Genomic DNA, 44,781 nt, shown 5'->3' with positions numbered 1-44,781 from the left:
CGGATCTGCAGTTCGCTGTCGATCTTGAAAGCGCCATGGACCACCACCAGTTCGCCTTCGGCGAGCCCTTCTCGAACGAGGTACCAATCACCGACCCGAGGCCCGAGTTCCACCTGACGCGGCTCGAAGGTGGGCTGTTCGGTTCCCGGCACCTGGACATAAACCAGTGCCCGCCGGCCGGTCAGCAACGGTGCCGAAGCGGGAATCATCAGGGGCTGGGCATCCGACTTCGTCGCCGCCTTCAAAACCTTGGCCGCGTCAGGCCGAATGGTGCCGCGCACCAGCATGCCCGGCTTGAACCGAGCCTCCGGATTGGGCAATTCCACCCGCACCCGCACGCTGCGGGAACCATCGCTGAGCACCGGATCGACAAAAACGACCTTGCCCCGGAAACGTTCCCCCGGATGGGCTTCACTGCCGAACACCACGCTCTGCCCGGTAGCCAGCCAGGGCAAGTCGGACTCGTACACATCCAACATGACCCAGACCCGCGACAGATCGGCCAGGGTAAAGAGCGGCTGTCCGGTTTCGACATACATGCCGTCGGCGACCTGTCGCTCCAGGACCGTTCCGCCCAACGGCGCCGCGATCACCAAACGCTCACGAATTTCGCCGCGCGCCTCGATCAGGGCAATCTCGGACGAGCTCAATCCCCACAGCCGCAGCTTGTCCCGGCCGGCTCGCAGCATGGCCTGAAGTCCCGACGCTGATTCCGGCGGTTCGGCGGCCACGCGTTTGAGGGTCTGCAACAGTTCCTCCTGGCCGGTGACCAGTTCCGGGCTGTAAAGTTCGACCATGGGCTGTCCCTGGCGAACCTGCATGCCGGTGAAGTTGACATAGAGCCGTTCCACACGGCCCGGCACCCGGGCGGTAATGGTCCGCAGTCGGGTTTCGTCGGCTTCGATACGCCCAAACACCGCGATCTCCGCAGTCGTGATGCGACGTTCCGCCGGATAGGTCCGAATCTGCATCAGGGCCATGGAACGCGGGCTCAGGCGCAGGCGCGGCAGGTCCGCACCATCCCCGTCCTCTGCGTCATGGCCGGCATGTTCATCCTGAGGCACCGGGATCAGGTCCATGCCGCAGATGGGGCATTTGTCATCGGGATTGGTCGAACGTACCTGGGGATGCATGGAGCAGGTGTAATACGCCGGCTTGGCTGCCTGCTCCTTGGCGACCGAGGTGGCCGCCGTTGGATGTTCATGCCTGCCGCGGCGGCCCCAGAGCAGTCCCGCGGCAACCAACAGTAGCACTACCAGCACCCATTGCCAGCGCAACCAAGTTCTCCAATGCAGGTATTTTTCCCACTCTATTTTCATAGTCCTGTCCTTTGTAAAAATAGCCGGCAAAGCCGGTTGTCCAAAAAGCGCCGACTCAATCCCGCCCCAGAAGGGTTTCGCTGTCCACCCCGGCCAGGGTTTCCAATTGCAGCAGCTTCCGCTCCCGCGCCACCTGAGCCTCGGCAATCAGCAACCGCATGGCAAGCTGGGAACGTTGGATCTCGATCAGTTCCCCATAGGTGCTGCCGCCGGTGGCCAGACTCCTGGCCAGAATGGCCTGTTGCTGCTCAAGTTGCGGCAGGACAAGGTCCTGCAGCAGGTCCCGCTGGCGCTCCAGATCCCGCACCAATCGCAAAGCAGCCACAAACTGCGCGGCCCGCTCCAGCCGCGCCTGCCGATACTCCGCCTCGGCCTCGCGCAGCATGGCCCGGGCCTCCTCGATGGAGGAACGCACCCGCGTCAGGTTGCCCGGCAAAGAAAACATGGCTCCCACAGCCCGGGAAATGGACCCGGTGATGGAAAACTGGGGTGCGATATCGGGGAAATAGGCCATCCCGGCCAGCTTCACGGCACCGGATTGCGCCGCCGCCTCATGGCCCAGAGCCTGCAATTCGGGATTGCGCTCCACGGCCATGGCCAGCAGCGGTCCGTCCTCGGGTGGCAACGGGCGGAGTTCCGGCAGCCGGGCGGGCGGCAGCAGTTCCGTTGTCGGTGACAGAGCCAGCAGGCTTGCCAGCATGGCCTTCATGGCCGGTAATTCGGCGGTCATGGCGGCCAGATCGTTATTGGCCATTTCCAGTTCGATCCGAGCCTGCAGCAGAGACGTCTGGGGCCCGCCGGTGCGCACCTGCTGTTCAGCGGTGGCAACCAAGGCATCCAGAAGCCGGACCTGTTCCCCCTGGAGCCGCAACCGCTCCCCTTGCAGGGCGTAATCCAGGTAAGCCGACAATACCCTTTCCTGCAGGCCGAATTTGGCCGCCTCAAAACGCAGCCGCCGGGCATGGAGTTCTTCCAGGGCGATGCGGCTCTGTTGAGCCACCTTGCCGGGCCACTGCAGCATCATTCCCGGATCGAAGCCAACGCTGAGCGTGGTGCGATCCCAGGTCTTCATGCGTTCGCGGGAAAACATGTAATCGTATCCCAGGGCCAGGTTTCCGTCGGGATAGGAGGACCTGCCGCGCAGTCGTGCCACGGCGGCGGCCCAGCGGTGATAGGCCGCTTCCAGTTCGCCATTGGCGGCAAAGGCTCTTTGCAGCACCTCCTGCCAATCAGGCTGCTCGGTCAATACCGGCAGCTCGCGCTGCTCGTAGGGCACCAGCCAGGAACCCGCGGCCGCAGCCAACCGCTCTTCCTCGGCGCCGATCTGCCGTCGGTTGAAGGCACAGCCTCCGGCCAGCAAGGCGCCGACCAGGAGCAACGGCAAGACCTTGTGAAGCGCTGTCAGCCTTGGTCGCGTCGGCAGTTCATCGGAAAGTTGTTCAATCATGGCTTTCCCCATCTGGATTGATTGCCAATGCCTCTTTCCGCCGGCGGCGCTTGCGGCGCAACGGAATCCGCGAAAGCCTTTGCAAGCAGATACGGAGCGGCCCCGTTCAGAAAGTTCCACAGCTAAGTCCGGCAGGCGGGCTTGGCAGACGAATAAAAACGGAGGTTCGCGCTCAGGCATGGAGCCCGAATACTCCAGTGGCGTACTAAAGAGTCTACAAAAAAAGATTGGAAATGCAAAAACCTGCCTAGGCAATCAGATCAGGAAGGAACAGCAGAACAGAAAGACGGGTGCGCCCCGGCCTGGCCGTTGGGCATGCTTTCGGGAAAAACGGTGGACGGACCGAGCGGCCATGGATAAGGCCGGCAACGGTACCAAAGGAATATCGGCAACGATAGGTATGGGAGGCTGCGGGGCGGATGATATGGGGAGATGCGCCGGAGGCTCCCGGCGGGGAACGCCGACTTCGCAGCAAGCACGGTTTTCGTCCTGGGATTCGGCCTCGGAATGGACTTCCGGCGCCTCACCACAGGGACAGGTCAGCTGTTTCGCCTCTGGCATGCTGCAATGATGGGGTACCTTGGCCAGAACCCCGGAGGGAACGGCCAGGTTCAACAGCAGGAGCAGAAGAAATAGGCGTGCCAGCATACAAACCCTGGAAATTTTCTATTGTGTCATAAGAAGAAAAATCAAACCCAGTGCCGCTTCCACCCACCTTAGCAGCCGGCCCCATCAAGGAAGCCATATAGTATAAATTTTGTCAATAAAAATCCGGACGATAGGTCAAAATATCAAAGAAGAATTATCAATTTTATATTTTTATTATATTGTACTCAGTATCGCCTGGTTAAGTTTTTGAAGTTTCGTCAATGGGAAAATCTGGTTATGCACTAGTTGAGGCCGGACGCCCGAAGGGCCTCAGCCTCAGTTGAAAATTGATCACGGGTTGCGTGACGCCTCAGCACCTTGACTGGGCCTTTTCGTGCATTAGTCCCAGCAACGCACCTTTCTACAGCCCAAGCCGGGTTCGTTTGAGCAGCAGCGAGTTGCCGATCACCGAGAGTGAGCTGGTGGTCATGGCAATCACGCCGATCATGGGGTGAAGCAAACCCAGGGCCGCAATGGGTATGGCGGCCGCGTTATAGAACGAGGCCCAGAACAGGTTCTGAACGATTTTGCCGTAGGTGGCCCGTGAGAGTTCAACCGCTTCCACCACTTTAATGAGCTCGCCCCGGACCAAAGTGACATCGGCCGCTTCGATGGCCACATCCGCGCCGGCGCCGATGGCGATCCCCACGTTGGCCTGTTTAAGGGCCGGCGCATCGTTGATTCCGTCACCCACCATGGCCACTGTCTGACCGTGCTTTTCCTGCAGTCGACGCACGGCATCAACCTTGCCTTCCGGCAGGACCCCGGCCAGCACTTCCTCGATACCGACCTGGGCTGCAACGCTGCGCGCCGTGCGCTCATTATCCCCGGTGATCATTACCTGCCAGATGCCCATGTCCTTGAGCGCGGCCACTGCCGCTATTGAATCTTCTTTCAAGGTGTCGGAGACGGCGATCACCCCTGCCGCCCTGTCTTCGATAGCCACCAGCATGGCGGTTTTCCCCTCGCTTTCCAGACGGGCCAGGGAATTTTCCAATGCTTGCGTATCAATGCCCGCTTCCGCCAGCAGCCTGCGACCGCCCACCCGGACGAACCGGCCGCCGATGAACCCCTGCACGCCGGCGGCGGTAATGGACTTGAATTCCTCGACCTTGGGTACCTCCAGGCCGCGATCCCGGGTCCCTTCCACAATAGCCTGCCCCAGGGGATGTTCCGACCCGGCTTCCACCCCGGCCGCGGCTTGCAGCAGGGTGTCCTCGTCAAAACCTGCCGCCGGCAGCACGTCGGCCAGAGTCGGTTCGCCTCTGGTGATGGTGCCGGTCTTGTCAAGGACGATTACCTTGATGTCCTTGAGCATCTGAATGGCCTCTCCGGAACGGATGAGTACCCCGCGCTCCGCCCCCATGCCGGAACCCACCATGATGGCGGTGGGCGTGGCCAGCCCCAGGGCGCACGGGCAGGAAATAACCAAAACCGCGATGGCGGCGAGCATGGCGATCATCAGGGGTGACAGCTCAGGATTGACCCAGGGCAGAAAACCGGCGCCCCAAAAGAGGATGGGTCGCAATGTCTCGGCGAACAGCAACCAGATGGTGAAGCTTGCCAGAGCAAGCACGATGACCACCGGTACAAAGTAACTGGTGACGCGGTCGGCGAACTCCTGGATGGGCACCTTGGAGCCTTGGGCCTCCTGCACCAGCCGGATCACTTGGGCGAGGAAGGTGTCCTTGCCCACTCGGGTAGCCCGCACCCGGAGCAGCCCTTCCTTGTTGATGGTGGCGCCCAGCACCTGGGCCCCGGGGCCCTTCTCCACCGGCACCGATTCGCCGGTGGCAATGGCTTCGTCGATGTGGCTGACCCCTTCGACAATCTCGCCGTCCGTGGGGATCTTGGCTCCGGGCCGCACGACCATCAGGTCGCCAGGTTGCAGCTCATGTACAGGAATCTCCACTTCCTGGCCTGCTCGAAGCACGCTGGCGGTTTTGGCGCCCAGTGTGACCAGCTTGCGGATGGCCTCGGAGGCCCGGCCTCTGGCCCGGGTTTCCAGATAGCGGCCTAGCAGATGAAAGGTCATGATGGTGGACCCCATCTCCACGAAGGAGGTCATGGGATAGACAAAGCCCACCAGCCCGATGACGAAAGGGGGCCCGCTGCCCATGCTGATCAGCACGTCCATGTTGGCGGTGCGGTTCATCAGCGAGCGCCAGGCCGAGCGATGGGTGGCCCGTCCGCCGGCCGTGAAGATCACCGGAAAGGCGAGCAGCACGACGATGGCGAGATAGCCCGGAATCGGCTGCCAGAACATGTGCACCGCCATCAGCACCATGATGAAGGTGGTGGGGATGGCGGCGATCCAGAGACGGCGCAAGGCCTGCCGCAGATGGGCCTCTTCAATGGCTTCCGGTTCACCGGCTACAGCCTGCACGGTCAGGTCCTCTACCCGGGTGACCTCGTAACCGGCCTTTTCCACCGCCTCCCTCACGGCCCGATCGGTTACTGCGGTGCCAGACTCCAGCTCCACGGTCAGCCAGTTGGAAGAGATATCGGTTTTCAGCTCCCGGATTCCGGGCAGCCGCCGAACCGAGGTGGCGACCAGGCCGGCGCAGTGATTGCTGCCCATTCCCGGCACGGTGAGCCGCAGCTGCTTGCCGTGAGGTTCGATCGGGCCTTCCGATTCCATCCCGGCCACCTCGTAACCGGCCTTTTCCACCGCATCTTTTACTGCCAGGCCATCAATGCCGGCTCCAGGTTCCAGCTCCACGATCAGGATGGTATTGGCAATGTCGGTTTTCAGGTTGCGGATTCCCGAAAGCCGCCGGACAGACTGGGAGACCAGCCCGGCGCAGTGATCACTGCCCATCCCGGGCACGGTGAGGCGCAGGCGCAAAGGGGTGGTCCCTTCTTCGTTCCGGTCCGGACTGTCAGTCTTCCCGGAATCTTGCTCAGAACTTTTCTCTGAAGTGGGATGCCGGGGCCGGTCTTCTGCATCCATTCTTTGAAAACTGCGGCGCCGCAGGAACCATCCAACCACTGCGAACACGAGCAGCAGGACAACCCCGCTGATAATTGTCAATGTTTGAGCATCCATTTATACCTCCTCTTACTGTGAGCGGTCCCTCCTCGGAATAAACATGGGCACACTCCTCTGGTACTCGCGGTACTCGTCACCGAACTTTTCGACCATCTGACGCTCTTCTTTTCGTGCAAGTAAAGTATAAGCGATCACAATGACCGGGAACGCCGCTACCGAGACAATGGTGGGCCAGTGCACAATCCCTTCGCCGAAAACAATAAGAAACAGTCCGGTATATTGCGGGTGACGCATGCGGGAATAGATCCCCTCGGTCACCAATCTGTCTTCCTTTCGGGCACGATGGATTCTGCGCCATCCATCCGCCACTAGCGTTGCCCCGGCAAAGACGATTGTGTACCCTGCCAACATGGCGACGGCATGAGCTGCCTGCGTGCCGAAAATCTGTGCCCAGAGGTTGCCTCCCTCACCCCATTTGAGGTCGAGGCCGAAAAACCTGGCCAAAAAATAGATGGTCAGAGGAAATCCGTACATCTCCGCATAGAATGCAATAATAAAGGCCTGGAGCACACCGGCACGCGACCATTCTTTCCAGCTCTGCGGCGCCAGGTAGCGATACATCAGCCATGAGACCACCACTGCGACAATGGTGGCCAATCCCCATGTTCCGACATGCATGTGTCATCCTCCTTCCAAACGGTCGAACACCTCTCGCAACCGGCCGTTGAACAGCTTGGCCGTCACAGTTTTAAATATCATATCCTCCTTTTAATAGTTCGCATCGGACGGTGTCATTGTTAAATTAATTGATACCAACCTCTGCGCCTGAAATGTGCTCGCCCCTTCCTCCAGACTGACCGCATACTTCTGGTAATTAGCCAATGGGAAATTGGTTTTCTACAAACACCATAATCAATCGTAGTTTACGGAATAAAAAAAACCAAAAAAGTAGTAATTGTTGTTGACAAAAAAACATTAACAGCGTAGGGTTTTTAGACAGACAACGTAGGTCCGTGAACGAATCATCAGACCCCTGGCATGATCATTCCATTGATGGTGTAAAAATGCACAAGCGTTTGATTACATTTTTCCTGGCATTGACCCTGCTCATCCCTGCGGGTGCGTTCGGTCTGGTGCGGCATAGCTGCCTGATGACGGAAGTTGGGCAGATCTGCGTCCACCTGGAAAAGAGCCATCATCCGGCCCATGGCGAAACCGCCGAGTCCGGGTCCGTCGATTGCGAATTCAGGGCGGCTCCCCAAAGTCCGCCTGCTGTCGCCCAGGTGCAGGAAGTACGGATAGAATCTCCGCAGCCTGCGGAGACTCCACCTCTGTTCTTGGCCGTAGTCCATCATTCGGATCCCACGGACGCGACCCCGCCTGGTGGCGTGCTCCTTCATTCCTCCGGAGGGGACCCGCCCCTCTTTATCCGTCACTGCTCCCTCCTGAATTGAGATTCCTCCCGGCCGGGTCTACGCCTGGCCGCCCATAGGCTTCATGCCGGGGCATCAAGGCCTTCTTCGGGCCCAGCAGCTTACCGGTGCGAAACCTAACTTTCTGAATACTTTCCGAAAACCAGCGTTCTAAAAATCAACAGTGACAGGCTTGCCTGTTTCAGGCCGGAGGCCGTGCGCAAGTTTTGCAGCCGAGTCATGGCAAGTACCAGGCAACCCAAATTGGAGGTATCCATGTTTAACGTCAAACTGACCGGGGCATTAGCCCTTATTCTGAGTGTATCCCTGTTCGCGGCCTCTGCCCAGGCCGCTGTCGGCAAAAGTGGCTACACCCTGCGCAAGCAGGCCTCGCAAGAAACCATCAGAAGCAAAGAAGGTACCGCCCGTCTTGCGCAGGACGAGAAGCAAGATGAGGCAAGGAAAAGGGTTGCAAGCGCTCGCGACCACAAATCCGGCATTCGCCGCTAAGCATAGGAGGCAACCATGAAATTCCAAAAAGTACTGGTCCCCATTCTGGCTATGGCCCTGTTCACCACCCCGGCTCTGGCCGAGGCGACGAAAGGGCACGGGAAGCAGGTGACGTCCAACACCGAGACAGTTCGGTCTGCGGGCGAAACGGCTAAAAAATGCTCGCACATGAAGCAGGACATGGCCGCTCGGCCTGCTGCACACCAAGGAGATGCAACCGATCGGCAGGACGAGCGTGCCGACACCAACGAACATATCCATAGCCAAAAGTGATAAACAAAGGGGGACCGTCGAGAGATGGTCCCCCGAAATTTTTGACAGAAGCCTGTTAGACTTGAAAGATAGCCACGATATACGCTTGGGTGACTCCAACTACCAAGGCGGTCATATGGGCCGCAACGAACACAACCAGAGGAGGCAGTCATGACACACGTGAACATGGGAAGCTTCGGCTGGGCCCTGGCCCTGCTGTTGGGCGGGTTGCTGATTTCCAGCCCCGGTAGCGCCATGGAACACGGCTCTGCGGGAAAAACACTGGAGGGGCCCATGCCCGAGATGGGCAGGGGTCAGATCATGATCGGGCAGGCTGTGGAAATGGGCGTCAGGGCCATGTTTCATCTACTACCCCTCGAGCCCGGGAGCGAATCCGGCGCGACCCACCACCTGATGGTAAAGCTGACGGACACGGCTTCGCGAAAAACCATCACCAGTGGCGAGGTGCGGGTGAAAGTCATCGCGCCGGGGGACAAGGCGGCTCATGAGGGCAAGCCGCCCCGCATCACTCAGTATGTCGTACCGATCGAGCTCGACCTTCCCGAGGGAGAGCAGGGAACCCCTCCCGGCAAGATGGGAGGCATGAGCGGGCATTTCGGCACCGATGTGATTATAGACAGCCCGGGTATCTGGCACTTTGAAACCGTTACGCGACTGGCAGACGGCATCGAACGCACCTTTGATGCCCATTACAGAGTAAAATAACCTCATTCCGGGGCCGCTGGCTGGCAGTACCGGCTATTCACAAACTACTCCATCCATGGGCCGCCGAATCAGGCGGCCGTTTTTTGAAGAATGGGGCAACCGAAAGCGGGCACAGGGCCCATGGTATCGCCAACGGCCCAGAAAAGTGCAGTGACCGAGAAGATTCTTTCCGGCTCGGCAGAATCCCTGGGGCTCAACGTTTTGCGCCGATCGCTTTCACTCCAGATCCTTCTTCATCTGCGCGAACTGTTCCTTGCTGATTTCTCCCCTGGCGTAGCGGGCCTTAAGAATGTCGAGAGGTTTCTGCGAGGTCTCCCTTCCGCCGTCGGACTTGCCCAGGCCGACCAGCCAACGAACGAGAAAGACCAGTCCTATAATGAAAATTCCCCAGAACAGAATCATGAAAATCCACATCATCGGGTTCATCATGCCCCATCCGTTCATCATGCCGTTGCCGTACATTTTTCGTCCTTTCGAAAGGAACAGCCCGGTCAGAAAATGAGCGACAGCCCCCCGCCGAAGCCGTATTCCGAATGCCATTTACCGATCAGGGCCGCCCGTCTGGTAAGCAGATAGTGCAGGCCGACGGAACCTTCCCACTGGTCGTGAGTGTCGTACTCCACTTCACCGTGCAGTCCAAGCCGGGGGGTGAGTGCCCATTCTTTGCCCAGCGCGAAGCGGCCACCGGCTTCGGTGTCCACCCACAGGGTCGATTCCAGGTTCAGGGGCAGCAGATATTTCAATCCGAATATACCGCGCAACTCCTCCGTATCCCAGCCTTCGCCCAAGACGTTTAGCCCAGCGAAAAATGAGGTGAAGCGGTTCACATACCACCCTGCTGTGACGATCCCTTCCCATTCGGTTTTGTCGACCTGCTGCCAGCCCACTTCCCAGGTTCCCGCCAGCAGGATCCGGGTTTTGCTCAGGGAAATCTCCCCCCCGGTCATGTTGCTGAGCAGATCCGCCCGGGCCCAGGCGAACCAGGGGTCGTGGGACAGGCGGGACTGCACCGCCCGAACCTCGGCCTGTGGTTCAAATCCCTCGTAGTGGACGACGTTCGCCATACCGCTCTCCATGTGATAGAGCAGGTGGCAGTGAAAGAACCAGTCGCCGGGCTCATCGCTGTAAAACTCCATGACGGTGGTCGCCATAGGGGGCACGTCCACGGTGTGCTTGAGCGGGGCGTAGTCCCCCTGGTCGTTGACGACCCGGAACAGATGCCCGTGCAGGTGCATGGGGTGGTGCATCATGGTGCGGTTGATCAGGATGAAGCGGACGTTTTCCCCTTCCCTGATCAGGATGCGGTCCGCCTCGGAAAGGGGTTTATTATCCATCAGCCAGACAAATCGCTCCATATCGCCATCGAGGGTCAGGCGGATTTCCCGAAGCGGCCGGTCGGCCGGCAGACTGGTGGGTCTGACCGAGCGCAGTGCGGCGTAAGGGGTCAGCGGGCGCTGCTGACTGCCTTCGACGGCCAGATGTTCGCGCGAGGAGACGTCCGTCGCCAGGAATCCGAAGTGGGTGCCGTAGGGACGGGCAGAGCGGGGCGTGGTGGGAGCATGGACGTCAGTGCCCCGTCGTGCCGGCGGCGCCAAGTCGACGACCGGATGGTGGTGAGGCGACTCCCCGTCGGACAGGGCGTCCGGTTTGGCGGCGGGCGAAGAGGACTGGTCGGCCATGGTCCGACGGCCGGCTTCCTGCATGGGAGGATGGTGATGCATGGAAGAAGCGGGGGCCTCGTGATGCATGTGAGGCACGGATTCGGCGGCCGGCTCGGCGTGCTCGTGTTCCATGTCGGGCATGTGCACCATGCCGGGGCGGTCGAAGCGACCCTGCTTTACCAGGGAATCCGGCATGCCCATGACCCCGGCCGGCGTCAGGGCAAAGAGCGTTGACAGGCTGCCGTGGCGCATGCCCTTGTAGAGGTTCGGCCGGGGGATATCCGGCGCTGCATGCCTGGTGCCGGTGCCGATCCAGACCGAGGCGTGGCCGGAGCCGTCGTGGGCGGTCGCCCGGAATTCGAAGGCGCCCTCCCCGGGCACGGTCACCAGCACGTCGTAGGTTTCGGCGACCGCGATCAAAAAGCGTTGTTGTTCGACGGGTTCCACCGATTGCCCGTCGGCGGTGACGACCGTCATGGGGCCGCCGGCGTATTCCAGGTGAAAATAGGTGGAAGAGGAGCCGTCGATGATCCGCAACCGCACCGTCTCGCCCGGTTTGGCCGGAATGGTGGTCTCGACCTCGCCGTTGGCCAGGAAATAGTCATAGGCCACGTCCGAGATATCCATCGGCGGCATGCGCTGCAGGTCCTGGAAAAGATACGCCCCGAGGGCTCCGGCGCGGCCCGCGCCGAGCAGGCTCTGGCCCGAGCCCTTTTCCAAGGCGAACCATTCGCTGCCTCGCTTCAGGGTGCGCAGGACCTCGTGGGGGTCGTCGGTGGTCCAGTCCGAGAGCAGCACCACATGATCCCGATCCGCATGGCGCTGGAATTCGTCCTCGGTGATGACGATTGCCCCGTACAGACCGCTCTGTTCCTGCAGTTCGGAATGGGAATGGTACCAGTAGGTGCCGGTCTGGCGGATGGGAAACTCGTAGGTGAAGGTGGTGCCGGGCTCGATGGGAACCTGGGTGATGAAGGGCACGCCGTCCATGTTCGGCGGCAGCAGGATGCCGTGCCAGTGAATGGAGGTGGCGACATCCATCTCGTTGGTCACGTGGATGCGTGCCAGGTCCCCTCGGTCGAAGTACAGGGTCGGCCCCGGAATCCGGTCGTTGATGGTCATGCCTTCGGCCCGTTTGCCCTGGATGACGATCGGTTGCCGGGCGAGGGTCAGGTGATATTCCCGGACCGCGGCCAGCCCGGGGGATGACCCAGCGATAAGGAATACCAGCATCGACAATACGGTTTTTCGGATCATGGCGGTCCCTTCTTAATGCTGTTTATTAGAAAACAAAGCTCAGCCTCCCATGACTTGAGAAATTATATCCAAGCGCAGAAAAGATGCTTGAAACCACGATAAATAATAAAAATTAATTTTATCAAAGCCCTCCAAGCGCGACGCGCTACCACCTCCATACCCTATTTTTTTACTAAAAATACAAAAGCCATGCCCAATTCTTTTATTGACTTTTTTGATTTGGTTTGTTACCACTTATACATAGTTGATTTATCAACAACTGCGCAACGCATCTAAGAAGGGACGGCTCATGACCAGAGAACAGATCCTGGACTACCTGAAAACCACCGACGAAAGTCATCTGGAAACCCTGTGGCAGACTGCCGACGGAGTACGCCGGCAGGAGGTGGGTGATGCCGTGCATCTGCGCGGCCTGCTGGAAATCTCCAACCATTGCATCCGCCAATGTCACTACTGCGGCCTGCAGGCCGGCAATACGGCCGTCACCCGCTACCGGATGCCGGTCGAAGAAATCCTGGCCTGTGCCCATGAAGGCCTGAGTTTCGGCTACGGCACGGTGGTCATCCAAGCTGGGGAAGATCCCGGCCTGACCCGGCAATGGGTGGCCGATCTGGTGCGGCGCATCAAGGGTGAGACCCCCCTGGCCGTCACCCTGAGCCTCGGCGAGCGCAGCGAAGAAGATTTGGCCGCCTGGCGCCAGGCGGGCGCGGATCGCTATCTGCTGCGTTTCGAGACCTCCAATCCAACCCTCTACCAGCGCATCCACCCGGCTCTGCCGGGCGGCGCACCGGACCGAATCACCCTGCTGCGCACCATCAAGGCCCTCGGCTATGAAACGGGCAGCGGCGTCATGATCGGCATTCCCGGCCAGACCTGGGATGATCTGGCCGCGGACATCGAACAGTTCCGTGCACTCGAACTCGATATGATCGGGGTCGGTCCCTTCATCCCCCATGGCGCCACCCTGCTGGGTCAACCGGGCGCCTCGACCATCGCATCCGAGGAACAGGTGCCCAACACGGAACTGTTGACCTACAAGGTCATGGCCCTGGCTCGCCTGGTCTGCCCGTCGGCCAACATCCCGGCCACCACCGCCCTGGCGACCCTCAATACCCCGACCGGCCGGGAACTCTGCCTGTCCCGCGGGGCGAACATCGTCATGCCCAACCTGACCCCGAAAAAATACCGGGCCCTCTACGAAATCTATCCATCCAAGGCCTGTATCGACGAGACGGCTTCCGACTGTCGCGCCTGCATGCACGGCCGGATCCGCTCCATCGGTCGCGAAGTCGGCCGGGGACGCGGCGATGCGCCCCGGCGCCAATTGGCCTGAAGGACCAAAACCGCCGGACCCGCAGCAGGCTCAATGTGCTGCGGGTCCGCGATCGGATGCGACCCTGATTGCAAAGCGAACAAGGCAAGTTTTCGAAGAAATTGTTGACATTTTTAGTAGATTTATCGGAAAATCTCCTATAGCCAAAAACTTTCTAGCAGGGGGACAATCCGATGCAAGAGGAAAAATTAATTGAAGAAATCCGGGCGCTGGCGGCGCAACGCAACGCCCTGATTCTGGCTCATAACTACCAGCGCGATGAAATCCAGGAAATTGCCGATCTGACCGGCGATTCCCTGGGCCTGTCCCTGGCCGCCGCCCGGACCGACAAGGACGTCATTGTCTTCTGCGGCGTGCACTTCATGGCGGAGAGCGCCGCGATCCTGGCCCCGGACAAGACCGTCCTGTTGCCGCGCCTGGACGCCGGCTGTCCCATGGCCGACATGATCACCGCCGAAGGCCTGCGGGAGATGAAACAAAAATATCCGGACGCCACGGTGGTCACCTACGTCAACAGCACCGCCGCCACCAAGGCCGAGACGGATATCTGCTGCACCAGCGCCAATGCCGTGCAGGTGGTCCGCTCCCTGCCGCCGGGGGAAATCATCTTCGCCCCGGATCGCAACCTGGGCCGCTATGTCGCCTCACGTTGCCCGGAACGGACTTTTCATTTCTGGCCCGGCTTCTGCCCGACCCACGAGAACCTGCGGCCCGAGGCCATCAAAAAGATCATGGCCGCTCATCCCGGCGCGCCCTTCATCGCCCATCCCGAATGCCAGCCGGACGTGCTGGAACTGGCCGACCACATCTGCTCGACCAGCGGCATGTACGAATATGTCCGCAACCATCCCGGTCCCAAGTTCATCATCGGTACCGAGATGGGCATTCTCTACCGGATGCGCAAGGAAAACCCGGACAAGGAATTCATCCTGGCCGGCGACGTGCTGATCTGCCCCAACATGAAGCTCATCGGCCTGGAGGATCTGCGCGACAGTTTGTTGAACATGGCGCCCCGGGTGACCGTGCCGCAGGATATCGCGAAGCGGGCCCGCATCGCCTTGGAGCGCATGCTGGCCGTGCCAAGGGAGAGCTGAATACCGGGCTTCCAGGAGCTGTGAACCGATGCTCAAGAGTGACGACATCATCATCATCTTCGGCTCGCCCCACCGGGCCATGAAAGCCGAAAAGATTCTCAAGCAGGCGCACTTGCCCATCACCCTGATTCCGGCACCCGCCGGCCTGGTGGAAGGCTGCGCCTTGGCCATCCGCCTGGCGGAGAATATTTTCCAGGCGGTCCTGGCGACTTTGGCGGCGGCCGGCATGGAACCGAGCAAAGCCTTTCGCCAGACGCCGACCGGCCTGCAGCCGGTGGAAAAAGCGGCTTGAGATTATCCCAACCAGCGGAATTTACCATGGCGGACATCTATCTCGACAATGCCGCAACATCCTTTCCCAAGGCCCCGGGTGTCAGCCGCGCCGTGGCCGAGGTCATCGACCACCTTGGGACCAGTCCGGGCCGCGGCAGCTATCGGCTGGCCCTGCAGGCGGGCCGGCTGCTGTTCGACATTCGCGAAACCGTGGCGGACTTCTTCGGCATCGCCGACGCCTCGCGGGTGGTGTTCACTTCCGGGGCGACGGAAGCTCTCAACCTGGCCTTGTTCGGCCTGTTGCAGCCCGGGGATCGGGTGATCACCAGCAGCATGGAGCACAATGCCGTCCTGCGTCCTCTGCATGCCCTGCAGCAGCGGGGCATCGAGGTGGTGCGGGTGCCTGCCGACGCCTCCGGACTGGTTGCTGCCCATGACATCCGCGCGGCGGCAACTCAAGGCACCAAGCGAACCCGCATGGTGGCCCTTACCCATGCCGCCAACGTCACCGGCACCATCCAGCCCATTGAAGAACTTGGACCCTGGTGCCGAGCCGAGGGCATCCTGCTGCTGGTGGACGCGGCCCAGAGCGCCGGACTGCTGCCCATCGACGTCGAAGCCCAGGGCATCGATCTGCTCGCCGTGCCGGGGCACAAAAACCTGCTGGGCCCGGCCGGCACCGGTTTTCTCTACGTCCGGGAGGGGCTGCAGCCCCGGCCCCTCAATTTTGGCGGGACCGGCGGCGATTCCACGTCCCCCCTGCCTCCGGAGGAATTGCCGGAACGCCTGGAGAGCGGCACGGTCAATCTGCCCGGTCTGGCGGGCTTGCGGGCGGGCCTGCTGTACCTGCAAAGCCGCGGCCTGCAAGCGGTACGCCGCCACAAAGCGGCCCTGCTGGAGCAGGTGCTGAGCGGCCTGAAACGCCTTGACGGGGTTCGCATCTACGGTCCCGGGGAAGCTGCATGCCATGCCGGGGTGGTTTCCATCAACCTTGCCGGTCGCGATCCGGCCGAAATCGGCTACCGCCTTGATGCCGATTTCGGCATCTGCGTGCGCACCGGTTTGCATTGCGCACCCGAGGCCCACCGCACCATCGGCAGTTTTCCCGACGGCACGGTGCGCATCAGTCCCGGCCTCTTCAACACCAGCGCGGACATCGACACGCTTTTGCAGGCGCTCCACGTTCTGGCAAAGGGTTAGCAGCTTTGCGCCAGCCCCTCTTCCCCTTCAACGCCCGGAGATTGCCATGAGATTATCGACCAAAAGCCGCTACGGCCTGCGCGCCCTGTTCGACATGGCCTACAACGCCGGCAACCAGCCCATCCAGGTCAAGGATATTTCCCGGCGGCAGGGCATCTCGCCCCGCTACCTGGAACAGATTTTCCAGGCCTTCAAGAAAGCCGGCATTCTGGAGAGCAAGAAGGGACCGCTGGGCGGGTACTTGTTGGCCCGGCAACCGGACCGGATCACCGTACGGGAAGTCATCGAGGCCGCCGAAGGGGATATCCTGCTGGTCGATTGCACCGCACCGAAAGCAGCCCGCGGGAGCAAAAAGCTGTGCGCCCTGTCCGGTCGATGCGTCACCCAGACCGTCTGGCAGGAAGCCGCCGACCTCCTCAGCGCCTATTATCAGTCCATGACCCTGCAGACCCTCTGTGACCGGGCCGCCGCCATGGGCGTAACGCGCGAAGCGGACCAGCACCTCATGTTTTACATCTGAGGGAAAATCGCTTCCCGGGCCGCCGTCCCGCCTGGGCCCCCGTCCCGGGGATGCCCTGCCTTCAGTCTTTAGTCTTCAGACTTCAGCCGTCAGCCTTCAAGAGCCTGCTCCAGGTCGGCCCAAAGATCTTCCACATCTTCAATTCCCACGGACAACCGCAGCAGATTTTGCGACAGCCCCAGGCTGGCCTTGACCTCCTCGGGAACAGCCGCATGGGACATGGACCAGCAATGAGTCAGGATGGTTTCCACGCCTCCCAGGCTCGGAGCGATGATGGGCAGACGGATCCGCTCTAGCAATCGGCCGACTTGGGCGATGTGGCGCAGTTCCAGGGACAGCACCGCACCGGGTCCGGCGGCCTGGGCAAGGTGTCGGTCCCGATGGGGAAAATCGTCCAGCCCGGGGTAGTAGACCCGGTGGACGGCGGAATGCCGCCGCAGACGCTCGGCCAATTGCCCGGCGTTGCTCTGGGCCGCTTCCAGGCGCACCTTGAGGGTTTTGATGCCCCGACTGAGCAGATAGGCGTCGAAGGGCGCCAGCACATTGCCGGCGGCATTCTGATAGTGCTTCAGGCGCCGGGCCAGGTCGGCATCGGCGGTGACCGTCAGGCCGGCGAGCAGGTCCGAATGGCCGCCCAGAAACTTGGTGGCGGAATGAATCGCCACATCGATGCCCAGGGCCAGGGCGGGCTGCAACAGCGGCGTCATGAAGGTGTTGTCGAGCAAGGTCAAAAGGTTGTGGCTGCGGGCCAAGGCCACCATGGCGCGCAGATCGGTGATGCGGAACAGGGGATTGGACGGCGTCTCGATGTAAATGGCCCGGGTTTCGGGGCGGATGGCCGCGGCGACCACAGCAACATCCGTGGTATCGACAAAGTCGACGGCGATGCCCTGCCGCGGCAGCACGGTACTCAGGTAGCGATAACTGCCGCCGTACAGATCCAGGGAGGCCAGCAGGTGGTCGCCGCTCCGTAACAGGGACAGGGCCCCGGCGATGGCCGCCATGCCCGAGGCATAGGCGAAACCGGCCGTCCCGCCCTCCAACAGGGCAATGGCCTCCTCCACCTGCTCCCGACTGGGGTTGCCGCTGCGGGCATAATCGTAACCGCCCCCCTGCCCCCCCGGTTGGTGGTAAGTCGCCGCCGTATAGATGGGTACCGCCGCGGCGCCGGTAAAGGGATCCCGATCCCGGCCCTGGTGCACCAGCAGGGTGGCGGTACGCAGTTGGCGGGCATGGTCATGGGAATGGTCGGTCATAATCGTACCTCCGCGGTTCAAAGCTGCCGCAAGGCAGCCGCAACGACGCGTCGTCAGTGGTCAGTGGTCAGTGGTCAGTGGTCAGCCTTCAGCCTTCAGCCTTCAGCCTTCTGCCTTCTGCCTTCTGCCTTCAGTCTTCAGTCTTCAGCCTGCCAGCGCCTGTGCCAGATCGGCGATGATGTCTTGGGCATTTTCGATGCCCACCGATAATCGCAGCAGGCTTTCGCAGATCCCCAGGCGCAGCCGCTCTGCTTCAGGGATATCGGCATGGGTCTGCACCGCCGGCAGGGTCATGAGGGACTCCACGCCGCCAAGGCTTTCGGCGAAACTGATCAGGTTCAGCCGTTTGAGCACCTGGCGGGCCATGGTCGGACTGTCGACCCGGAAGGACAACATGCCGCCAAAGCCGTGGGCCTGGTTCCGGGCCAGGTCATGGCCGGGATGTTCCGGCAACCCGGGATAGTAGACCGCCGAGACCCTGGGATGGTGTTGCAACCACCGGGCTACCTCCAAAGCATTGCGGCCATGCCGCTCCAGCCGCAGGGCCAGGGTTTTGAGAGAACGCAACAGCAGCCAACAATCCTGAGGCGGCAATATGGCGCCGGTGGAGTTCTGGAGAAAGTAGAGCCGTTCGCCCAATTCCGCGGAACGGGCGACCAGAGCGCCGGCACAGAGGTCATTGTGGCCGCCGAAATATTTGGTCGCCGAATAAACCACCACGTCGGCGCCGAACTCCATGGGACGCTGCAGTACCGGGGTGAGGAAGGTATTATCGACGATGAACAGCAGTTCGTGCCGCCGGCACAAGTCCCCCAGGGCCCGAAGATCCGCCACTCCCAACAGAGGATTGCCGGGTGTCTCCACCAACAGAGCGCGAGTCGCAGGCCGAATCGACGTCGCCACGGCTGCGGCATCGGTGGTATCCACATAGCTGGCAGTCACGCCAAGCTTGCCGAACACCTGGTCAAGAACCCGGTAGGTGCCGCCGTACAGATCCTGGGAAACCACCAGATGGTCGCCGGAGGAAAAATGCAAAAACAAGGTGGTCAGGGCCGCCATGCCCGAGGCAAACACCAGCCCCCGGGCGCCTCCCTCCAGATCGGCCAGGGCCTCTTCCAATACCTGACGGGTCGGGTTGCCCGAGCGGGTATAATCGAAACCGGTGCTCTCCCCCACCTCCGGATGGCGATAGGTGGCACTGGGATAGATGGGAAAACTGATTGCACCGGTGGCGGCATCACGACCGACACCGTATTGCACCAGGCGACTGTCCAGACTCGGATATTGCTCGTGCACGTTCATCTCATGTCCCCCTGCCGGCTGGCCGGCACGTAAAAAGCCCCCTCAACCAGGACTGAGAAGGGGCTTCGCCGCGACCGACCCCAGGCAGGACGGTCCCGTGAAGCACCGTCCCCATTTTTCTCCGCCACCGCGGAGCAGGAATTAGCACCTGACATCCGCTTTCGGCAGACCGGTTGCTGTGGCATCGTCGGGCCTGTCCCTCCACCACTCTCCATAAAGACGCTGCTTGTTTATCAATTTTATAAACTTTATTTCACGGCGAAGTTATTTGTCAAGTTATTTGATAGCAAAAACGTGTCATATTTATCTACTATTTTACTTGTTTTTTATTGATCGATCCGTACAGTTCCGGCATAATGGTGCCATATCCCCAAACGGCAGGCCCTTTCGTGACCCTGGAATCAAAGCGGATAGGCCGGTGGAAATGAGGCGCCATGTTCACCGAAGAGCAGATAGAACGTTACTCGCGGCACATCATCCTCAAGGAAATTGGCGGCCGGGGCCAGAAAAAGCTCCTCGACAGCCGGGTCCTGATCATCGGCGTCGGCGGCCTCGGGGCGCCGGCCGCCCTGTACCTGGCCGCAGCCGGCATCGGCACCATCGGCATTGCCGATGCGGACCGGGTGGAAACGTCCAACCTGCAGCGTCAGGTCATTCACTTCACCCCGGATGTCGGCAAACCCAAAGTCGTCTCAGCCAAAGAAAAAATGACGGCCATCAACCCCGACATCCGGGTCGTCACCCATCCGACCTGGGTCCAGGCCGACAACATCCTCGACATCATCAGCGATTACGATTTCATTATCGACGGTACCGACAGTTTTGCCACCAAGTTTCTCATCAACGATGCCTGCGTGCTGGCCGCCAAGCCCTATTCCCACTGCGGCGTGCTCGGCTTTGCGGGCCAGACCATTACCGTGTTGCCCCGTGTGTCGGCCTGTTGTCGCTGCCTGTTCCACGAACCACCGCCTCCGGACACGGTTCCCAGTTGCGCCCAGGCCGGCGTTATCGGCGTGCTGCCCGGCCTGTTCGGCACCATTCAGGCGACGGAAGCGGTCAAATTCCTCCTCGGCAAAGGCGAACTGCTGACCGATCGCCTGCTGTTTCTAGACGCCCTGGAGATGCGCTTCCAAGAACTCAACCTGGAGCGGAAGCCCGATTGTCCCCTGTGCGGCACTACCCCTACCATCACGGAACTCCGGGACCAACTTGAAGCCATGACCCTCTGCGATCTCGGCAAAGTCTGAGCTTCGGGCGGCACCAGCGGAGGCATGGCGCCGGCAATGGCATGCCGGGAGCGACAACCTTGACGTCCGGACACCTTGAGCCCGGTTGCCTCATAGGAGAAACGTCATGCAAGTCATTGATCTCAGGGGCGTAAAATGCCCGACCAACTTCGTCAGAGCCATGCTGGCTCTGGAGGAAATGGAAATCGGCGCGGCGGTGGAGTTTTTTCTCGATGACGGCGAACCGGTCCACAATGTGCCGCGCAGCCTCGAACAGGCCGGCCACAAGCTGTTGGGCCTGACCAGGGCCGGCGACCATTTTCGCCTGGTGGTGGAGAAGGGGGAGGAAGCGGATTAATGCCGGTCCGGCCCGGCAACGGTTTTTCGGCATAGCAGCACCCGGCCATGGTGAAACAGGCACAGGGTACCCGGAGGCATGGCGTTCCAGACCTCGTTGTCCGTCAAAGGCTGGGTGGCCACCACCGCCACCCGGTCCTCCAGGGTGGTTACCTGGCTGAAATCGATGCGCAGATCTTCGTCCTTCAGATGGGCCTCGGCAAATGGCGCACAGCGAATGATGTAGCTCAACTCCGTCGAACAGTGCCCGAACAGACAATCGCCGTTGGAAAGCAGGTAATTGAAGATACCCCGGGCGCCGGCCTGACAGGTCAGTTCCGCCAGACAGACGAACAGTTCCTCGCGCGGCGGAGGTTGCAAGCCGTAGCGTTGCCGAAGGCTTTGCAGCAGCCAGCAGAAAACCCATTCGCTGTCGGTATCGCCGACCGGCACATAGCTGCCGTCCAGTTGCGGACGGAAATCGGGCAGATTGCCGTTGTGGGCAAAAACCCAGTAACGACCCCACAACTCCCGTTGAAAGGGATGGGTGTTCTCCAGATTGGTCGGCCCCTGGCTGGCCTTGCGGATATGGGCGATGACGTTCAGGGAATGGATGGGATAGCGGCGCACGAAGTCGGCGATGGCGGACGACGCCGAAGGCTGCGGATCGAGAAACAGCCGCACGCCGCGCCCCTCAAAGAAGGCGATGCCCCAGCCATCCGTGTGAACATCCGTGGCGCCGCCCCGCCGACGGAAACCGGTGAAGGAAAAACAGATGTCCGTCGGCACGTTGCAATTCATTCCGAGCAATTGGCACATGCTACATCCTCTTTGGCAGCCAAAAGGCCCCCCCGCCGGCCGCCATGGGCCACCCGTTCCATCAAAGCCCAAACGGGGGTCATGGCGGGCTTTGGACCGCCCGCCATGACCCCCCTGTTCAGACAATACCTTCGAACAACACGCTGCTCAGGTAGCGTTCCCCCGAATCGGGCAGAATGACGACAATGGTTTTGCCCTGGAACTCGGGCTGTGCCGCCAGGCGCAATGCCACGGCGGTGGCGGCACCGCAGGAAATTCCGGACAGGATGCCCTCTTCCACGGCCAGCCTCCGGGCCGTTTCGATGGCTTCCTCGTTGCTCACCGGCTCAACCCGGTCGACCAGGGAAAGATCGAGGGTGTCGGGGATGAACCCGGCACCGATGCCCTGAATCTTGTGGGGACCGGGCCGCAGGGCCTGTCCGGCCAGTTTCTGGCTGATGACCGGGCTGTCGCTCGGCTCCACCGCCACCGACAGGATCTGCTTGCCCCGCACTTTTTTGAAAAAACTTGAAATTCCGCTGATGGTGCCGCCGGTGCCGACACCGGAAACCAGAACATCGACGTTGCCATCCGTATCCGCCCAGATTTCCGGACCGGTGGTCTGCTCGTGAATGGCCGGATTGGCCGGGTTTTTGAACTGATGCATCAGCACATAGCGGTCCGGTTCCGAAGCCGCCATGGCCTCGGCTTCGGCAATGGCCCCACCCATTCCCTTGGTCCCGGGGGTGAGTATCAGGTTGGCGCCGAAGGCCTTGAGCACCTTGCGCCGTTCCAGGCTCATGGTCTCGGGCATGGTCAGGGTGATAGGGATACCACGCGCGGCGGCCACAAAGGCCAGGGCAATCCCCGTGTTGCCGCTGGTGGGCTCGACGATCTCCTTGCCCGGACCCAACAGGCCTTTCTGTTCGGCATCCCAGATCATGGCGGCACCGATGCGGCACTTTACGGAGTAAGCCGGATTGCGGCCTTCGATTTTGGCTAGAATGGTCACCCCTTCGGGGGCCATGCGGTTGAGGCGCACCAAGGGGGTACGGCCGATGGAGAGCGAATTGTCCGTAAAAATCGAGCTCATAGCGTCCCTTCTTTCCTGGTTGGTCACCATGCGATAAATCGCGACTGGCGATGGTGTCGTTAGCGGTCGGCTGGTTGGCCGGTAATTCTCAAATTGTACGACAAAGCATACCAACTGAACCTGCGGATGACCACCTTATCCGGGTCACCACCGGAGAATCCCGGACTGGCTACCCGTCTGCGCCCTGCGCCAAGAACCTAAAACCCCTCAAGCCCCATCCGGGGATGGACCCCGCACCTATTTTAAGCACAAACAACATGGATACAATTGATACAATAACATATCATTTAAGTCAAGAACAATTTAGTTGCACATTTAATTTGTGTGCTTTTTGATCCTGGCCCAAAAAAACGCCTCCGAAAGGGAGGCGCTCTTTGGGGCGATGGCAGGAAATGACAACCGATGGCAGGCACCCATCCTCACTGGGCCCGTCGTCGCAGGAAACGACCACGGTGCAAGCGCAGCAAGCCGGCCTCCAGGCGAACAAATTCAAGGCTGCGACGCGGCACCTTGCGCAGGTCGAGGGAGAACTTCTCCGCCATCTGCCAGACTTCCGGCAAAGGCTCAGGGTCGGCTTTGCTCCATATGGTCCGCAGTTCGCGCAAAAACAGATTGACACCCGGGCGACTGAATCCCCTCAGGGCGTTCAGGCGGCATTCCAGATCAACGGGGCCGCTCGCCATATCGTGCAACCGCACCAGACTACCCTGGTAAAATTCCTGCAGGGTCTGGCACATATCCACAAGATTGCGGGCAAAAAACCCATCGTACCGCAAATATCCGGCTTCGTGCAGAACAGGATGAAGGATAAAGGCGGCGCCGGCCAGAACGATTCGGTTGGGCTCCAGCAGGTGATGGCGCTCGAAGGTCCGAAATCCCCGGTAGGCGATTTCAGGAGCCACATCGGCCTGCCAGAGCACACTGGCCAACAGCCACTTGAAAAGCACCCGATCATCATGGCCGTTCAGAGCGATGCCCAACTCTTCGGAGAACAGGGGAAAGGTCTTCAAGTCCTTGACATGCATCAACCACTCCTTCCGCAAGCCGGTCTGCGCGGAACGCCGGCAGGACAATTTCCGACACCGGCAGACCCTGGGCGGCAGATGGAAGCTACTCTAAAAATTTATGACATACTGTAGTATCACACTAATTACTCAATGCCAATAAAATAATTATTTTGTTCAGAGAAAAGCGTACCAGGCGGATCCTGACGGCGGGCGGCGGGAAAGGGAGGGGGGAGCGCCGATAGGTGGAAGGCGGGAGATTCAGCGCCCTTCACGGCCGCCGCGAAACCGCCGCAACCAGGCCTGGAAATCCTTTTCTTCATGTTCCAGTTCAAAGGCATTGATCAAACCACGCCGCAGGGCCACGGCCACGGCCCGGTTGCGAAGATTGAAGGCGTCGCCGAATTTCTCACCGTGAAATTGCTCCTGGTCGATACCCAGTTTGTTGTAAAGGGAATTGAGCCGACTCTGTACACCGCGTCGGGAGAGATAACGCCGCTGGGCAATAAGGTTATCGGTCAGCCCCAGAGAGATGTCGAGGAGGGCCTCGAACTCGATATCGGACAGGGCCGTCTGGCTGTGCCCGGCGCGGCCCTGGACCTTGCGCACTTCAGGATCGATCCAGCACTGCTCGTCCAACAGCACGGTGCGGATGGCGGAGATGATGCGCTCGCGGGTGTTGGATTTGAGGATGTAACCGTAGACCGTTTCCGGCGGAACGATGCGCGACAGGGTGCGCACGTACATCTCGTCCTTGAACTGGCTCCAGAAAATGATGCGCGCCTGGGGCTTGCGCTGCCAGAGATTGCGGGCCAGTTCGATGCCGTTCATTTCCGGCATCTGAATGTCGCTGATGACCAGCGGCAACTCCTGCTTGAGGGCCATTTCCAGGGCCACCATGCCGTTGGGCGCCCGCTCCACCTGGCAGGGTTCATCCCAGGTCTTGATCAATTGTTCGAGAAATTCGAAATCGCGCGGGTTGTCATCAGCAACCAGGATCGTCAAATCGGCCATAATCGATCATTCCTGCGGCAGTTCCGCCGCGACGGGCAGACTCAGTTCGAATCGGGTTCCGGAAGAAAAGCGCGATGGGCTCCACCGCGCCTGCGCGCCAATGGCCCGGGCCCGTTCACGAATATTATACAGACCGCGGCCGCCATTGCTGGCGGCGGTCTGCGCCGTGTCCAAACCGATGCCGTTATCCTCCACCGTCAGGACCACCTGCCCGTCCCGACGATCGAGACTGACTTCATAGCGGGTCGCCCGGGCGTGCTTGATGATGTTGTGAATGGCCTCGACAGCAATCCGATAGAGGGTCAACTGTTGCAACCGGCTCAAATTGGCGCTGTCGACCTCGGGATTGATGTAGAGATGATATTCCGGCAGATCGCCGCGCCCCAGATGGCGTTCCAGATGAGATTCCAGGGCGGCGCCAAGGCCGAGGATGTCCAGAGTTTGGGGATGCAGGTTGTCCATCAACTGGCGCAGGTTGGCGATGGAGGCCACCAGATCCTCTTCGAGATCCCTGACCTCCGGCTGCACTTCCTCGGCGACCGGCAAGGTCTGCAGTCCCCGCAGGATGGCCGACAGATCGGAAAGGGTCTGGTCGTGAATGTCCATGGCGATGCGCCGCCGCTCTTCCTCGGCCCCTTCCAGCAGTTTTTCCGTGCCGACGACCCGAATCAACTGCTCGGTCATGCGGTTGATGGACACGGCCAGATCATCCAGTTCGTCCTTGACGACCCGCGGCGCCGACGGCGGCGTCAAATCCCCCCGCGCGATGCGACCGGCGCTGGCGCTCAGAGTCTGCACCCGGCGCAGCAGACGACGGGCAAAAAACAGGGACAGCAGGATGCCGAAGCTCAAGGCCACGCCGACCACCACCACCGACACCAGCGCCGCCCGGTCCACCAATTGGTCGATGTCCTTGGCCCGCACTCGCGGTGATTCCTCCACCAGGGTCTGATAACGCTGGGACATGCCGGCCAGGTGCGGCTGCAACCGGGTCAGCTCTTCAATAACCCGGTTGGGATCGAACCCCTGCCGCGGGCTGAGGCTTTCGACGATTTCCAGAACCTCGCGCTGGTCCGGTACCGACAGCTCCATCAACGGCAGGATGCGGGTTACCGCCTTGGCCAGATGCGCATGCATCTCTTCCATGTAGCCCAGCAACCGCTCCAGTTCTTCGACACCGGCGATGCTGGCCGTCGGCCGCGAGTACTGACGGGCCAAATCGTACATGCGCTGAGCAGCCATGTTGGCCTCGGTCAGGGAAAAAAGAATCATCCCCAGTTGCTGGCCGATCTGCCGCTTCTGCTTGAGATCCATATAGGTATACTGCAGAAAACCCAACTGCAGGGTCATCAGCAGCAGGACGACGGCCGGAGCCAGCAGAATCTGATGTTTGAGTTTCAGACTGAATCGCATGGTCGGCAAAATAGCACAGATTCCCGGCCGATACACTGTGCAATAGCACAGCCCGACCGGTCGGTCCGGGTTTGTCGGCAGGCGCTCCGCAGCTGGCCGAACCGCGCAGGGTTGAAATCAATCGCCCGCCTGAAAGGCATTGCAAGCCTCCTCGGCAAGCAGTTCCGGAGAATGCTGATAGCGGGGCGAATGATGAAACACCTGCAGCCTGGCGACTCCCGCCAGGCGCCCCAGGCGGCCGGCCAGGTGCGCCGTCAGATGATTCCGCAAGCGGGCCCGCTCCAGGTCCCGGTGGGCAAAGGTCGCTTCGATGACCAGCAGATGGGCATCTCGAGCCAACCGCACGATGCGCCGATAATTGGCCGGGATCGGCGAGACATCGGTGACATAGGCGATCTTCATGCCGCGCTCCGTGGAGGCGATCCGGGCCCGCAGATCGCGCAGGCCGACCCAGGCCATGTCACCACTCTGCAACGGCACTGCCACACGCACGTCCGCCGTCGGCGGCGCCAGCAGCATATCCTTGAAACGGGTCAGCCAGGGTCCGGGAAGATATCCCCGCCGCAGCAATTCTTCCTTGCGAATGGCGATATGGACGGGCTCCTGCAATACAAAGGCCAGGGAAGGAATGTCGCCATGCTGCAGGGCAACCCCTTGCACCTGGCAATATGGAGTCTGGAACAGCACCCCGTCGGGACAGTCCCAGTGCCGCTCCGTTTCCGGTTGAAAACCCTGACAGGCCCGAAAAACCTGCTCCCGCACCTGGGTGCCGGTCCATTCACGGACCGTCAGCGTCAGGGGATAGCCCGCCGTAAGGTTCCAGGTATAGCCCGCCAAGCGGCTGCCGAGGCGCGCCAGAATCCCCTCCGGCCCCACCAGCATCAGCCCCTGGCTGCGACACAGACACTGGCGCAGCAGGACGTCGAACCCAATGAGATGATCGATATGGGCATGGGAAATGAACACGGCGCGAATCTTGAGCAGCTCCCGGGTGGTCAGGTTGCGCAAGTCGCCACAGTCGAAAAGCAGCGCCTGGCCACGATGAGCCAGGCGCACATACAGGGCGGGATCGCCGAAGGGACCGTTGATCAGCCGAGGATAAAAGGACGAGCGCATCAACGGCCTCCACCGCGGAACCGGGATGGGGCGGCGCCGGGCAACGCCACGGACGAGGATTAAGGCACCGTCAGGGTGGTATAGAACATCTGCTCGCGACGCTGAGCCAGCACCCGCAGCACCTGTTTGGGCTTGGCCTGGGCGACGGCGGTCCGCATGGCCTCGGCATTGGCGATGGTGCGGCCGTCGATTTCCAGCACCACGTCACCCGGCTGCAATTTCCCGGCGGCGGGACCTTGAGGTTCGACGGCGGTAACCAGAGCGCCGCGTTCAGCCGTCAATCGATACAGGCGCACCGCTTCGGGGCTGATATCCCCGACCGTCAAGCCGAGCATCTGGGATGGACCCGTGGAACGTCGCGCCTCCCCTTCCTCCTGCTGGCTGCCGATGGTGACGCTGAGGTTCCGGGCACGCCCGTCCCGGAACACGCTCAGACGGGCGTTCTGCCCCACTGGCAGAGCCGCTATCTGTCGCGGCAGGTCATCCAACCGCTGCAGGGGCTTGCCATTCACCGCCAGAATGACGTCACCCCGCTGCAACCCGGCCTTGGCCGCCGGGGAATCGGCCACCACATCGGTCACCAGAGCGCCGCGAGCTTCCTGCAGTCCAAAGGAGCGGGCCAGTTCTTCCGTGACCTCCTGCACCCCGACGCCGATCCAGCCGCGCACCACCCGACCGGTTTCCCGCAACTGAGGCAGGACCACCTTGGCGGCATCGACGGGAATGGCAAACCCGATACCCTGGCCGCCGGCGACGATGGCCGTGTTGATGCCTACCACCTCGCCGCGCAGATTGAACAGGGGCCCGCCGGAATTGCCGGGATTGATGGACGCGTCGGTCTGGATGAAATCATCGTAGGGGCCGGCACCGATGACCCGGCCCTTGGCCGATACGATGCCGACAGTCACGGTCTGCTCCAGACCGAAGGGATTGCCGATGGCCATGACCCATTCACCGACCCGCAAACCATCGCTGCTGCCGAGTCTCGCCACCGGGAGTTTTTCTCCACCGACATCAATTTTGATCAGCGCCAGATCGAGTTTCGGATCCAGCCCCTTGACCGTGCCGGTAAATGAGCGGCCGTCCACCAGACGGACCTGGATCTCGTCGGCACCGTCCACCACGTGGTCGTTGGTCAGAATGTAGCCGTCTGCCGAAATGATGAAACCGGAACCCAGGGATCGCTGACGGCGCATCTCTTCCGGCATGCCCTGAAAGAAGCGTTCGAAAAACTGGCTGAACAGATCGTCCTGGGGAGTCCGGAATCCGGGCTGCATGGGGCGGCGGAATCTGACCTGCCGCGAGGTACTGATATTGACGACGGATGGCTTGAGGGAGGCCGCCAATTCGACGAAATCGGGCACGGCCGCAAGGGCGGACCAGGCCGGCAGCAACAGGAACAGCAACAGGCAGAGAGAACGACAACGCAAACGGATCATAGCTCCTCCATGTACCAGGCGATAGAGGGGGAAGGGGTAATGACCGAACGGCCACGGGCCTCCATGCCCTGCAACCGTCGGCAGGTTCTTAAGCCATTTGATTGAATGTAATCACTGCCGCCGCAGGTGTCAATGCGGAGCGATGCGCAACAGACGATTCAGCGGGAAGGAAAATCCTCGGAAGGCGGGGTCTGCGGGCCGGCCATGGGCAGAAAGATGGCAAAGGAACTGCCCTGGCCGGGCAGGGAATTGACTTCAATGCGTCCCTGATGAGCCTTGACGAAGGATTGGACGATGGCCAGACCGAGTCCGGTGCCGCCATCCTGGCGGTTGCGGGCCGAATCGATACGGTAAAAGCGCTCGAAAATATGCGGCAGATGCTCCGGCGCGATACCGACACCGGTATCGGAAACGGTCACCACCACCTCGTCCCCCGCCACGTCCAGGGAAATCTCCACCCGACCGTGGTCCGGAGTGTACTTGATGGCATTGGTAATCAGATTGAGAAAAACCTGACGCAAGCGCAGTTCATCGCCGCGGATGCGGATTTCCTCGGTAACATTCGGGTGCAGCAGGACCTCGATGCCCTTCGCTTCGGCAAGGGTCCGGCCTTGCAGATAAAGCTCCTGCAACAGGTCACTGAGACTCAACTCCTTGATGGCCAGCGGCTTCTGGCCGGACTCGCTCTTGGCCAGCAGAAGCAGATCGTCGATGATGCGACTCATGCGATCGATCTCCTCCATGCTGGATTCCAGAATCTTGCGAAACTCATCGGGCTGTTTGGCCCAGCGCAGGCCGACCTCCGTTTCCCCCTTGAGGATGGTCAGCGGGGTACGCAGCTCATGAGAAGCGTCGCCGGAGAATTGCTTGACCCGGCGGAAGGCTTCCTCCAAGCGGGTCAACATGGCATTGAAGCCGTCAACCATCCGGGCGACCTCATCCCGGCCCGCGCCCGCCGGCAACCGCTGGGACAGGTTGTCGCCGTCGATGCGGGCCATGGCCCGCGTCACGCAGCGCACCGGCGCCAAGGCACGGCCGGCCAGGAACCAGCCGGCCAGGGCCAACACCAACAAGGTGCCCAGAAACACGGATATGAGCAAGCTGCGCAGATCGTGCAGCGCCTGTTGCAGCTGGCACATGTCTGAACCGACCTGCAGAAACAAGCCATTGTCCCGGCCCGGTTGCAGGGTCAGGGTCAGCTGTCGTACCGATTTTCCCTCTGCAACGGGGACCGTTTCCAGCACCGATCCCCCGCGCTGCGCAGCCGTCAGGCTCTGCCCGGCAACCGGCGGCACCCGGCCCGCCCCGTTTCCCACCAAGCAAAGGACGTTTCCTCCGGCATCGACCAGGCGCAGATAGCCCCCCGGCGGAGTTCGACCAGAAAACTCCGCCAGAGCCGAACAATCCGCCGGCGCTCCCGCACCGACGCGGCCCGACAATTCCCCGATCCCGGCCTCCATTGCCCGCAGACCCTGATCCACATGGTTCTGCAGAATGCGGGGGATCTGCCGGTAGCAGACCATGCCGCCGATGCCCAAAACCAGCAACAAGGCCAGAGCATACCAACAGGCCAGGCGAAACCGGATGGTGCCGGAAATCAATCAGCCCTCCTTGAGGACATATCCCACGCCCCGAACCGTATGAATCAGCTTCTTTTCAAAGTCGCGGTCGATTTTCTTGCGCAAATAGTTGACATACACATCGATGATGTTGGTGAAGGAGTCAAACGCATAGTCCCAAACATGCTCGGCAATCATGGCCCGGGTCAGAACCTGGTTGGGGTTGCGCATGAAGTACTCGAGGAGGGCATACTCCTTGGCCGTCAGATCGATTTCCTGGTTGGCCCGCCAGACCTTGTGGCTGACGGGATCCAGCCGCAGATCGGCAAAATAGATTTCCGCACCGCGATCCTTGGTGCTGCGCCGCACCAGCGCCTTGACGCGGGCCAGCAGTTCGGTAAAGGCAAAGGGCTTGGTCAGGTAATCATCGCTGCCGATATCGAGACCGGCGACAATATCCTCCACCGTATCCTTGGCGGTCAGGCTCAGTACCGGCGTTGAAATATCCTTGGCCCGCAGTTCCTGAATGACGGTCAGACCATCCTTCTTGGGCAGCATCAGATCCATCAGGATGATGTCATAGGGATTGTTCTCCGCCATGAACAGTCCTTCTTCGCCATCATAGGCCACATCAACGGTAAACTGCTCTTCTTCAAGGCCCCGCTTGATAAAGCTGGCCACCTTTTTTTCATCTTCAACGACCAGTACGCGCATGTTTTTCTCCTTTTGCCTGTAAGTAGGTATGCTTGAGGCTGAACGGCAACAGAACTTTCGACTCTGACCTGAGCGGTGGCAGCCATGAGCCAGACCGGACCGGCAGCCAACCGGCCCGCTCATGAAATTAACGTTAAGATATTAGCAATTCACCATTCTTATGCAAGGGGAATGCGTCAGATTAAATTGGCTTTTCGCAAAAAAAACGGTTAAAGTACCCAAATCGGGCTCTCGCGATCCAGGGCATTTCGGAACGCCGCCGGCGGGCCTCGGAATCAACAAAACTATATGGTAATAATTTCCCCTTCAAGAATTTTACTCATTAGACAATGTCGCGAATTACAATCCAAATGATGGGTTTTTGTCAAGTATTTTATTACCTTTCACTACTAACCTTCGATAAGCATCCACAATGACTGAATTTTGGCAGGAAGTTCATATTCGCGCCGCCGCCGCCATAGCCGACCAGGTATGCCATGAAATGGCGGAACTGGGTTGCGTGGGTACCACGGTTGAAGAACGTACCCTGGATACCTTTATCCCGCCCGATCCCGACGAGATCCTCTCCGACACCTATCTGCTCAAAGCCTATTTCCCGGCGCAGGACCATTCGGCCGACCTCAAGCAGCGCATCCTCGAGCGCTTGGCCTGGTTGAGCGAACTGTTTCCGGAGCAGGCCCCTTGCCTGGAGGCGGTGCTCGAAATCCGCAACGAAGACTGGGCGGAAAACTGGAAACAGCACTTCGGCCTGCAGCACATCGGCCGACTGGTGGTACGACCGACCTGGGAGGCTTACCGACCCGAGGCCGGGGAGGCCGTGGTCGTCCTCGATCCCGGCATGGCTTTCGGTACCGGCAGCCATGCCACCACCCGCCTGTGCCTGGAGGCCTTGGCGGACCTGTTCCAACAGCCTCCGTTCCCCGACCGGGTGCTGGATGTCGGCACCGGTTCCGGTATTCTGGCCGTAGCGGCGGCGGCCTTGGGCGCCACCCGGGTGTTGGCCTGCGACATCGAAGCGACGGCCTGCAGCGTGGCCCGGGAGAATGCCCTGGCCAACGGCGTGGCCGAGCGCATCGAAATCACCCTGTCCCCGTTGGTTGAACTCCCAGGGCAGTACCAGGTGGTGCTGGCCAACATTCTGGCCGAGGAGAACTGCCGACTGGCGGAGCAACTGGTCGCCCATCTGGCCCCCGGCGGCAGCCTGGTGCTGTCCGGAATCCTGCAGGAAAAGGAAGCCATGGTGATCAAGGCCTTTGCGCCCTTCGCCCTGGACGGCCCGCAAGTTCGCCGCGGCGAGGAATGGTCCTGCCTGGTGTATCGCAAGGGTTGAGGGATGCAGCGCTTTTTCGTTCCCCCTCCAATCCTGCGGGAGTGCCCCATCCTCCTACCCGAGGAGGTGCACCATCACCTTGAAGTCCTGCGCCTGCCACCGGGCACGGAACTGCTGTTGCTGGACGGCGAGGGCGGCATCCACCTCTGTCGCCTGACCCGCTGCGACCGGAAATCCGCCCAGGTCGAAAGGCTTCGGAGTTGGCGGGAACAGGACAGCGCCTGGCCCCTGCAGTTGCTGCAGGGACTGCCCAAAGGCGACAAAATGGAACTCATCCTGCAAAAAGGCACCGAACTGGGTATCGGGCATTTCAGCCCCCTGCACTGCACGCGCAGCATCCCGGCGCCGGGCCGTGAGGACCGGCGCCTGCAGCGCTGGCAGCGCATCATCAGTGAAGCGGCCCGACAATGCCGTCGTCCGGTCCTGCCGCGCCTGGATCGGCCGCTCCCGTTCAGCGAAGCCCTCCAACAATGCCGGGCCGCATTGCGTTTGATGCTCTGGGAGGAGGAAAGCCTGCCCCTGGCGGAGGTCCTGCCCGAGGCCGCGCCCGCTTCGGCGGCCCTGCTGGTCGGACCGGAGGGGGGCTTTACCGAGGACGAAGCCGCTCAGGCCCGCCGCTCAGGCTTTATCCCGGTCCGCTTCGGGCCGCGCATTTTGCGCAGCGAAACCGCCGGCTTTGCCGCCGCCAGCCTGCTGCAGTTCCGGTACGGCGACTTGGGAGCGAGGGCGGGCAAGGCATCGGTTCCCGAGGAGGAGAACCGGCCATGAAATGTCCGCAGTGCGGATGTCAGAGCTTCGACGATTTGGAGCATTGTCGCCAATGCGACCGAGAGAAGCTTCCCGTTCACCCGAATACGGGGCGGGATATTCCAGTCACCCCGCCCCGGAGTCCGGCCCAGGGTCGGGATGCACTCCCGCCGTCACCGCCGGAGTCGACCTTGACACCCCTGGGTAAGGGCATACCGGCGCCGGGCGGTTTTTTCCCTGCAGCCGCCTCCCCTCTGGAAGAAATGGATCTGGAAGCCTGGCTGGAGGCGGACGATCCGCCCCTGCGCCCGTCTCATCAACCGGCCCCGCCGGCCTCGGCCCTTGCTTTGCGGGATGCACCCGCGCGGAAGTCAACCTCCGGCCGGCCTGAGAAAACACCGGATTCCGCCTCCGAAGCCTCCCGGTCGATGGCGGCGGCCCCGGTTGCGGACCTCTTTGAGGACCAAGGGCCTCCGGCTCTGGCGGCGCGCCTGCTGGCAGGGGTTTTCGACATGGCATTGCTGATGGCGGCCTTCATGTTGTTCGTAATGGCCGGCGAGGCATTGCGACAGGGACATTGGCAACCTGCCTGGCCCGATCCGTCCCTTTTACTGAATCAGGCCGCAGCCTACGGACTGATTTTTGCCCTGCTGGCCTTCGGTTACTTTACCCTGTTTCATTACCTGGTCGGCCAGACGCCCGGCAAGATGGCCGGCCGACTACAGGTCGAAAGCCTTGACGGGTCGCCCTTGGGGTGGCCACAGGCCGTGCGACGCAGCCTCGGCGGCCTGCTCTGCTTGCTGTCGGGAGGGATGGGTTTTTTATCGGCACTGCGCAATGGGGAGGGACGGGGCTGGAACGACCGCCTGGCGGGCAGTCGAGTGGCGGTGGTCATTGAGGACGATGAAGAACCTGACGCCTGAAACACCCCGGGGGATCAGGCGCGCAGCAACTTCCAGCGAAGCACCAGAATCTCCAGGGCACAGGCGGCTTGGCCCAACAGATACTGCAATTCCCCACAGCTCTCCCGCAATGCCGGTTCCGGCCCTTCCACCCAGAGTACGCCGATGACCCGGCCGGCCAGTACCAGGGGTAACAGCAGGACCGTATCCGGCTCCGGCGCACCCAATGCTTCCAGCAACGCAGCAGGCTGGGTCGCCGCCCCCACCGGACCCAGGAAACAGGTCTTTTCAAGTCCGACACTGTGTAGCAAAGCGGATTGATCGAGGGCCATGCAAAACCGGGCAAAACCGGGCAAGGGGTGCCCTTGCCGCCGAGCCTGCCAGCCCTCGACCTGCCCCTTCCGCAGCAGAAACAGGGCGCAACGCTGAAACCTTCGACCCAGATACGCCATCAAAATCTCGGCCACTTCCTGGCGACTGGTGGCCGCCGCCAGGGCCGCACCCGGATCGGAGTCCTCCGGTATCCCGGCATCCGCATCCTCCACCACCTCCGCCTCTTCGAGCAGGGCCTCGGCCAAGGGGCCGGCGGCGGTCGGCAAGGCTGCCGCGTCCATCTCCAGCAGACGGGCTTCGCGTTCCGGCAAGGAACAACCGTAGAGGCGTTGTACGGTTCGCAGCAGCTCCGTTTCCGGGGCCACCCGCACCACCAAGGGATAGCCCATCATGCCCGCCAACTTCTGCAGCACAGGGCGTTCCGTCGGATCAGCCAGGGCAACGTGCAGACCACGCTGATCCAGACACAGGGGTAGAGCACGGTACTCCACCGCCCTGGCCGCCGGCAGAAACTCCAGCATGACCGGCGGCACTGCCGGCAGGCGGCCGGGATCGCAATAGGGCAGATTCAGGTGGAAGGCCAGAAATCGGGCCAGGGTTTCCGAATCGAGCAAGCCCATTTCCCGCAGCACCGTGGTGACAGGCCCACCCTGCGCCCGCACCCGTTCCACTGCCTGTCGCGCCTGCTCCGGCTGCAACAAACCCGCTTCCATCAACATCGTCAGGAGTGCAGGAGCCATTTCATTCTCTTTCCGGCTGGTTGCGCAAGCAACACCTCACCCGAGGCGCAGACGAAGAAAACTGGCCAGATCCGGACAACGCAGATAGGGGTTGTGTTCCCGTTCAAAGGCGATGCTGGAAACCGGCATGGGACCGTAATCATGCCCGGGGAACACCAGGGTGTCCGCGGGGAAAGCCGCCAGACGCTGCAAACTGGCATACAACGCCTCGGCATCGCTACCGGGCAAGTCGGCCCGTCCGACATGGGTGACAAACAGGGTATCGCCGGTCAGCAGCGCCCCGGGCGGGTTAAGCACCAAATCGCCCGGCGTGTGGCCCGGAGTATGCAAAACCGTAACGGGCACCTCATCCAGATGCAGCACCATGCCTTCCTCCAAGGCCACATCGGCGCCGGGCACAGCCAGGGGATGGGCCGCCAGCAGGGCGCCGGTGGCCTGCAACACGACCTGGTTGCCGGCCACATGATCGCGGTGACCATGGGTGTTCACCAGCCAACGCAAAGCGACCTGGCGCCGCCGGATCTCATCCAGCAGCCGCTGGGGTTCAAAGGAGGGATCCACGGCCAAGCCCAGCCGACTGGCGGGATGATGGATCAGGTAGGCAAAATTGGCCATTTCGCCAGCCGCTATCTGCACAATCTCCAATTCGCCGACTTTCATTGACCCTCCTGCCCGGACTCCCCATGCGGTGGCTGCACACACCGTACCGCGCCCTTTTCAATCCGGAATATCGCACCCGTCGCGGCAACCCGCCACTGATCACCCTCCATCGGCGGCAAAGGAAACTCACGGCGACCGAGATAGACGTCTCGGCCATCGATGCGCCCCCACCACTCCAGGTTTCCGGTCTGCCAGACCTTGGTTATAAGATTAAATGCCATACATGGCAACTCCTTTCCCATCAGTCTCCCTGAATGTTAGGACAAGGTGCCCGAACCGTCAATCCGGCGGTCGGCTTTCCCCTTGTGAGGGAGAGACTCTTCCCTTATAATCGCTTTTTATTCCTTTGTCGAAAGCTTTATCCACCATTTTTTCAGCCCGTTCACCGGCGTTACCGGCAGTCCTTCGACTTTCCGGGCGTCCGGGCTGATTGAAGCATGGCAGGACCAACCGCGGAAAGGACCCTCCAATCCATGAAGTTTGCCAAAATGCAAGGTGCCGGCAACGATTACGTCTACGTCAACTGCTTCGAGGAAACCATAGCCGACCCGGCGGCCCTGGCCCGGCAGGTCAGCAATCGCAATTTCGGCATCGGCTCCGACGGCCTGATCCTGATCATGCCCTCGGAAGTGGCGGATGTTCGCATGCGCATGTTCAATTCCGACGGCAGCGAATCGGAGATGTGCGGCAACGGCATTCGTTGCGTCGCCAAATATGCCTACGATCACGGCCTGGTGAAGAAGACGGAAATCACCGCCGAAACCGGTGCCGGCATCCTCACCCTGCAACTGTTCCCCAACGACCGCGACCGGATCGAACGGGTGCGGGTCAACATGGGCCGGCCGCGCCTGACCCGGGGCCAAATCCCCATGACCGGCCCGGCCGATGAACAGGTGGTGAACGTCGAGTTGCAGATACTTGACCGCACCTTCCGCATCACCTGCGTGTCCATGGGCAACCCGCACTGCGTCATCTTCGTCGACGACGCCGCCGCTTTTCCGGTCGACAAATACGGTCCGGTGATCGAAAACCATGCCCTGTTTCCCCGCCGCACCAATGTCGAATTCGTCCAAGTCATATCACCGACAGAAGTCCGGCAGCGCACCTGGGAGCGCGGCGCCGGAGAGACCCTGGCCTGCGGCACCGGCGCTTCCGCGGTCGCCGTCGCCGGGGTGCTGACCGGCCGCACCGAGCGCGCCATTCTCAACCACCTGTCGGGCGGCGACCTGGAAATGGAATGGACCGAGGAGGGCAGCGTCTACATGACCGGCCCGGCGGTGCAGGTCTTTGAAGGGGTCTTCGACCCGCAATGAGCTGCCCCTTTTGCACCCGCTGGCAGGATGAACCGCCGCTGCGCATCGCCGAACTGGAGTTCTGCTACGCCCTGCTCAATCAGGACCAGTTCTTTGCCGGCTACACCCTGCTGGTCAGCAAACGGCACGTGACGGAACTGTTTCATCTCGACCCGGCCGAACGTGCTTTGGTTATGGAGGAGGTGGCCCGGGTGGCGGCCGCCCTCCACCGCGTCTATCGACCGGCGAAGATGAATTACGAGTTGCTCGGCAATATGGTGCCGCACATGCACTGGCACCTGGTGCCGCGCCAAACGGACGATCCCCTGTGGCCCCGCCCCATCTGGAGCGAGCCCCATGCCGAACGGCTGCTGACCGAAGTCGACTACCGCCGGCAGGCGGCGGCCATTCGCGACGCCCTCGGCCTGCCGCCGCATTCGCCGGCCGCAAAAGGATAGAATCATGGTGGATGTCATCCTCTTCGACCTCGACAACACCCTTTACCCGCCGGAGCGGGAACTGTTCTCCCTCATCGATCGGCGCATCAATCGCTACATGCACGAGGTGGCGGGCATTCCTCTGGAGGATGTCGATGTCCTGCGGCGCCGCTACTGGGAGCGTTACGGCGTCACCATGCAGGGTCTGATGCGCCACCACCAGGTCGATCCCGAGGACTATCTCCGTTATGTGCACGACATCGACGTCGCCAGCCGTCTGCAGCCCGATGTCGCCCTGCGCCGGGCATTGCAGGCTCTGCCCCAGCAGCGGGTGGTGTTCACCAACAGTTCCCTGTGCCACACGGAGCGGGTGCTCAACGCCTTGGGAGTGGCCGACCTGTTCGACCGGGTATTCGATATCCGGGTGGCCGATTACCGCCCCAAGCCCTGGCCGGAACCCTACCGCCAGGTTCTTGCGCAACTGGGCCGGCCGGGTTCGGCCTGCGTCATGGTCGAGGACAGTGTCGCCAACCTGCGTCCGGCCAAGGAACTGGGCATGGCCACCATCCTGGTCGGCGACAACCGCCCGGAACCCTACGTCGATGCCCATCTGTCGGCAGTGCTGCAGGTGCCCGAGACCCTGGCCGCCTGGACGGACTCCGGCGCGGCTGCGTCCCTCGGCCTGCCGGTAAGCGGATGAAGGAACTGTTCCTCGGTGCCCATGTATCCATCGCCGGCGGTGTCAGCCGCGCCTTCGAGCGGGCCGCCGCACTGGACATCCAGGCCATCCAGATCTTCACCCGCAACGCCAGCCGTTGGCAGGTCCCGCCCCTGAAGGACCAGGAGCGGGCCGCTTTCGCGACGGCCTGGCAGGCCGGTCCGGTGCGTGCGGTCCTGGCCCACGACAGCTACCTGATCAACCTGGCCGCCGCCGAAGGCGAGGTGCGCAGCAAGTCGCTGGCGGCCTTCGCCGACGAACTGGAGCGCTGCCACGCCCTCGGCATCCCGGCCCTGGTCATGCATCCCGGCGCCCACCTGGATGCAGGGGAAGCGGTGGGCCTGGCCCGGGTCTGCGAGGCGCTGCGCCAGGTATTCGCCGGAGCCCCGGACACGGTTACGGTGTTGCTGGAAAATACCGCCGGCCAGGGCAGTTACCTGGGATACCGGTTCGAGCATCTGGCGGCCATCATGGCCGGGGTCCCCGACGGCCGCTTCGGGGTCTGTTTCGACACCTGTCACGCCTTTGCCGCCGGGTACGAGCTGACCAACAGCGAAGGCTACCGGAGCGTCATGACCGAATTCGACCGGCTCATCGGTTGTCAACGACTGCAGGCGTTTCACCTCAACGACGCCAAAAGCACCCACGGCTCGCGGGTCGATCGTCACGAGCATATCGGTGAGGGAAATATTCCCTTGGCGGTGTTCCGAGAACTGCTGCGCGACGCACGGTTTGCGGGCATCCCGAAAATCCTGGAAACGGCACCTGGTCCGGACAATACCGGCCATCTCCAGGATCTGGCCCGACTGCGGTCCCTCGCCGAGGAGTCATAACATGCGAGCGGTACTGCAACGGGTGGCCAAGGCCAACGTCACGGTCGCCGGCGAGGAGGTTGGGGCCATCGGCCCGGGACTGCTGGTTTTGCTGGGGGTCGAGCAGGGCGACACGGCCGCCGACGCCGACGCTCTGGCGGACAAGACCGCCGAACTGCGCATTTTTGAGGACGCGGCAGGCAAAATGAATCTGTCGGTGGAAGATACCGGCGGTGGGGTGCTGGTGGTCTCCCAGTTCACCCTGGCCGGCGATTGCCGCAAGGGCCGCCGGCCCAGCTTTACCGGCGCGGCGCCGCCGGCGGTCGCCGAAGCCCTCTATCTGGACTATGTTCAACATCTCCGCCGGCGCGGCCTGACCGTGGCCACCGGCCGTTTTCAGGCCATGATGCAGGTCGCACTGGTCAATGACGGGCCGGTGACTTTTCTGCTCGACAGCCGCAAGGTATTCTGATGACCGATTTGGAAGAAAACCAGCAGCGCCCTCCCAGCCGCAGTGCCCGCAAACGGGCCGCCCAAGCCGTCGAGGAACTGGCCCACAAGCTGTCCGAACTGCCGCCGGCGACCTTCTCCGCCCTGCCCTTGACGCCGCACCTGCGCAAGGAGGCGGAAGCGGTTCGGGCCATCAGGAGCCACGGCGCCCGCAAGCGACAAGTCAAACACCTGGCCGGCCTGCTGCGCGAGGAACCGGAGCAGCAGGAAGAGGTGTTGGCCTTTCTGGGCGGAGTCAGCGAACGCCAATTGCAAAAGCAGCAGGAGTTTCATCTCCTGGAGACCCTGCGCGACCGATTGTGCCACGAGGAAGATCACACCGCCGCCCTCGAGGAATGTGTGCGCCGCTTCCCCTCCCTCGACGAACGCCGGACCCGACAACTGGCCCAGTCGGCCCGCACCCATGGCGACAAGCAGGCGGCGCGGGCCCTGTTTCGGCTGCTGCGGCAAGCCATGGAGGAGGACGGCGGGACGCAACCGGAGACATGACCGTTTGGCGGAAAACCACAAAGGGGAGGCGCCCTGCGGCGCCTCCCCCATCAAGTACAACGTGCGGTTCGGTAATCACAGAACTTTCTGCAACAGATTTTCCAGTTGCTGGCGGGGCACCGCGCCCACCAGTTGATCGACAATCTGGCCGTCCTTGAACAGAATCAGGGTCGGGATGCCGCGCACCCCGTATTTGCCCGGCGTGGCAGGATTTTCATCGACATTCAGCTTGGCAATTCGCACCTGGCCGGCATACTGTTCGGCCAAGGCGTCGATAACCGGAGCGATAGCCTTGCAGGGCCCGCACCAGGAAGCCCAGAAATCCACCAGCACCGGCTGGGAGGATTGCAATACCTCGCTATCGAAGTTGCCATCGGAAACTTGCAACACATTCTCACTTGCCATCGTCGTTTCTCCTTTGCAAGAATAGCACTATCAATCAGTTGAATAACCCGCATCCCAAGGAAGTCCGCTTTAGCATAGATGAGCCGTCGAAAAAAGCAAGGCCCGGTCCCGCGGCAGCCGGCAGTTTCATTGACAGACGGATAGGGTCAACCTAACATTTTTTCACTTATTCAGGCAAGGCCAGGCCCATGCTACAGGACCGCATCAGCAAATCGTTACGGGAACACACCGCCGTTCTGGAAGAAACCTTCCTGCTCCAGGCCAATGAGCTGGTGGAATTCTCCGGCCGCATCGTCGAAGTCTTCAACCAGGGAGGGCGCCTGCTGATCTTCGGCAGCGGTTCATTGGGGGCCATCGCCAACCTGGTCGCCAACCTGTTTCGGCACCGCCTGAGTTTCGAACGGCCACCGCTACCGGCGCTTTCCCTTTGTCACGACATTACCCTGGCGACCGCCCTGGCCAAGGAAGGGCAGATCGGCACCTTCTTCGCCCAACAACTCGGCCTGCTGGCCGGCGAACATGATGCCGTGCTCGCCTTGGGCGACGTGGCGCACAACGAGGCGGTCATGGCCGGGCTGGCCGAAGCCCGGGAACGGGGCTGTGTCACCGCCGCCCTGTTGCCGGATCAGGAAGAGCCGGCAGGCGACGGCCCCCATTACCTGTTCCGCCTCAACACCGACTCCGTCGGCAGAGCCGCGGAAGCGGCACTGTTTTTCGGCCACCTGCTATGCGAGTTGGTGGAAGAATCCCTGTTCGGCAGCTGACCCCGGCATTGGGCCATTCATTCATGGGAGATTATCCTGTCATATGGCGCATGGAAGGCCGCTGCGGACTAGTGGTCGGTGCCGGACCGGTGGGCCGGCGCAAAGCCCTGGGCCTGCTGGCCGCCGGTGCCCGGGTGCGGATGGTGGCCCTGCAGACACCGGAACAACCCCTTGCAGCCGGAATCGAAGTGCTCATCGAGCCTTTCCGGCCCGCGCATCTCGATGGCATGTTTCTGGCCATTGCCGCCACCGGTCGGTGCGCTGTTGACGAGGCGGTGGCCGCCGCCGCCCGGCAGCGGAGCATTCCTGTGGCCTTGGCCGGCCAGCCGGAAAATGGGGATTTCACCCTGCCGGCAGTATTGCGGCGCGGCGATCTGACGGTGACCGTGGCCACCGCCGGCCGCAGCCCCGCCCTGGCCGCGGCCCTGCGCGACCGCTTGGGCGCCTGGCTGCCCTCGGCCTGGGACCAGGTCCTGGACCTGGCGGAAGCCCTGCGGCGCCGTACTGCCCAAGGTTCACCCACGGTGACCGCCGGGGTACTGGGCCGACTGCTGGACAACGGCTTGGCGGAAGCTTTCGCCGTCGGCGAACTGGCGACGGTAGATCTCCTGCTGCAGAACGAATTCGGCCCGGATTGCACCCTGGCCCGCCTGGGACTAGGCAAGGAGCCCCATGAGTCTTGACACCCTGCTCTTTCAGGCCACCCTGGCCGCCTATGGCCTGGCCTCCGCCCTGGCGCTGACGGACCTTTTCGGCCGTTGGAGCACCGCACGCGCGGCACGCCTGACGCTGCTCGCCGGTTTTGGGCTGCACTGTGCGACCCTGACGACCCGGATTGCCGCCGCCGGCCTGCTGCCCCTGGCCGGCCGTCCGGAATCCCTGGCTTTTTTCTCCTGGGCCATGGTCGCCCTGTTCCTGTTGTTCAGCCGCCGCTATCCTTTAGCCGTACTGAGCGCATTCATCACGCCCCTGGCCTTGATCCTGCTCCTTTTGAGCCGCCTCACCCCGCTGCGACCGGCCCCGACTCTCGCCGGTTGGTGGTTGCCACTGCATGTCGTTCTGGCCTTGCTCGGCAACGCCGCCTTCGCCGTTGCCGCCGGTGCCGGGATTCTCTACCTGATGCAGGAACGGATGCTGAAAAGCAAACGCATCGCCCCCCTCTGCTATCGCCTGCCGGCCCTGGATACCCTCGATACGATCAACCTGCGCTGCCTGACCCTGGGCTTCCCCCTGCTCACCCTGAGCATGGTGTTCGGCGCCCTGGTGGCCGAATCGGTCTGGGGCAGCTATTGGCGCTGGGGTGCCAAGGAGAGTTGGGCCCTGCTCTCCTGGTTCCTGTTTGCCATTCTGCTGCATGGGCGGCTGGCCATCGGCTGGCGAGGCCGCAAGGCGGCCCAGTTGGCCATCGCCGGCTTCATCTGCCTGCTGTTCACTTTTGTCGGCGTTAATCTGCTGTTTTCCGGTTGGTACGGCGGATTTACCCCCGGCGCGCCCTGAGGCTGACCGTTCATGCACCTGTTGGTTGTCGGATTGAGTCATCACACCGCCCCGGTCGAACTCCGCGAACAGCTGACATTTCACAGCTGTGACGCGAACAGTCCCCTGCGCGCCCTGATGGCTTTGCCGTCGGTGGCGGAGGGCCTGATCCTGTCGACCTGCAACCGGGTGGAACTGTACGCCGTCAGCCATGATCCCGTCGAAGCGGGCCGACAGTTGCGCGGCCTGCTCTCCGCCCAACGGCAGGAAGGCGGATTGCAACTCGACCCGCACCTCTATGAACTGGCTGACGCGGCCGCTATTCGCCACCTGTTCCGGGTCGCCTCGAGCCTTGATTCCATGGTCCTTGGCGAGCCGCAGATCCTCGGCCAGTTGAAATCGGCTTACGCCGCCGCCAACGCCTGCGGGTGCGCCGGTCCCATTCTGCATCGTCTGCTGCCGCGCGCTTTTGCCACCGCCAAGCGGGTGCGCAGCGAGACGGCCATCGCCCAGCACGCCGTTTCCGTCTCCTACGCGGCGGTCGAATTGGCACGACGTATTTTCGGCGATTTGGCCGGACGCACGGTGATGATTATCGGCGCCGGGAAGATGTGCGAGCTGGCCGCCCGGCATCTGGTCACCCAGCAGGTGGGTACCACCCTGGTGACCAATCGTACCCTGGAACGGGCCCGGCAACTGGCGGCGCGGATCGGCGGCCGCGCCGTGGCCTTCGAACAATTTCCCTACCATCTGCATCAGGCGGATATCGTGCTGACCTCCACCGCCGCCGGCGGCGTACTGCTGACCTGCGAACAACTGGAACAGGTCATCCGGCAACGCCGCAACCGCGCCATGTTCCTCATCGATATCGCCGTGCCGCGCAACATTGATCCGGCCGCCAACCGCATCGATAATCTCTACCTGTACGACATCGACGACCTGCAGGGAGTGATCGCCGCCAACCGCCAGCAACGACGCAAGGCGGCCGACAAGGCGGAGGACATCGTCGATCAGGAGGTCGAAAGATTCAGCCGCTGGCTCCGTACCCTGGAAGTCAAGCCTCTGATCGTGGCCCTGCACCGGCAGATGGAGGAACTGCGCCGCCAGGAACTGGCCCGAACCCTGGCCGGCCTCAGCCACCTGTCGGAGGACGATCGACAGGCCATCGAAGCCATGAGTCGGTCGCTGGTCAACAAGGTGCTGCACCAACCCATCACCGTCATCAAGGCCATGGGACATGAAAAGGCGGGGGAACTCTATCTGGAAACGGCACGCCGATTGTTCCGTCTGGAACCGGAGGCGGGACCCGGCTTGGCCGATACCCGTGACAAGGAGGACGGCGTCCCATGACAAAACCTGATCTGATTATCGGCACCCGCGCCAGTCAGCTGGCCCTGTGGCAGGCCGAATGGACCGCCACGGCACTGCGTAGGGCCTGGCCGGGCCTGCGAGTCGAACTGCTGCCCCTCACGACCACCGGCGATCGCATCCTTGATGTGCCCCTGGCCAAGCTTGGCGGCAAGGGACTGTTCGTCAAGGAGATTGAGGAGGCCCTGCTCGACGGCCGCGCCGATCTGGCGGTGCATTCCATGAAGGATGTGCCGTCCCAGTTGCCGGCCGGGCTGGCACTGGTCTGCATTCCTCAGCGGGAAGATCCCGGCGATGCCCTGGTGACGCGGGACGGGCGGCGGCTGGCGGACCTGCCCGCAGGGGCCCGCCTCGGCACTTCCGCCCTGCGGCGTCAGGCCCAGCTGCTGCACAGTCGGCCGGATCTGCACATCGTGCCCCTGCGCGGCAATGTCGAAACCCGACTGCGAAAACTCGAGGAGCAGGCCCTGGACGGCATCATCCTGGCCGCCGCCGGCCTCAAGCGCCTGGGCCTGGCAGAACGTATTTCCGAGTTCCTGGCGCCGGAGCTATGCTTGCCCGCCATCGGCCAAGGTGCCCTCGGCCTTGAATGCCGCAGCGACGACGAACGGGTACAGCGGCTCCTCGCCCCCCTGCACCACCCCGCCACCGCCATCGCGGTGGCCGCTGAGCGGGCCTTTCTGGTCCGCCTGGAAGGCGGCTGCCAGGTGCCGCTGGCGGCCCATGGCAGCCTGTGCGGCGACCTGCTGGAATTGGACGGCCTGGTGGCCAGCTGCGATGGCCGCGAACTGCTGCGTGGCCGCCGCAGGGTGTCGAAGGCTCTCGCGGAACAGGCCGGCCGGGAACTGGCCGAAGAACTGCTGGCCCGGGGCGCCCGGCGTCTG

47 protein-coding genes and 1 riboswitch (1 of these 48 running past the window's edge) are annotated in these 44,781 nt (G+C 61.9%); of the genes, 24 read left to right on the top strand and 23 right to left on the bottom strand.

Translation table 11 applies throughout. From position 1 onward, the window contains the following. The 6 genes from JQN68_RS12225 to JQN68_RS12200 form a co-directional block, all read right to left on the bottom strand. Positions 1–1,319 (bottom strand): efflux RND transporter periplasmic adaptor subunit (locus JQN68_RS12225; protein ID WP_249621212.1); only part of this gene is annotated, 1,319 nt, incomplete at its 3' end. Positions 1,320–1,374: 55 nt separating this feature from the next. After that, positions 1,375–2,766, bottom strand: coding sequence for a TolC family protein (locus tag JQN68_RS12220; RefSeq protein ID WP_249621211.1), 1,392 nt, complete (start codon positions 2,764–2,766; stop codon positions 1,375–1,377). Between the two features lie 255 nt (positions 2,767–3,021). Next, positions 3,022–3,414, bottom strand: coding sequence for a hypothetical protein (locus JQN68_RS12215; RefSeq protein ID WP_225072686.1), 393 nt, complete (start codon positions 3,412–3,414; stop codon positions 3,022–3,024). Positions 3,415–3,775: 361 nt separating this feature from the next. Then, entirely contained in the window at positions 3,776–6,367 is a 2,592-nt protein-coding gene (locus tag JQN68_RS12210; protein WP_502799362.1) for a heavy metal translocating P-type ATPase, read from the bottom strand. Positions 6,368–6,475: 108 nt separating this feature from the next. Next, positions 6,476–7,084, bottom strand: coding sequence for a methyltransferase family protein (locus tag JQN68_RS12205; RefSeq protein ID WP_225072684.1), 609 nt, complete (start codon positions 7,082–7,084; stop codon positions 6,476–6,478). A gap of 347 nt (positions 7,085–7,431) precedes the next feature. Further along, positions 7,432–7,761, bottom strand: a complete 330-nt coding sequence (locus JQN68_RS12200) for a hypothetical protein (protein ID WP_225072683.1) — start codon at positions 7,759–7,761, stop codon at positions 7,432–7,434. A gap of 333 nt (positions 7,762–8,094) precedes the next feature. Between JQN68_RS12200 and JQN68_RS12195 the strand changes: the two genes are divergently transcribed. From JQN68_RS12195 to JQN68_RS12185, 3 genes are all read left to right on the top strand, one after another. Continuing rightward, on the top strand, positions 8,095–8,328 hold the full coding sequence (locus JQN68_RS12195; protein ID WP_225072682.1) for a hypothetical protein: 234 nt from the start codon (positions 8,095–8,097) through the stop codon (positions 8,326–8,328). Positions 8,329–8,343: 15 nt separating this feature from the next. Then, on the top strand, positions 8,344–8,601 hold the full coding sequence (locus tag JQN68_RS12190; protein WP_225072681.1) for a hypothetical protein: 258 nt from the start codon (positions 8,344–8,346) through the stop codon (positions 8,599–8,601). A gap of 150 nt (positions 8,602–8,751) precedes the next feature. After that, a complete protein-coding gene (locus JQN68_RS12185; RefSeq protein WP_225072680.1) occupies positions 8,752–9,306 on the top strand; it encodes a hypothetical protein in 555 nt (184 codons plus the stop codon). 216 nt (positions 9,307–9,522) lie between these two features. Here the strand turns inward: JQN68_RS12185 and JQN68_RS12180 are convergent, their stop codons facing one another. Together JQN68_RS12180 and JQN68_RS12175 are read right to left on the bottom strand one after the other, a co-directional pair. Next, complete coding sequence (locus JQN68_RS12180; RefSeq protein ID WP_225072679.1) at positions 9,523–9,768, bottom strand: SHOCT domain-containing protein; 246 nt, start codon at positions 9,766–9,768, stop codon at positions 9,523–9,525. A gap of 29 nt (positions 9,769–9,797) precedes the next feature. Then, entirely contained in the window at positions 9,798–12,224 is a 2,427-nt protein-coding gene (locus JQN68_RS12175) for a multicopper oxidase domain-containing protein (protein WP_249621210.1), read from the bottom strand. A gap of 289 nt (positions 12,225–12,513) precedes the next feature. Here JQN68_RS12175 and hydE point away from each other — a divergent pair, with 289 nt between their 5' ends. The 5 genes from hydE to JQN68_RS12150 all read left to right on the top strand — a co-directional run bounded on the left by hydE (position 12,514) and on the right by JQN68_RS12150 (position 16,644). Next, positions 12,514–13,557, top strand: coding sequence for a [FeFe] hydrogenase H-cluster radical SAM maturase HydE (gene hydE, locus JQN68_RS12170; protein WP_249621209.1), 1,044 nt, complete (start codon positions 12,514–12,516; stop codon positions 13,555–13,557). 173 nt (positions 13,558–13,730) lie between these two features. Next, positions 13,731–14,651 (top strand): quinolinate synthase NadA, encoded by a 921-nt coding sequence (nadA, locus tag JQN68_RS12165; protein WP_225072676.1) that lies wholly within the window; start codon positions 13,731–13,733, stop codon positions 14,649–14,651. 28 nt (positions 14,652–14,679) lie between these two features. Next, positions 14,680–14,943, top strand: coding sequence for a putative Se/S carrier protein (locus JQN68_RS12160; RefSeq protein ID WP_225072675.1), 264 nt, complete (start codon positions 14,680–14,682; stop codon positions 14,941–14,943). A gap of 26 nt (positions 14,944–14,969) precedes the next feature. After that, the gene (locus JQN68_RS12155; RefSeq protein WP_225072674.1) at positions 14,970–16,124 is read left to right on the top strand and encodes an aminotransferase class V-fold PLP-dependent enzyme; all 1,155 of its coding nucleotides are present in this window, start codon (positions 14,970–14,972) and stop codon (positions 16,122–16,124) included. A gap of 46 nt (positions 16,125–16,170) precedes the next feature. Next, complete coding sequence (locus JQN68_RS12150) at positions 16,171–16,644, top strand: RrF2 family transcriptional regulator (RefSeq protein ID WP_225072673.1); 474 nt, start codon at positions 16,171–16,173, stop codon at positions 16,642–16,644. Positions 16,645–16,733: 89 nt separating this feature from the next. On the opposite strand, the gene JQN68_RS12145 is transcribed toward JQN68_RS12150, so the two are convergent. Beyond that, on the bottom strand, positions 16,734–17,900 hold the full coding sequence (locus tag JQN68_RS12145; RefSeq protein WP_225072672.1) for a trans-sulfuration enzyme family protein: 1,167 nt from the start codon (positions 17,898–17,900) through the stop codon (positions 16,734–16,736). Positions 17,901–18,044: 144 nt separating this feature from the next. Further along, a complete protein-coding gene (locus JQN68_RS12140; RefSeq protein ID WP_225072671.1) occupies positions 18,045–19,202 on the bottom strand; it encodes a trans-sulfuration enzyme family protein in 1,158 nt (385 codons plus the stop codon). A gap of 108 nt (positions 19,203–19,310) precedes the next feature. After that, positions 19,311–19,422: riboswitch (SAM riboswitch) on the bottom strand. A 214-nt stretch (positions 19,423–19,636) separates the two neighbouring features. Between JQN68_RS12140 and JQN68_RS12135 the strand changes: the two genes are divergently transcribed. Both JQN68_RS12135 and JQN68_RS12130 read left to right on the top strand, forming a co-directional pair. Beyond that, positions 19,637–20,449 (top strand): HesA/MoeB/ThiF family protein, encoded by an 813-nt coding sequence (locus tag JQN68_RS12135; protein ID WP_225072670.1) that lies wholly within the window; start codon positions 19,637–19,639, stop codon positions 20,447–20,449. A 106-nt stretch (positions 20,450–20,555) separates the two neighbouring features. Further along, complete coding sequence (locus tag JQN68_RS12130) at positions 20,556–20,786, top strand: sulfurtransferase TusA family protein (RefSeq protein WP_225072669.1); 231 nt, start codon at positions 20,556–20,558, stop codon at positions 20,784–20,786. Here JQN68_RS12130 and JQN68_RS12125 read toward each other — a convergent pair. From JQN68_RS12125 to JQN68_RS12085, 9 genes are all read right to left on the bottom strand, one after another. Next, the gene (locus JQN68_RS12125; RefSeq protein ID WP_225072668.1) at positions 20,783–21,583 is read right to left on the bottom strand and encodes a class II glutamine amidotransferase; all 801 of its coding nucleotides are present in this window, start codon (positions 21,581–21,583) and stop codon (positions 20,783–20,785) included. The two genes, JQN68_RS12130 and JQN68_RS12125, sit on opposite strands and share 4 nt — an antisense overlap. A gap of 118 nt (positions 21,584–21,701) precedes the next feature. Then, complete coding sequence (gene cysK / locus JQN68_RS12120) at positions 21,702–22,655, bottom strand: cysteine synthase A (RefSeq protein WP_225072667.1); 954 nt, start codon at positions 22,653–22,655, stop codon at positions 21,702–21,704. A 419-nt stretch (positions 22,656–23,074) separates the two neighbouring features. Next, entirely contained in the window at positions 23,075–23,680 is a 606-nt protein-coding gene (locus JQN68_RS12115; RefSeq protein ID WP_225072666.1) for a hypothetical protein, read from the bottom strand. 240 nt (positions 23,681–23,920) lie between these two features. Then, positions 23,921–24,673: a response regulator transcription factor gene (locus tag JQN68_RS12110; RefSeq protein ID WP_225072665.1), complete on the bottom strand. Its 753-nt coding sequence runs from the start codon at positions 24,671–24,673 to the stop codon at positions 23,921–23,923. Positions 24,674–24,679: 6 nt separating this feature from the next. Continuing rightward, complete coding sequence (locus JQN68_RS12105; protein WP_225072688.1) at positions 24,680–26,086, bottom strand: sensor histidine kinase; 1,407 nt, start codon at positions 26,084–26,086, stop codon at positions 24,680–24,682. A 117-nt stretch (positions 26,087–26,203) separates the two neighbouring features. After that, the gene (locus JQN68_RS12100) at positions 26,204–27,202 is read right to left on the bottom strand and encodes an MBL fold metallo-hydrolase (RefSeq protein ID WP_225072664.1); all 999 of its coding nucleotides are present in this window, start codon (positions 27,200–27,202) and stop codon (positions 26,204–26,206) included. Between the two features lie 59 nt (positions 27,203–27,261). Continuing rightward, complete coding sequence (locus JQN68_RS12095) at positions 27,262–28,641, bottom strand: DegQ family serine endoprotease (RefSeq protein WP_225072663.1); 1,380 nt, start codon at positions 28,639–28,641, stop codon at positions 27,262–27,264. Positions 28,642–28,799: 158 nt separating this feature from the next. Next, complete coding sequence (locus tag JQN68_RS12090) at positions 28,800–30,242, bottom strand: sensor histidine kinase (protein ID WP_225072662.1); 1,443 nt, start codon at positions 30,240–30,242, stop codon at positions 28,800–28,802. Further along, positions 30,243–30,914 carry a response regulator gene (locus JQN68_RS12085; protein WP_225072661.1) on the bottom strand — a complete coding sequence of 224 codons (672 nt, stop codon included), beginning with the start codon at positions 30,912–30,914 and terminating at the stop codon, positions 30,243–30,245. Positions 30,915–31,326: 412 nt separating this feature from the next. Between JQN68_RS12085 and prmA the strand changes: the two genes are divergently transcribed. From prmA to JQN68_RS12070, 3 genes are read left to right on the top strand one after another with little or no spacing between them, the layout of a single operon-like run. Continuing rightward, on the top strand, positions 31,327–32,244 hold the full coding sequence (gene prmA, locus JQN68_RS12080) for a 50S ribosomal protein L11 methyltransferase (protein ID WP_225072660.1): 918 nt from the start codon (positions 31,327–31,329) through the stop codon (positions 32,242–32,244). 3 nt (positions 32,245–32,247) lie between these two features. Then, the gene (locus JQN68_RS12075) at positions 32,248–33,012 is read left to right on the top strand and encodes a 16S rRNA (uracil(1498)-N(3))-methyltransferase (RefSeq protein WP_225072659.1); all 765 of its coding nucleotides are present in this window, start codon (positions 32,248–32,250) and stop codon (positions 33,010–33,012) included. Then, the gene (locus tag JQN68_RS12070) at positions 33,009–33,914 is read left to right on the top strand and encodes an RDD family protein (protein WP_225072658.1); all 906 of its coding nucleotides are present in this window, start codon (positions 33,009–33,011) and stop codon (positions 33,912–33,914) included. The genes JQN68_RS12075 and JQN68_RS12070 overlap by 4 nt, the downstream gene beginning before the upstream one ends. Before the next feature lie 14 nt (positions 33,915–33,928). Here the strand turns inward: JQN68_RS12070 and JQN68_RS12065 are convergent, their stop codons facing one another. Genes JQN68_RS12065 through JQN68_RS12055 form a run of 3 tightly spaced genes read right to left on the bottom strand, consistent with a single transcriptional unit; the run spans position 33,929 to position 35,847 of the window. Beyond that, entirely contained in the window at positions 33,929–34,966 is a 1,038-nt protein-coding gene (locus tag JQN68_RS12065) for a GspE/PulE/PilB domain-containing protein (protein WP_225072657.1), read from the bottom strand. Between the two features lie 36 nt (positions 34,967–35,002). Next, positions 35,003–35,626 carry an MBL fold metallo-hydrolase gene (locus tag JQN68_RS12060; RefSeq protein WP_225072656.1) on the bottom strand — a complete coding sequence of 208 codons (624 nt, stop codon included), beginning with the start codon at positions 35,624–35,626 and terminating at the stop codon, positions 35,003–35,005. Beyond that, positions 35,623–35,847, bottom strand: a complete 225-nt coding sequence (locus tag JQN68_RS12055) for a hypothetical protein (RefSeq protein WP_225072655.1) — start codon at positions 35,845–35,847, stop codon at positions 35,623–35,625. Before JQN68_RS12055 ends, JQN68_RS12060 begins: the two co-directional genes overlap by 4 nt. Before the next feature lie 252 nt (positions 35,848–36,099). Between JQN68_RS12055 and dapF the strand changes: the two genes are divergently transcribed. The 6 genes from dapF to yjgA are packed head-to-tail and all read left to right on the top strand — an operon-like array spanning position 36,100 to position 39,884. Beyond that, positions 36,100–36,939, top strand: a complete 840-nt coding sequence (gene dapF / locus JQN68_RS12050) for a diaminopimelate epimerase (protein WP_225072654.1) — start codon at positions 36,100–36,102, stop codon at positions 36,937–36,939. Then, a complete protein-coding gene (locus JQN68_RS12045) occupies positions 36,936–37,376 on the top strand; it encodes an HIT family protein (RefSeq protein ID WP_225072653.1) in 441 nt (146 codons plus the stop codon). Before dapF ends, JQN68_RS12045 begins: the two co-directional genes overlap by 4 nt. A 4-nt stretch (positions 37,377–37,380) precedes the next feature. Further along, complete coding sequence (locus JQN68_RS12040; RefSeq protein ID WP_225072652.1) at positions 37,381–38,055, top strand: pyrimidine 5'-nucleotidase; 675 nt, start codon at positions 37,381–37,383, stop codon at positions 38,053–38,055. Next, on the top strand, positions 38,052–38,906 hold the full coding sequence (locus tag JQN68_RS12035) for a deoxyribonuclease IV (RefSeq protein ID WP_225072651.1): 855 nt from the start codon (positions 38,052–38,054) through the stop codon (positions 38,904–38,906). Before JQN68_RS12040 ends, JQN68_RS12035 begins: the two co-directional genes overlap by 4 nt. A gap of 1 nt (position 38,907) precedes the next feature. Next, the gene (gene dtd / locus JQN68_RS12030; RefSeq protein ID WP_225072650.1) at positions 38,908–39,357 is read left to right on the top strand and encodes a D-aminoacyl-tRNA deacylase; all 450 of its coding nucleotides are present in this window, start codon (positions 38,908–38,910) and stop codon (positions 39,355–39,357) included. Beyond that, the gene (gene yjgA, locus JQN68_RS12025) at positions 39,357–39,884 is read left to right on the top strand and encodes a ribosome biogenesis factor YjgA (RefSeq protein WP_225072649.1); all 528 of its coding nucleotides are present in this window, start codon (positions 39,357–39,359) and stop codon (positions 39,882–39,884) included. Before dtd ends, yjgA begins: the two co-directional genes overlap by 1 nt. A gap of 75 nt (positions 39,885–39,959) precedes the next feature. On the opposite strand, the gene trxA is transcribed toward yjgA, so the two are convergent. After that, positions 39,960–40,289, bottom strand: coding sequence for a thioredoxin (trxA, locus tag JQN68_RS12020; protein ID WP_225072648.1), 330 nt, complete (start codon positions 40,287–40,289; stop codon positions 39,960–39,962). Positions 40,290–40,477: 188 nt separating this feature from the next. Here trxA and JQN68_RS12015 point away from each other — a divergent pair, with 188 nt between their 5' ends. The 5 genes in view from JQN68_RS12015 to hemC are tightly spaced (at most 23 nt apart) and all read left to right on the top strand, a layout consistent with a single transcriptional unit that may run on beyond the window. Then, a complete protein-coding gene (locus JQN68_RS12015; RefSeq protein ID WP_225072647.1) occupies positions 40,478–41,053 on the top strand; it encodes a D-sedoheptulose-7-phosphate isomerase in 576 nt (191 codons plus the stop codon). Positions 41,054–41,076: 23 nt separating this feature from the next. Further along, positions 41,077–41,736, top strand: a complete 660-nt coding sequence (locus JQN68_RS12010) for a precorrin-2 dehydrogenase/sirohydrochlorin ferrochelatase family protein (protein WP_225072646.1) — start codon at positions 41,077–41,079, stop codon at positions 41,734–41,736. Beyond that, on the top strand, positions 41,726–42,550 hold the full coding sequence (gene ccsB / locus JQN68_RS12005) for a c-type cytochrome biogenesis protein CcsB (protein WP_225072645.1): 825 nt from the start codon (positions 41,726–41,728) through the stop codon (positions 42,548–42,550). Before JQN68_RS12010 ends, ccsB begins: the two co-directional genes overlap by 11 nt. A gap of 12 nt (positions 42,551–42,562) precedes the next feature. Further along, entirely contained in the window at positions 42,563–43,879 is a 1,317-nt protein-coding gene (gene hemA / locus JQN68_RS12000) for a glutamyl-tRNA reductase (RefSeq protein ID WP_225072644.1), read from the top strand. Beyond that, positions 43,876–44,781: the 5' portion of a hydroxymethylbilane synthase gene (hemC, locus tag JQN68_RS11995; RefSeq protein WP_225072643.1), read on the top strand. It continues 36 nt past the right edge of the window; the window shows 906 of its 942 coding nt (coding positions 1–906); the start codon lies at positions 43,876–43,878; the stop codon falls past the right edge of the window. The genes hemA and hemC overlap by 4 nt, the downstream gene beginning before the upstream one ends.

The organism is Desulfuromonas sp. CSMB_57 (assembly GCF_020194955.2).
Lineage (GTDB): Bacteria > Desulfobacterota > Desulfuromonadia > Desulfuromonadales > Syntrophotaleaceae > JAFCIY02.
The sequence above is the reverse complement of the archived record's forward strand: the minus strand, read 5'-3'. Positions and strand labels throughout refer to the sequence as shown.

Coding starts and splice junctions, on each gene's coding strand:
- nadA (WP_225072676.1), top strand. CDS start 13,731: ATGCAAGAGGAAAAATTAATTGAAGAAATCCGGGCGCTGGCGGCGCAA.
- trxA (WP_225072648.1), bottom strand. CDS start 40,289: ATGGCAAGTGAGAATGTGTTGCAAGTTTCCGATGGCAACTTCGATAGC.
- hydE (WP_249621209.1), top strand. CDS start 12,514: ATGACCAGAGAACAGATCCTGGACTACCTGAAAACCACCGACGAAAGT.
- JQN68_RS12150 (WP_225072673.1), top strand. CDS start 16,171: ATGAGATTATCGACCAAAAGCCGCTACGGCCTGCGCGCCCTGTTCGAC.
- JQN68_RS12200 (WP_225072683.1), bottom strand. CDS start 7,761: ATGATGGACTACGGCCAAGAACAGAGGTGGAGTCTCCGCAGGCTGCGG.
- JQN68_RS12135 (WP_225072670.1), top strand. CDS start 19,637: ATGTTCACCGAAGAGCAGATAGAACGTTACTCGCGGCACATCATCCTC.
- JQN68_RS12075 (WP_225072659.1), top strand. CDS start 32,248: ATGCAGCGCTTTTTCGTTCCCCCTCCAATCCTGCGGGAGTGCCCCATC.
- cysK (WP_225072667.1), bottom strand. CDS start 22,655: ATGAGCTCGATTTTTACGGACAATTCGCTCTCCATCGGCCGTACCCCC.
- JQN68_RS12095 (WP_225072663.1), bottom strand. CDS start 28,641: ATGATCCGTTTGCGTTGTCGTTCTCTCTGCCTGTTGCTGTTCCTGTTG.
- JQN68_RS12210 (WP_502799362.1), bottom strand. CDS start 6,367: ATGGATGCAGAAGACCGGCCCCGGCATCCCACTTCAGAGAAAAGTTCT.
- JQN68_RS12065 (WP_225072657.1), bottom strand. CDS start 34,966: ATGGCTCCTGCACTCCTGACGATGTTGATGGAAGCGGGTTTGTTGCAG.
- JQN68_RS12040 (WP_225072652.1), top strand. CDS start 37,381: ATGGTGGATGTCATCCTCTTCGACCTCGACAACACCCTTTACCCGCCG.
- JQN68_RS12110 (WP_225072665.1), bottom strand. CDS start 24,673: ATGGCCGATTTGACGATCCTGGTTGCTGATGACAACCCGCGCGATTTC.
- ccsB (WP_225072645.1), top strand. CDS start 41,726: ATGAGTCTTGACACCCTGCTCTTTCAGGCCACCCTGGCCGCCTATGGC.
- dtd (WP_225072650.1), top strand. CDS start 38,908: ATGCGAGCGGTACTGCAACGGGTGGCCAAGGCCAACGTCACGGTCGCC.
- JQN68_RS12160 (WP_225072675.1), top strand. CDS start 14,680: ATGCTCAAGAGTGACGACATCATCATCATCTTCGGCTCGCCCCACCGG.
- JQN68_RS12100 (WP_225072664.1), bottom strand. CDS start 27,202: ATGCGCTCGTCCTTTTATCCTCGGCTGATCAACGGTCCCTTCGGCGAT.
- dapF (WP_225072654.1), top strand. CDS start 36,100: ATGAAGTTTGCCAAAATGCAAGGTGCCGGCAACGATTACGTCTACGTC.
- JQN68_RS12125 (WP_225072668.1), bottom strand. CDS start 21,583: ATGTGCCAATTGCTCGGAATGAATTGCAACGTGCCGACGGACATCTGT.
- JQN68_RS12195 (WP_225072682.1), top strand. CDS start 8,095: ATGTTTAACGTCAAACTGACCGGGGCATTAGCCCTTATTCTGAGTGTA.
- JQN68_RS12220 (WP_249621211.1), bottom strand. CDS start 2,766: ATGATTGAACAACTTTCCGATGAACTGCCGACGCGACCAAGGCTGACA.
- JQN68_RS12055 (WP_225072655.1), bottom strand. CDS start 35,847: ATGGCATTTAATCTTATAACCAAGGTCTGGCAGACCGGAAACCTGGAG.
- JQN68_RS12180 (WP_225072679.1), bottom strand. CDS start 9,768: ATGTACGGCAACGGCATGATGAACGGATGGGGCATGATGAACCCGATG.
- JQN68_RS12105 (WP_225072688.1), bottom strand. CDS start 26,086: ATGCGATTCAGTCTGAAACTCAAACATCAGATTCTGCTGGCTCCGGCC.
- yjgA (WP_225072649.1), top strand. CDS start 39,357: ATGACCGATTTGGAAGAAAACCAGCAGCGCCCTCCCAGCCGCAGTGCC.
- JQN68_RS12175 (WP_249621210.1), bottom strand. CDS start 12,224: ATGATCCGAAAAACCGTATTGTCGATGCTGGTATTCCTTATCGCTGGG.
- JQN68_RS12140 (WP_225072671.1), bottom strand. CDS start 19,202: ATGAACGTGCACGAGCAATATCCGAGTCTGGACAGTCGCCTGGTGCAA.
- JQN68_RS12060 (WP_225072656.1), bottom strand. CDS start 35,626: ATGAAAGTCGGCGAATTGGAGATTGTGCAGATAGCGGCTGGCGAAATG.
- JQN68_RS12045 (WP_225072653.1), top strand. CDS start 36,936: ATGAGCTGCCCCTTTTGCACCCGCTGGCAGGATGAACCGCCGCTGCGC.
- JQN68_RS12035 (WP_225072651.1), top strand. CDS start 38,052: ATGAAGGAACTGTTCCTCGGTGCCCATGTATCCATCGCCGGCGGTGTC.
- JQN68_RS12115 (WP_225072666.1), bottom strand. CDS start 23,680: ATGCATGTCAAGGACTTGAAGACCTTTCCCCTGTTCTCCGAAGAGTTG.
- JQN68_RS12015 (WP_225072647.1), top strand. CDS start 40,478: ATGCTACAGGACCGCATCAGCAAATCGTTACGGGAACACACCGCCGTT.
- hemA (WP_225072644.1), top strand. CDS start 42,563: ATGCACCTGTTGGTTGTCGGATTGAGTCATCACACCGCCCCGGTCGAA.
- JQN68_RS12205 (WP_225072684.1), bottom strand. CDS start 7,084: ATGCATGTCGGAACATGGGGATTGGCCACCATTGTCGCAGTGGTGGTC.
- JQN68_RS12185 (WP_225072680.1), top strand. CDS start 8,752: ATGACACACGTGAACATGGGAAGCTTCGGCTGGGCCCTGGCCCTGCTG.
- JQN68_RS12145 (WP_225072672.1), bottom strand. CDS start 17,900: ATGACCGACCATTCCCATGACCATGCCCGCCAACTGCGTACCGCCACC.
- JQN68_RS12070 (WP_225072658.1), top strand. CDS start 33,009: ATGAAATGTCCGCAGTGCGGATGTCAGAGCTTCGACGATTTGGAGCAT.
- prmA (WP_225072660.1), top strand. CDS start 31,327: ATGACTGAATTTTGGCAGGAAGTTCATATTCGCGCCGCCGCCGCCATA.
- JQN68_RS12190 (WP_225072681.1), top strand. CDS start 8,344: ATGAAATTCCAAAAAGTACTGGTCCCCATTCTGGCTATGGCCCTGTTC.
- JQN68_RS12215 (WP_225072686.1), bottom strand. CDS start 3,414: ATGCTGGCACGCCTATTTCTTCTGCTCCTGCTGTTGAACCTGGCCGTT.
- JQN68_RS12085 (WP_225072661.1), bottom strand. CDS start 30,914: ATGCGCGTACTGGTCGTTGAAGATGAAAAAAAGGTGGCCAGCTTTATC.
- JQN68_RS12155 (WP_225072674.1), top strand. CDS start 14,970: ATGGCGGACATCTATCTCGACAATGCCGCAACATCCTTTCCCAAGGCC.
- JQN68_RS12010 (WP_225072646.1), top strand. CDS start 41,077: ATGGGAGATTATCCTGTCATATGGCGCATGGAAGGCCGCTGCGGACTA.
- JQN68_RS12130 (WP_225072669.1), top strand. CDS start 20,556: ATGCAAGTCATTGATCTCAGGGGCGTAAAATGCCCGACCAACTTCGTC.